Raw genomic sequence first — 57,671 nt, 5'->3', positions numbered from 1 at the left:
AGCTATTGCAACTCCTGATATTGTTCCAAGACCAACTGTTCCTGAAATTACCGTTGCAAATGCCTGAATGTGGGTGATTATGCCGTTATTATTATGGCTCTCTAGGTTGAATAGTGTTTGTATCCCATATTTGAACAACCTAAAGTTAATGAATTTGAATCGAATCGTACAAAAAACCCCAGTTGCAATTACCCAAATAATTATAAATGGTATGTTGAATATCTGTATATATAAAAAAGAGTTTAATAGATCAGTTGCTTTTACAATCATGCTGCTCACTACTTTTATATAGCTAATGAGTTTTATATGTGTAGTATATATAAAGTCCAGTGCTTATTGGAATAGTAAGTATATACAATGCGCCTAAAATTGGTAGTGTTATCCAGGGCTTGCTTATAAACAGTATGATCAATATTCCAAAAAACGACACAAATATATAGGATAGGCTTCTAGGAACATAAATGTACTTTGCAGAGAAAGTTGGAATATGACTTATCGAAAAAAATGAAATGGCCAAAAAGTAACAAGCTGTATTCTTTACGTTAAAAAATTGCTCTATAAGAAGTAAGTATTCACTCTCATGAGATTGAAAGGTAATAATTATTGGTAACAGAGCAAGTAAAGCGCATACAGGAGCTGGAACGCCGGAAAAGAAAAATTTTTTCCAGTATAATTGTTCTGAATGTAACGAAACATTGAATCTGGCAAGTCTTATTGATATGCAGATTACATATATCATTACTAAAATCCATCCTACAACTTTAATTTCATTTAACTTCCAAAAATATAAAAGAAAAGCAGGTGCTGAACCAAAATTTAGAAAATCTGCAAAAGAATCGAGTTGTGCTCCAAAATCGCTAGTTGATTTTAAAATTCTGGCTATTCTGCCATCCATTCCATCTATTATTGCTGCAATGATAATAAAAATTGCTGAAAATTCCCATTGTTCATTAAATGTGAATTTAAGTGAAGTAAGGCCAGCACATAAACCCAGTAAAGTTATAAAATTCGGAAATAACTTGGTAATAGGTAAGGATTTACCGTTACTTTCATCGTTATTCATACAATGTCAAAGGTAAGCTTCTCTTGTTTATTTAAATCTGCTATAACTGTCTCACCACCAATAACAGTTTGGCCTTCTGAGACTCTTACCTCTATTCCAGCAGGGATATAAATATTTACTCTGCTACCAAATCTTATAATTCCAAATCTTTCACCTGCTTTTACGCTCTGAGATGTCCTCAAATTACAAACAATGCGGCGTGCAATAAATCCAGCTATTTGTTCCACAATGATTTCTTTTCCCTTTTCATATTCAATCACAATAATCTGCTTTTCATTTTCATTACTGGACCTATTACTCATTGCAGAAACAAACTTGCCTTTCTTGTAGCTCATTTCCTTTATCGTACCAGATATTGGTATACGATTCACATGGACATTCAAAACGCTTAGAAATATGCTAACAAGCGTAAACTTCTTTTCTTCTTCATTCTCTTCTGATAAAGAGTAACTAACTTCTTCTATCTTTGAAATTACACCATCAGCAGGACTTAATATAAAGTCCTTATTGTTTGGTACAGCTCTTGCTGGATCACGAAAAAAATAGGTACATAATAACGTTGGAAATAAGCAAGTAATTCCAGCTCCCCAAGATATAGAGAATGCTATACATGTTACGATAAAGGAAACAACTATAAATAAATAACCTTCTCTGTTTATGTTAGGTAAACCAAAGCACATAATTTATTCTCGATAATTCATTATTAACAATTTATCATTTATAATTTCTCATGAAAAGCTTTTTTTCACTTCTTCACTTTTGGAATGGTTATATAAACATTTGCTTATATAACCATTGATAGAGATTAATTTTTAATGAAAATTTAATTTCTTAGCTATTGTTAATATTATTTTAATAAAAACTTAATAATAATTCTTAATAATATATGAATTGTTGTGTTCTTAATTTCGTATGACAGGGGAAATAGAAAAAGATGAATCTCCTTCCTTATACTCTGCAATTCGGATGGGTGATATTGAAGCTACAGAGCTGCTAATAAAGTTTGGTGCAAATGTCAATGATAATTATGAACGTAATCGTACACCACTACATATTGCTATCGGGTATAAGCAGTTTGAAATAGCGAAATTGCTGATAAATAACGGAGCAAACGTTAACGCAAAAACTGGAAATCATGGCAAAGATGACTTAACACCAATGCACCTTGCAATTTTTGCAAACACGCCAGAGTTTATAGAATTGCTAGCTAGCAATGGTGCGTCAATTGATGAAAGAGAAAGCACTGAAGGACATACACCTTTTCACCTTGCTACTTTATATGGAAATAAAAGTGTAATACAAGCCTTAGTTGACAAGGGACAGAATATTGAAGATATTGATAATAATGGGCGTACAGCTTTATTTTTAGCTATTAGGCAATGCACTGAAGCAAAGGATGATAGCAGAGTAGAAGTTATCGAGTATTTGATAAATAAACTCAAAGCAGACATAACGAAAAAAGATAATAATAACAACACAATACTTTTTCCTGCTGCTAATAATTGTCCTGGAAAAGTAGTGGAACTCATCATTAAACAATATATAGAAAGCTTTGGTAGAGATCGGTTGAAGAATTTTATCAATCACAAAAATAAAGCTGGAATGGATGCTTTGGATATTGCGCTTAATAGTGGGAATGAAAAGGCCATTGAAGTACTTAGCTCATATGGAGCAGATATCGAGAATAAAGTAACTCCCAAGATTACTGTAGAAAAACCAAATAGTACCTTAGATGGAGCGGAAAGTATAGAAGTGGTATCCCCAATCAAACAAAAATAAAAGCAGCTCTAAATTCCTTGCTTTATTTACATTCTTTCTATAGTATGATATGTTAATGTTAGAATAGGGTATGTTTGCAGGTCAAAATAATAATCAACAGCAAAATAGAAATAGAGCACAGGCTTTAATAGAAAGAGTGCAAAATGCTTACAACAACACTAATAAAATTAAAAGATTCATTAATATAGTTTTATTAGTAAGTATGATTCCTTCATTTTTTCTTCTTGTACAGCTCTCTTTGTATTTATCATTAGTAAATTATTTTTTCAAACCAAGGGAAAATGAAAAAAGATTATCAGCGTGGCCAAAAAATGTTATTAGAATAACATTAAGCATTTTTTTAATTATACACATTATTAATTCCTGTGTGCTTTTGGTACTGCCTATATTGTGCTTATGTTTGCTAAACAAATCACTCATTGAAGAAATACAGCAGTTTAACGATTTAATACAACAAATTCCAGAGGAAGAAAGGCCTATTTTCTTTCAAGATTTAGCAGCCATTCCTTTTATGGCACAAACTACTCATGACCCAAGTGCAGTTGCTAGTATAAACTTGAGTGTTGATAGACTCATAGAAAAGTATAAAGAGAATTTAAGCAAAGATGAATTCTATGTACAGCTAAATAGAGGCAACACAACCGACATTGAAGAGTACATCAAACAATCAAATGAATTTACAGAAGGCGATAAATCTCATGCACTTGAATGCTTAAGATTTATCAATAGAACAGGAGATAATTTTAAAGACAATCATAGTAAGTTAACATTAAAGCAAGCAGCTATTTTATGTTGGAAAGCCTGCAATGATAGAAATACAGGAACAGAGAATCAAAGAATTCCTTTGAGTGATGCAGGCATAAAAAATAGAAAGGATATGTTTGTAAAAGGTCTTGTAGACGCTGCAACAACTTATGGTAATCAAGGTCAAAGTTGTGCAGGTGGAACATACAATAAATTATTTGAGTCTTTATCTGGCTTACATCCATCAGTGGTTATTACACTCGATGGAGAAGAGGCTAGAGAAATGATAAAAGAAACGATCACACAAAAATTCCCTGAAATGGCCAGAGCCAATTTCACCAATTTCTCTGGAACAGAACAAGAAAGGATCCGTAGCGAGTTACCAGAGTTATCATCTGAAACAGTAAGGTATATTATGACTACGCATTCAGCTCTTGAGAGAAGGTGTCAAGAGTTCAGCAATAGATTAAACAATGATAAAAAGAATGAAATATTAGAAGAGTGTATGAGCAACTTATCCTGTGTTGAGCTAGAAAGTCCAATTGAAAGGAGAAGGTAAATTGTATTTGATTGTCGCCATTTATTTTAAAATATGAAGCAGAGTTTTGTATGATTATTTGAACTTAAGTTTATGTATTGAAATAACATGTAAAACCACTTCGTGTAGGTGATATGTTATGTTTTATCTACATGTCAAGGATCCTTCTCTCAACTTAAAGATGTTGCTAATCAGCACATACAAATGTAATATTAATTAATATTTATAAATAAAGCAATTCCATGGAAAGTAACTACAACGCCGACGCAATAAAAATCCTAAGAGGTCTTGATGCTGTAAGAAAGCGTCCAGGTATGTATATTGGTGACACTGATGATGGATCAGGCTTGCACCATATGGTGTATGAGGTTGTTGATAATGCGATAGATGAGTCTTTAGCTGGTTATTGTAGTAAGATTGAAGTTAGCATAAATGAAGATGGTTCAGTTTCTGTAACCGACAACGGTCGTGGCATTCCAACAGACATTCATCCAGAGGAAGGAATATCGGCAGCAGAAGTAATAATGACCCAATTGCATGCAGGAGGTAAATTTGACAGCAATACCTATAAGGTTTCCGGAGGATTACATGGTGTTGGAATTTCAGTTGTGAATGCATTATCAAGTTGGCTGGAATTAACCATCTGGCGCAATAAAAAAGAACATTTTATGCGCTTTGAAGATGGTGAGTCTATTGAATCTTTAAAGATAATTAATGAAAACACAAATAAAAGAGGAACTAGAGTAACGTTTATGCCATCAACGGGGACTTTTAGTAGTATTGATTTTAGTTACTCCACTCTTGAGAGTCGCATCAGAGAATTGGCATTTTTAAACTCAAATATTGAGATAATTTTGCGTGATCTCCGTAATAAACCACATGTAGAGTCTCATTTTAACGATAGTAAAGAGTCTGAAGATAATTTTGGTACAGCTAATTTTGTACGGTACTTAGACAAGAATAAGACACATGTTACTAAAATTGCCAGCATTAGAGATAATGTAAAAGATCTAGGTACCAGTGTAGAAATATCAATGGAGTGGAATGATTCCTACTATGAGAATATGCTATGCTTCACAAATAATATAAGACAACGGGATGGTGGTACGCATTTGGCAGGGTTTAGATCTGCACTAACCAGATGTATCAATAACTATGCAAACAATGAAGGTTTTTTGAAGAAGGCAAAAGTGAATTTGACTGGAGAAGATGTTAGAGAAGGCTTAACTTGTGTTTTATCTCTCAAGATGCCTGATCCTAAATTTTCTTCACAGACAAAAGATAAATTGGTCAGTTCTGAAGCGCGGGCAGTTGTAGAGAGCATAGTTTTTGACAAGTTGAGTACAATACTTGAAACTGACCCCAAGTTAGCAGCAAGTATAGTAGAAAGAGCGATTAGGTCAGCAAAAGGAAGAGAAGCCGCAAGAAAAGCACGAGAGTTAGTTAAAAATAAAAACAATATTAATATTGCAACTCTACCGGGAAAGCTTGCCGATTGTCAGGAAAAAGTTCCTGAGTTATCGGAATTGTTTATAGTAGAGGGTAATTCCGCAGGTGGTACTGCAAAGCAGGGACGTAATCGTAAAACACAGGCGGTACTTGCTTTAAGAGGGAAAATTCTAAACGTAGAACGTGCAGGGCTGGATCGTATTTTTTCATCTGCAGAAATTGGCTCTCTGATCACGGCAATTGGGGCTGGAATAGGGAGTGAGCACTTCGATATTGAAAAAACTAGGTATCATAAAATTATCATTATGACAGACGCAGACGTTGATGGCTCGCATATAAGAACTTTGATTCTAACTTTCTTTTTTAGACATATGCGTGAAGTAATTGAGAAAGGGTATTTATACATAGCGCAGCCACCGCTCTATAAAGTTACAAAAAATGCTAAAGATACTTATATCAAAGATGATGAAACTTTTGAAGAGTATATAGTAAATTCAGCGATTAAAAGATTAACATTAAATGGTGTAGGCAAAGATTTGCGTTTCGTTTTGAATAAGTGCCTCAGTATTTCAAACATTAGCAAAAATTATGATAGGGAAATACCAAAAGATCTCTTAGAATCATTGCTAATTTTAAGCAAAAAGAATGCTCTATTGTCTGCTGATGAGATATTAAAATATTTAAAATTGATGTATAGTGAATATAATTGGGAAGTAGAAGTAAAAGATGAGGAAATTCACATTGCTAAATTGTTTCAAGGGTTAGCAGACAAATATGTATTCTCGCTTAGTATGCTTGAAAGTAAAGAAATACGGAATATATTGAGTTCTCTTGATAACATAATTGACTTATTTAATGGTGATTCATTTTTACAGTCGCAAGAAACTGAAATAAAAATAAAGTCTCCAAGTGCACTCGCAAAAATAGTGATGGATTATGGTAAAAAAGGTTTAACTCTGCAGAGATTTAAAGGCCTTGGTGAAATGAATGCTGATCAGCTTTGGGAAACTACACTCAATCCAGAAACTAGAACTCTGTTAAAAGTTGAAATAAAAGATTGTGAAGAAGCAGATAGTATATTTTCGGTGTTAATGGGTGATATAGTTGAACCACGTCGTGACTTTATAAATAACAATGCACTTAACGTGCATGATGTTGATATTTGATTTTAGAAACGCTAAACCCTTATGGCTTAGCATTGTGTGCCAAACCGGCTATTTAAAACGTACTACTAACCAATCCATTTCAGAAATCTGAATTGATCTCGGTTGTATTTCCGTTTTCGATCATAAATATATAGATTTTCTGCCCTATTGTTGTTATAATTAACACCTTGCTAAATTGAATATTAATGAATGAATTGAGAAGGCTCACTATTACAGAGATGCATGATGGACTAAGGCGGGGGGATTTTTCTGCTGTTGAGCTTGTAGAGACGCATGTTAATGCAGTTGAAAATGAGCAACTAAATGCATTTGTAACAAAAACCCCAGAAATCGCGATAAAAGCTGCTAAAATAGCAGATGAATACTTCTTGAAACAAAAAGATAATATTTCACCACTTATGGGCATACCAGTTGGTGTTAAAGATTTATTCTGTACAAAAGGAATAAAAACAACAGCATGCTCAAAAATGCTGGAAAATTTCATCCCTACTTATGAATCTACGGTATCTAACTTGCTTTTAAAAAATGGAGCAGCCATGCTTGGTAAACTTAACATGGATGAGTTTGCTATGGGTTCTGCGAACACAAACAGCTATTTTGGTCCTGTTAAAAATGTATGGATTAGAAAAAGTGACGGAGAAAAAGTTGTTCCTGGTGGATCATCTGGTGGATCTGCAGCATCAGTTGCTGGGTTTTTATGTGCTGGAGCACTAGGAAGTGATACTGGTGGTTCTGTACGCCAACCAGCAGCTTATTGTGGAGTTGTTGGAATAAAGCCAACTTATGGAAGGTGTTCGCGTTTTGGTATGATTGCGTTTGCAAGTTCTCTCGATCAAGCAGGAGTAATTACTCGTTCCGTTTCTGATTCAGCATTAATGCTTGAAATAATTTGTGGCTATGATGAAAAAGATTCAACATCGAGCAAAAGGACAGTGCCTAAATTTTCCAGTTTTATAAATGGTGATATTAAGGGTAAGCGCATTGGTATACCAAAAGAGTATAAGATGGATGGAATTTCAGAAGAAATCGTTCATCATTGGGAAAAAGTTTCTTCCAATTTAAAAGAAAATGGTGCTGAAGTTGTTGACATTACTCTGCCTCATACTAAATATGCGATACCGGTTTACTATCTAATTTGTTCTGCTGAAACTTCATCTAACCTTGCTCGCTATGATGGTGTACGTTACGGATTCAGGGTTGATGCTGATACCCTTGAAGAAATGTATTCGCTAACAAGAGCAGAAGGTTTTGGTAAAGAAGTGAAAAGGAGAATTTTAATTGGTTCTTATGCTCTTTCTTCAGGTCATTACAATGAGTATTATGAAAAAGCACAGTGCATTAGGGCATTAATCAGAAATGATTTTATAAAAGCGTTTGAAAAAATAGATTACATACTTGTGCCATCTGCTCCAACAGAGGCTTTTGGCTTAAATGAAAAGCCAGACCCGCTAATTATGTGCATCAATGATGTGTTTACCGTGCCGGCAAGCTTAGCAGGGTTACCTGCTATTTCTGTTCCTGTTGGACTTTCCAATGAAGGCTTACCACTTGCTTTACAAGTAATTGGAAATTATTACGATGAAGCTGGAATATTAAATATGGCAAGTGTGATAGAGCAAAATTGTGGCAGAATAGTTAATTCCCTTACGTAATATGTTTTCTTATAGTAACTATAGCATTATGATTATTTTGGCTATAGGAAACAAGAGCTTGATTTTTACAGCTAAATAACAGACCATCAAAGGCACACATAAATATCTACAATGAAAGAAAAAACTTTCACAATCATTGATGGTTATGGTTTTCTTTTCAGAGCTTATTACGTTTTGCATCATTTGACTACCACAGCTGGTATTCCAGTAGGTGCTGTGTACGGTTTTCTTAATATGGTTCTGAAGTATATTTCCCATTCGGACTACTTAACTATAGCACTTGATTCTGGCAAAAAAAATTTCAGGCACAGTTTATATTCTGAGTATAAAGCAAACAGAGTAACACCTCCTGAGGATCTAATTCCACAATTTACAATACTGAGAGAAGCGGTAGAAGCTTTTAACTTCAGCTATGAAGAGATTGAAGGCTATGAAGCAGATGACATAATTGCAACACTAGCTGCAAAATATGCCAACCACGAAGACTTTAAAGTAGTAGTAGTCTCATCAGATAAAGACTTATTTCAACTTTTGAATTACAACATTCTAATATTTGATCCTATCAAAAATATATACGTAGATGAAAAACAAGTGATAGAAAAATTTGGTGTAAATTCAAATAAGCTTCTTGATTTATTTTCTCTAACTGGAGATGCATCTGATAACATTCCAGGTGTTCCAGGAATAGGCCCAAAAACTGCAGCTAAATTGCTGGATAAATTTGATTCGTTGGATAACATTATAGAAAACATCAATAACATTGAGCAAACAAGAGTTCGTAATATTCTTACTGAGCATAAGGAAAAAGCACTAATTTCAAGAGAACTTTTGTCACTATGCAAAAAAGTAGATCTTCAACATGATATTGTAAAATATGAAGTCCATCCTCCAAATATGGAAAAATTGTTATCCTTTTTGAAGAAATATGAATTTAATTCATTGATAGGAAAAGTAGAAAAGCTCTTTTCTTATAGTGGATCTAGCACAAAAGAGAAAATAGAATATAGTAGTGAAGAATTAGAAAAATTTTTGGAGCATTGCAGATATGAAGGTAAAATTGCAATTCATTGCCACTTTGAAAACAATAGATTGAACAAAATCTCCTTATCTTGTAGTGAGGATAATATTTTCTACATAGATCAAAGCTGCCTACAAGATGCACTTACTATAATAAATTCAACTTTATTTTCAAATGGGGTGCTTAAAATAGTACATGATATTAGAAAGATCAGAGAAATATTTCCTACAATAGAGAGAGTGCTAGACTCAATTGATGACCTGATGATCATTTCATACAGCCTTGACACAGGTAAGCATGATCACAGCATTCCAAACATAATTGCACACAATTTAAGTAAAAATGTAGAAACTTTCTCGGCAAAAATTTTAATAGCGATCCATGAGAAACTGACACAAAGATTATTTCAGGAAAAACTTTTTACGATTTACGAGCGCTTTGATAGACCTCTCATGAAAGTAATATTTGATATGGAGCAAAATGGAATACTGCTCAATATTCAAAAACTACAGGAATTGTCTGATAAGTTTGAGCAGCTAATTGCTGTACTTGAAAACGATATACATAATTTAGCAGGAGAAAAATTCAACATTGCATCGCCAAAACAATTAAGTGATGTTTTGTTTAATAAAATGGAGCTAAGTAAAAAGAAAAAGTCAAAATCTGGGTCGTATAGCACTAATTATGAAGTTCTAGAGGCTCTTGAAGAAGAAGGGGTAGAAATTGCAAGTAAAATTTTAAATTGGCGACATTTAAGTAAATTAAAGGGTACCTACACTGATGCGCTAATAAAGCAAGTTGATCCTATTGATGGTAGAATACACACAAGTTTCTCAACAACTGTGACTGCAACTGGAAGGCTGAGCTCGAGCAACCCTAACTTGCAGAATATTCCTATCAGGAGCGAAGAAGGAAATTTCATCAGACAAGCATTTATTGCACCAAAAGGTTGCAAGATAATTTCTGCCGACTATTCACAAATAGAATTAAAACTCCTGGCACACGTTGCAAATGTTACCGCATTTAAAGAAGCTTTTGCAAACAGGCAAGATATTCATGATATCACTGCAAGACAAGTTTTTGGAGTGCAAGAAATAGATGAGCAATTAAGACGCAAAGCAAAAACCATTAATTTTGGCATTATATATGGCATTAGTCCATTTGGCCTTGCAAAGCGACTTGGCATTACCTTTCAAGAGGCTGCTGAATACATTAATTACTATTTTTCTTGTTACCCAGAAATAAAGGTCTATATGGAAAAAGCAGTATCTATCGCGAGAAATCATGGTTATGTAGAGACTTTGTTTGGTAGAAGATGTTTTGTAAGAGACATCAACAATAAAATTCCTTATCTAAGACAATTTGCAGAAAGGGCAGCAATAAATGCACCACTGCAGGGAACTGCCGCTGATATAATAAAACGCGCGATGATTCGGCTTTTTGATCAGTTAAAGTCAGGTAAAATAATCCTCCAGGTTCATGATGAATTACTTGTAGAAGTGGAAGAGAGCAGAGTGCAAGAAACAGCAAAACTTATGAAAGATATAATGGAAAATGCAGTAGAAATTTCTATACCACTTGAAGTAGAAATAAAAATTAGCGACAACTGGGGCTTTTCTTAATTATACCGTAGACCCTAAGAACCTGTCTTGAAAGGACTTAAGTAGTATCTGTTCAGATGCATGGCTAATGTGTAAATATTGAAGCAAAAGTAATGTCATCCCAGTGCTTGACACTGGTGCTCACAAGCAACCTAATCATAGATATTAAAAGCAACGCTTTCAATGAGACTACAAAAGGCTGGATTCCAGTGTCTGGGCACTGCCTTATTGTTGTAAATTCACTTTTACCTTATTTTGCCACACCCCTGAACGGATGCCTTGAGTGGTTAATTTCGCAAGTATAATAGTAGTCATATTAAAGAGTTCTTGAAGTAAGGAGAGCACGTTAAGCAAACAACGTTTACCTAAAATTCTGTGACATTAGCAGCTTTCTTGCACCGTTTTCAGTAAACAGTGATTTTTCTATATATTAGAAAAATTTTTATTTTAATTAGCGTTAAACAATAGGCGCCTATTGGTTTTTAGCTAAAGTAAGGGTCAAATATCTGGAATTCTGGACATAAAATCCCCCTGTGTAAAAAAAAGATTAGAAAAAAGTGCAGCGCACATACAACAGAGATTAAGCATATTTACATGCACTAAAGAAGATACGCTACGCTTTTTGATTAAAAATTTGACTGAAAAGTCTGCAGACAAAGATAGATTTTGAGCTCTTAAAATATCTCTAACTGTAATTATAATCAGATTTAAAATATATGGAAGCAATTTTTTACATTCCCTTATCATTTGTTACTTTTCTATTTCTTGCTTTATTCTTTTCTTTTTTCCCTTTCAAGACAGGTTCTAAGAAATTTGAATTAATGCGAAAAATATGCTATAATTATAGCATAGGTTAGTACAAATAGATCGTTATGACAGTTCCAAAAGCAAAAAATAAGCCTTTAGAGTCATCTACTCAGGTGACCGGGCAAAATGAGATGCTCTTCAAGAAGGAACATAAGGAAATTTACGATTACTTTGTAAAAGTATTAGAAGTTAAAGCCAAATTAAAGGAGAGCAAAGGAATAACTGATTATTTTATATTAGCTTATAAGAAGATACTACTAACTAATGTCAATCCGGAAAAAATAAGACCACTCAGTGAAGAGAATTTTTGTCAGTTTTTACTTTCTATATTTAAAGAAGTTAGAGAGAAAAAATTGGCTGGAGAGGAAGATAGTAAAGTAAAGCAAGTAGTAGAGGAATGCTTAGATGATGTACGTGGTACAGAAGCTAAAGATTTACTAATAAAACTTGTTGGGTTCCCATTGGGAATAAAAATAGACCCGAAAAATATTTCTGGCTCCTTTATGGATGGAGTGAAAGAAAAAATACCATTTTTAGGTGGAGATAAAAAAGAAGAGGATGAACCACTACTTAGTGATCAAGAGATGGTAACAAAGTGCTTACGTAAGGTTTTTCTTCCTATTCTTTTTTCCATTGCTTCAATATTAATTTTTGGTCCTACTACACTTGCGATAGTTGCTGCTGTTATTGGTACAATATTTGCTGTAAAGGGAGGAATTGAAGTTCTTTTTTCAAATAATAGGCCAGGTACTTTATATGACCCTAGCTCACCAGATAAAGATGATACAGAAAAGAGAGCAAAATTGAATGAAAAAATTCGCAAGGGTATTGATGATATTTTAAAAACCCCAATTGAAAGCTCTCTTGAAACAATTGCTGACGGGAGTAAAAAACAACCTACTCCGGAACAAGCTCCTCAGGTGGGAAATAAAGGGGGTGAGCAGCTTACTATGCTTGATGGAAAAATTACTATAGATCAGCCAGCCAAAAGCACAGAAAAGACAGCAGTCAAGTAAGACCTATTTGCCAAAGGTGAATTGTGTAATAGGTCTTTTATTGTTTTATAACACATACAACGGGAGTATGATCAGATGGGTTTTCTAGTTTACGCAACCTATCATCTATGTAACATATTTCCAATTTATCTGCAGCTTGTGGCGATAATAGCATATAATCTATTCGCATTCCTTGATTGTTTCTGAGTGAATTGCCTTTATAATTCCACCAAGTGAATTGTTGTAAGTTGAGGTGAGATATTCTAAATGCATCTTTAAAACCAAGATTCAAGATCGCTCTTAATTTCTCACGCTCTTTTATATGAAAGCACACTTGGCCATTTAATAAATTTGAATCAAAAACATCAATTTCATCCAGTGCAACATTATAATCGCCAGCTATAATAGTTAACTCTTCATTTTTCAACAAAGTGCCCATCCTTTCATATAGGTTATCAAAAAACTTGAGTTTATACTCAAAAGTATGAGAGTCTGGGCTTTGACCGTTTGGAACGTATACACTTCCTACCCTTATCTTATTATTGGTGTGTTTTATCACACACTCTATATAACGTGCTTCTTGATGACTCTCTACAACATCAATTTTTAATTTTTCCAGTATTGGATATTTAGATAAAACACAAACACCATTTCTTGCAACCTGTCCATAGACAGCATATTCATATCCTAACTTTTCTATCTCTGCATAAGGAAATTGCTCTTCTGTACATTTTATCTCTTGCAGCAAAACTATATCTATCTGACTATCAACTATAAAACTACAAAGTTGGTTAATTCTTTTACGTATGGAGTTTACATTCCAAGTTGCAATCTTTAGCATCAACAATCCTTATTAATTATATCAATTAAACTCTCCCCTGTGGGCAACCTCGATGTTATAATTTTTTTCCACTTGATTAACTTTAAACTATCAGCAATGTTTTTACTCATGGTATATGCAATTGTATTATTCATCACAGGAGATAGCCCACTTTTTAGAACTAATGAACAAAATACCCTTGCAGTTTGTGAGGAAAAAAAAGCAACGCTATCAATTTTACCGTCCAATAGTAAATTTTTACACCTATTAGTTAGACTCCTTTTAGTAATTGTTTTATAGAGTACAACTTCTCTTACGTTAAAACCTTCTTCAGATAATCTTTTTTTTAGGTCACATGATACTTCTTGTCCCCTTATATATAAGAACTTTATTGCATTTGAATAATGAGATTTTATGAATGATATCAGACCATCAACGTTGCTGTCTGCTGAGATTATATCGGAAAATCCCAAATTTTTTGCAGCCTGCATGGTTGAATTACCAACCGTAATAATTGGAAAGCCATACTCTTTACATATTTGACTGAAAGCCTTTACACTGTTTTTACTTGTAGATATCACAACATCAAATTCGTGCGCGGATATATCAGGATTTAAGTACTTTATTGTGAATACTGGCTCTATAAAAACTTTGTATCCATATTTTTTTAGCGTGCTTCTTGTGCTCAACGAATCTAATAAAGGCCTTGTCAATAAAATAGACTTCATTCTGGTTTATTTCACTAGCAGTAAAATAATATCCCTTATACACAAATTATTGAATAAAAACTTTTATTTTTTAAGTTTCTTACGTAACCTAGAAAAAAGGCAAGAGAAACTCCATAAATTGGCCCAGTGCTAGAAAACTGATCTTAAATAAGCGAATGTTTTTGATAAAATGAAAAAAAGATGTTACTCACTGAGTAACATCTTTTTTAAGAAGATAGATAGTTTTGTTTACTCTCTATATCTTCATTTTTGGAGCTTGATGCTCTACATCGACTTCAGCAGTTACTGTTGAAGAAGGTCCCACCAATTTGTCCAAAGAACCTGTCTTTCTTAAGTCAGCTTGGGTTTTTAACTTGCCATTTTTCTCAGTGAACATACCATGTTGCGGAGAAGAACTTGGTGAATTGAACCCACTATCAGAATTACGACGGTAACTGGCAAAGCTAGAAGTTGTAGCAGTACTGTCAGTGCTTAAAGAACCCGTTGAATTGCTTCTTGGCGGTTTCTCCGGAGCAACATAAAAACGGCTATTTCCTATCTCCGCAGATTGTATCTGATCCAACTCAGAATCTTGATATCTTATATAAGTAGCTTCCTCTGGCTTTTTGCCACCTTTTAGTGATGGTAACAACTTGCTCCAAAATGAAGTAGGTTCTTTTACTTCCTTATGCTCATTAGGATTTAATAATTCTGCTTTGCTGCTAACAGTACTTATAGAACTCGTTGAACTACTACCTGATAAGCTATTTTCCAGTGAATTCATAGAACTTGCTTTATGCCTTTTTGCTGACTTATTAAGCCTTTCTAAAGTATTAAAACGAGTATGCTCTTCCTTGCATTCTTTAATAACTTCCTTAATCTCATCATGATGTTCAGAAAAAATTTCATATAAGCTGCTATTATCTTTAGCTAACAAATGTTGCAACTTCTTAGCATCTAATTTATTGATAAAATCTATTTGCTGCTTCAATCGGTTGATCAACTGGTCCTTTTTGGCACTGTGTTGACCATCAACAGAATAAGCTTTCTCTAATATTTTTTCCCCCAGCTTAGAAAATATTTTCCTAGTTAAAGCAGAGCTATTCACACCTTTGTCTTCAAAAACTTCCTTGACAAACATTTCCTTTACACTATTAAAACTTCTCGTTTTTTCTTTTGTTTTCAAAATAACAGTTTGATCTTCATTACCTATTGAATATGCGATGCCATCTAAACTAGACACGCTTGCACCACTATCACTCATCTTCCTTCCAAGGTTTTGAATGTTATCCCCCATTTTTCTTAATGTAGAGCTAGCTCTCTCTTGTGTTGCCTGTTTTACAGAACTTGCAGTTTCTTTTACCGAATTCTTGGCATATACAGCACCATCTTTGATTTTTCCGCCAATATGCTTCGCTCCTTCAACTGTTTTTTCTGCTGACCATTTGAGCCCTTTATATCCAGATTGAACTGCTTTTACAGCAACTTTCGCAGCGAAAAATAGAGTAAGACCAACTATAGCACTTGGTATAGCAAGTGTTGCACCAACTGCCAAAAATGGTAACACTGCTGCAAATAATCCACTTGCTGTACCTACTACAAGGGCCTTATCTCCTTGCTTCATCTTGGAGAATTCTGTATCTCCTTTTAACAGATCCATAATTCTGTCTTTTAGCTTCTTGGGATCGTGAATGATATCTGAATTTAATGAAGAATCTTGAATCATTTTAAGATCATCTTGCTTAGTTTCAACAAAATTTGAAGAGTTTTTTTCACTAGGTGACATTTTTAACCTCACTATTAATTAAACATACTAATATTGTATATATCTGATTCTTAAGTTAGGGTTAATTCATCTAACAATGTCCACTTACTCTCAAATGATTTTGCTTGATGTGTTTTTTTGAAAGCACAGAAAATTAGTGATTATTGCAATATAATATCTCGTTTGGATTAGCTATAGTTGAAGCAAAACTCATCCTTTTGAAGGAGTAGATTTTTCCGTAGTCTTAGCAGGAACTGTGTTTGGATCTGATAGTTCTGTTCTGACATATTTGCCTTCTTTATCATATAAATCGCGAAAATCATTCATTTGCACATCAGTTTGAACTTCCACTGTATTAGTCTTTTTTTGATCTGTTGAAGATGATGCATTAACTTCTTTATCTTTAGTAGCTTTTTGTCTTAGTTGTGTATTTTCTTCTTGTAATTGCTTTGAATTTTTCTTTAACTCACCAATCTCTTTTGTTTTTTGCTTTAATTGTTCAGATATCATTAGTTTGTCCCTAGCCAAACTTTTATTTTCCTTTCCTAATTTACTAATTCTTTTGCTTGAAGATTTATCCGCAGCTTGTGTACCTTGGTCTTGTGTTTTAGGAACTGTAGTTTCGTGATTACTTGCCTCGATTCCTCTACTTTCATATTCAGCTTCAGTTGAAGTAGCTACTTTCGCATTTACTTCACTGAACTCATCCGCAAGTGATCTTCCGGGTTCAAGTTGTCGAATTTTCCTCTCTAAATCTTCATTTTTTCTTTGTAGTTCATTGAATTCTTGAGACAATTGTTTCATCTTTTTAGCCAATGTATTGTTTTTCCCTTTTTCTTCCGTCAATTCTTCTACCAACTGCTTTTCGTGATTATCTTGTGAACCTTCTACCAATATTTTCTTGAGATCATTTTCAAAATTTGTATTCTTTTTTTCTAGTGTACTTAACTTAGCTTCACTTTGCTTAAATTTTTCCTGTAGTTCCTCATTTATTCTATTTGTTGACTGAATCTCACTTTCTTTATCGTTCAATTGACTCATTAAATGTGTTATTTTAACATTTTTATCTTTTTGACTTTGTTCTAGTACGGTTACTTTTCGTTCTAATTGCTTAATGTCTTGATCTTTTTTAGCTAACTCTTTTTCCTTTCTTTTCAATTCATCTTTAAGTCTTGTGACTTCTTTTGCCAAATCTTGCTTTTCCTCAGTTAATTTACTTAGTTCCTCATCAACTTCTTGTATTATCTTTGTATTATGGCTTTTTAACTCTGCATTTTCCTTCTTGAGATATGTATTTTCTTTCTCTAATTCCGCTACTCTATCTTCTAATCCTTTCCCTCCTTGTTTATGCTCTTCTTCATCATTAAACGTATCACTTTCAAATACTTCATCTCCATCACTAACCTCACTACTAATAGACAAAGAACTTCTGCGTGAAGAAGGTGTATTAAGAGAAGAATATCCACTGCTACTTGGTGTAGCTGACTGTGGTGAATCTTTTGTAAATGTTTCATCTGCTGGTGTTTGCTGCTCGTTCACACTTTTGACCATGTCAGTGAAAGTTTGATATAGAGTTTTGCCATTGATAAAAACTTCTTTATTCTGCTCAACTAATTTTAATACCTCTTCTGGGTCAGTTATTTCTCCAAATTTTGGTTCATCAATCACTCTTTTTATGCCCTTAGAATTTACTTCTACAGTCATGCTACAATCTATGCTATTGCCTTTAGAATCCTTAGCTTGCCAGTTAATGGTCATCTCACATGAGCTTGAACCAGTAAAATCATAGTGCCTTTCGCTGCCTTTTTTGGTTGCAGTTATTTGACTATCTTTCCCTAAAGATAGGTTATAAACCTTGCCTTCGTCACTGGCTCTTAAAAGGGTGCTAATCTCTATTGGTTTTTCTTTATTTTCAAATCTAATTTTAAATTCATTATCTTGTGTTGTATATACTAAGAAATTTTCACTTGGTAGAGATTCTGCGAATTTTTTATGTGTTGCATTTATTGATTGCTCAAACTTTTGAAACTCCTCTTTCCACTTTGAACTTACCTGTTCTTTAATGTTCTCATCTTTGTGTAAAGGACCAATAAAGTACCAGATTAAATTTTCTTCTTCTAGTTTTCTGATAAAATCCTGAAAATTTTTGCAAGATTTAATGAAACTTAAAATATCATTTTTCTTTTGCTCATCTACATCTAAACCTTGATTTTCAGCTATAAATAAGTTTTCTTTTAGCATAATTTCTATTTTTAGAGAACTATATTATAATATTAGCATATTTTCTTAAAAAATCAACTAATCTTATAGTTAAATAAACTTGAGTATTTGGCGGGAATGTTATATATTAACCACTCCAAGAAGTGCAGTATGGACAATACTATTATAAGAAAATACGATATTAGAGGTGTGGTAGGCAGAGACCTGCAAATCAGTGATGGGTATGAAATAGGTAGAAAATTCGGTCAAACTGCAGCTAACGTTTGTGTAGGCTATGACAGCAGGATAGATTCACCAAGCATAGAAAAAGAATTAATCAGAGGCTTGATTTTATCCGGTGCGAATGTTATACGCGTTGGGCTCTGTTCTTCACCTATGCTCTACGCTGCAACAATGCAGGCAGATCTTGGGATTATGATCACTGCTTCTCATAATCCCAGGGAATATAACGGCTTTAAATTTTTCAGTAGTAAAAAAGTTTACTCAGATCAAGAAATGAAGGAAATTATAGGCAATACAATTAAAAACAGCACGAAAATTGGAAGCTTAATTAACACGAATATATATAGTGAGTACGTTAACATATTAAAAAATGCGCTCAAGAATAACGCTACACAAAAACTAAAAATAGCTTGGGATTTTGGCAATAGCCCAACAATTGTAAGGTATATTGAAAAGATTTTACCAGATCATATACACATCGTAACCAATAGCTTTATAGATGGAACGTTTCCACTGCATGACCCAGATCCCATAGAAGAGAAAAATCTTGCTCAGTTAATAGATATTGTCAAGAAAGATAAATGTGATCTTGGTATTGCACTTGATGGTGATGGTGATAGGGTACGCTTGATTGATAATAAAGGTAATGTTGTTTCCAATGATCACTTGTTTATGATTTTTTCACGTGAAGTATTGGCGGAACACCCAAAAAGCAAGGTTATTGCCAACGTAAAAATGAGTATGAAAGTGCATGATTTCGTTAGCAAATTAGGAGGGCAAATAATTACCTGTGCCACTGGACACTCACTAGTTAAGAAAAAGATGGTAGAAGAAGGGGCCAAGTTTGCCGGTGAACTGAGTGGACATTTTTTCTTTTCTGAGCTAGGTTTTGATGATGGACTATATTCTGCTATTAAAGCCATTGACATTTTACTTAAGAAAAACCAAAGCCTATCTGAGATGATTAAAGATTTACCAAAGTTATATATCACTCATGAAGTGAAAATTGTAGTGAAGGATGAGAAAAAATTTCAAATAATTGAATCAATAAAGGAGACACTAAAGCAGCAAAACATTGTATTTTCAGAGCTTGATGGAATTAAGGTAACTGATGATAAAGGTTGGTGGCTTCTTAGAGTATCAAATACGCAAAACTGCATAACAGCAAGATGTGAAGGAAATACCTTAGAAGATTTTGAATTCACTAAAAAAGTTTTGTTGTATTACATTGATGAACTAAAATTATACATTTAAATTTTTTTGATGATTTACTTATTCGTCAATGTTTGCAGTTTTGTTTGATTAGTAATAGGAATTGGTAACCTATGGCGCACTGCTGTGGATAATAGCTGTCTAGGCTAGTTTAGCTATAGAAAATCAACACTCACTTTTCTTTATTGTTTTGAGGTTTTTCTTGATCAACCATTTCCTCACCAATCTCTTTTATTTTTAGTATCAATGACTCTGGTACATACATGTTAATTACTTCTTCTGTTGTCACAAATAAAGCCTGATAAGAGTGTGAATTTATTATCCAATTGGGCAATATGTCTTCTGCGTCTATTTTAGACTCTCCCTCTTTTTTATCATATACTGTGTGGCAATATAAGTGCACAGCAAAAAATAGTACATAAGAAAGCAATATTCCTCTGAGTGCTCCGACAAAGATTCCAGTAACTCTATCCATTAATCCCAACCTTATAGGTGATAATATGTACATTAGCCAGTTATTCATTGTCATGAATGTAAGATTAAGTATAATAAATACAGAGATTGTAGAAAGTATGTTTTGTGTAACTTTAGAGTTAAAATACTTACTATAATTTATAATAAAAAAATCATAGTAACTAGCTGTCAAAAAGACTGATAAGAGCAAGAACATTAATGCACATAGCTCTTTTATAAAACCTCTAGTTATCGATATTATTACACACAAGACAATAATAAAGATAATTAGGCTATCGAAAAACATATTTTGTATCTATATGATTTTCAAGATATAATAGTTGTAAATAACAAAGTTGTAAAATTAATTGTATTGATATTTTATCAGCTGGTCTAAGTACCGGGCAATCATATCAACTTCTAAATTTAGGTAATTACCTGTTTTATTATGCTGAAAAGTTGTGTTTTTCCATGTATAGGGAATTATATTCACAGTGAATTCTTGATCGACAACTGAATTTACTGTAAGGGAAACTCCATCTAGCGTTACAGAACCTTTTTTTGTAATAAATTTAATTAATTCTTGTGGGCATGATAGTCTGATTTCATGAGATTCTAAATTTTGATTTATTGTTAAAATTTCTGTTGTGTCATCCACATGACCCTGAACCAAGTGGCCGTCAATTCTGTCACTCAGTTTCATTGCTTGTTCTAGGTTTATTTTTTTTCCTATTTTCCACATATTTAAGTTAGAAACCTTCATAGTTTCTTGAGATACTTGAACTGTGAATACATTGCTCATTATGTCGACAACAGTTAAACACACTCCGGAGCAGGATATTGAATCTCCTTTGTTTATAGAGGATAAATTTTGTGTCTCAATATGGAAGATTTGATCAGAGTTAGGGTGGATAGTGATATCAGTTATAGTGCCAATATCTTGGATAATTCCTTTAAACATGCAATAAAATAAATAATTATATCACAAAAGATCTTATTTGTTAGATGTGCAAAGGAAGATCTTTTTCACTTATCTGCTCAATAGATTCTACAGAATATTCAGAATATAGAAAGTAAGCCAGGTTCAAAACGCACAGTGTAATTAATATCGGTAACCCTATGTTTAATGTTAGACCGATACTTTTCCTTTTTTCTGTTGGCACCAATTCCTTTAAAATTGACACTTTTCCCAGCGGCAAGTGCCATAGCCAGAGTGCTGATATAGAAGCTGCTACTAAAAATAGACAAAGATAAGTCTCTTTCGAGGAAAATACAGTTTTTAATGGTGATTTGAGCCCAATATTAGTAGGCAATCGAGTTTTAGCTTCATTTGTTTTTGGTAAATGTTCTACAGCTTTGCTTGGCAAAATTTCATGAGAAATATTTCGAGGCTGTGGAGAAGATTGTATAGGAATGCCCGAAACTAATTTGAGCAATTGCACTGTTTTTCTATATACTTGCTTTTGTAAGTATTCTTTACCTAGAAGTGAGTTATTAGGAGGTTGTGGCCTTTTGAGTACCTCTAGCACTTCTGATATCTCATCTGATTCTAATACTTCATGTAATTGTTTATCTTGAAAGTAAACAATATTAAATATTAAGTTGAAAATATTGTGAAATGTCTCTGGGTCTTGATTTTTATATCCATTCATCACTTCAATAAATATTTCATCGAGTTTTTTTTCTCTACGCTCAATCTGGTTATCTATCATAGCTACTCTAGCATCATTTTGAGCTTGTTTTACGATAGATTGTTTTTCTTCTTCTGATAGTTCTTGAGCTTGCTTTTTTGACTTCTTTTTTCTGTTAGTTTTAAAATAATCTGTGTGCGACCTAGCTTGACCTATATCCCGCTCTGTTTCTTGAGGTACTAGATTTCCTATACTACCACCCTCTGTTATCCGAGTGGCTGACACTGGTTCTTTCTCTTCTTGGTCAAGTGCTGGAATAACACCAGGTGGCATATTGTTACTCTGTATAGAAAATTTGGGCAGTTGTGGGAAAAAGAATTGTGCCGTATTAAAAAAATTGAATGGCTGAAAAAGAGACCTAAACCAGGAAATATTTTCATGCATTGTAGCAACAATTACTGGTGCACGTGTAATTTGCTTTCTGTTACTTGCTATATTGTAGCCAAACGAACCTTGCACAATTTGTTTATCTTGCGTGTTTCTTTTTTCAATCACATTTTCGTTTTTATTTTCAGTTTCTTCTATTTGTAATGTATCTTGACTTTGCTCCTCACTTTTGGCTTTTTCTACATGTTTTAGCTGCTTATTCAAGAATATCTCGATTTGTTGCAAGCTATTGAGGTTGATGTTTTTAACGTTTGTTTGTAGCGTTATCGTTATGCCCTGCATGAGGATTTGAATTGGAGCATTATTTATGAATTCTTCTACAGTTTTATTAGCTTTATGGTAGTTATTATATAATTCTTCACTTTCTTTTGCTACTTTTATATTGGCTGTGAAGTTTTTCTCCTGAGAAAGGCTGGTTTCAAAAAAGTCAATCAAATGTTTTATTTGAGGTAATATTGTATTAGGGTTTACCTCTGTCAGTAGCTTGAGCTTAAATGAAAACTCTTGCGTATCACTTGTAATATTTTTTGAGCGAATGGTGCTAATCTCCAGCACTTCATTAGAAAATGCTTTACTTATTTCTTTAGATCTATCCTTAAAAAACTTAGGTAAACCCTCAATTTCGTATTTTTTCTTAGTTTCTATGTTACTACTATGCATGAGTAAATTTTTTAATGTAGAGTGAAATAAAAAACATAATTAGTCAATAAATTAATAATTATAGCACTCTTACATAATAGTAGCGTGTTGGATTCAATAAGAGCAGAAAAAGTTACTTTACAAATCTCATCAATCTTCTTATCATGACAATAAGAGTGTTTATCCTTGTTTTTAATCTCTGCAGATTTAACAACAAAATTCAGTAAAAAACTCAGGTATATATTGGCAGATTACATAAAATTATAGCGGCTGCATGTCTTTTTTATTTTTTCTACATTCAGCCAAAACGCGCTTTAAATAAGCGTTAGCACATTATTACAATGCCGATTTACATTATTATAGGGTCAAAACTCACTACTGGGGGATTCTTTTGCCTTTTTTTTGCTTGGTAAATTTCTTAATATTTTGGATTAGTTAGGAGTCCTATAGAGATGTCATTTCAGTGCTTCTTATTACCTGTTATGGATCCCAGTGTCAGCTACTTGGATGACAAGAAGGGAGAGTACTCGCATGACAACTTTTTATCCAAATAGTTTTATTGATGATATTAAAGATTGCACTATAATGAAAGTTTAAGCTAGCGTTTTTAAGGTGAATAAAGAGCTAATAAGTGAAATACCTTTACTTGAAGATAAGGCAGTTTCTGAGATTGAAAATGCTGCTTCTTTGAAGGATTTAGAAAAAGTTAGGTTGTCATACTTGGGGAGAAAGGGTGTAGTAAAAGCTTATTTCGATGACTTAAAGAATATAGATGATGCAGGAGAGAAACGCGACCTAGGTGCAGTGATTAATGTTTTACGCAATAAGATAGACCAGCTTATAACAAGCAAAGAAAATGAACTGAAAGATAAAGAAGTTAAGTTAAAACTGCAAAATGAAGCAGTTGATATCACACTGCCTGTCAGACCAGAAAGAATTGGCAAGATTCATCCACTCAGTAAAGTTATAAGTGAAGTGAAGCTCATTTTTGCGCATATGGGCTTTAAAGCAGTTGATGGTCCTGATATTGAAGATGAATTTCACGTATTTGATGCATTAAATACTCCAAGTCACCACCCTGCACGAGAGGAGCAAGATACCTTCTATTTAAGGAATAAAATAAATGATAAAAGAATGGTGCTGCGCACTCATACCTCATCTGTGCAGATTAGAACCATGGAAAAGACAAAAACTTTTCCAATTAAAATAGTGGCTGCAGGCAGGGTATACAGAAATGACTTTGATGCAACTCACACTCCTATGTTTCATCAGATAGAAGGACTTTATGTTAATGAAAATGTCAATATGGGCCAATTAAAATTTACTATTCATTGCTTCCTTAGTAAATTTTTCGGAGATAAGGGTCTAAGAATACGCTTTCGTAATAGTTTTTTCCCTTTTACTGAACCTTCTGCGGAAGTGGACATAAGCTATAAAGATAGTAAATGGATTGAAGTACTTGGATGTGGTATGGTGAATCCAAATGTCTTTAAAAATGTTGGAATAGACCATACTAAATACAGTGGCTTTGCATTTGGGATTGGTATAGAAAGGCTAGCAATGCTGAAATATCAAATTAGTGATCTAAGGAGCTTTTACGACAATAGAGTTAGTTGGCTCAACCATTATGGTTTTCATTTTTCGTCTTTAAGATAAGTGACAAATAAATCTTATACATTTGTTGTACTTGCTGCTGGGCATAGTGAACGAATGAATTCAAGCTTGCCTAAGGTTCTGCACAAAATAGGTAATTTCTCCATGCTTGAGCATGTCATTTACAATGCAAAGCAGCTGAATCCTGAAAAAATAGTTATTGTAGTCGATTTGCCTTTAACTCAAAGGCTGAAATGCTTTGAGGGTATAAAACTAATTACACAAGAGTCAACGCTCGGCACGGGAGATGCAGTCAAAATTGCAATGAGGAACCTGAAAGAATTGTCAGATATAGTTGTTGTGCAGTATGGGGATACTCCACTAATAAAAAGCAGCACAATAACTAAAATGATAAGCTGCTTAGGAGAGAGCAATGCTTTAGTTTGTCTTGGGTTTAAAACTAATAATAAAGGATACGGTAGACTAATTATTGAGAACGGTTCCCTAAGAGAAATCGTAGAAGCACAAAATGGTAGAAATAATGATTTTGCTAATGCCGGAATAATGGTTGCACGTGAAAAGAATCTACGTGAATTGGTGGAGAAAATAGAGTGTAATAACCAAGCTCATGAATATTACTTGACCGATATCGTTTCCATTGCAGTAAAGAGTAATTTAAATGTCGGCTATGTTATTGCTGATGAGGAGGAGGCAACTGGCATAAATAATAGGAATGACCTTGCAACGGCCGAGTTTTACTTTCAAGAAGAAAAAAGAAAGTTTTTCACTAACTCTGGAGTAACGCTTGTTGCTCCAGAAACTGTTTTCTTCTCTCTTGATACGCAAATTGGTATGGATTCGATTGTTTACCCATACGTTTTTTTTGGTCCTGGAGTAAAAATAGGATCTGGTGTTAGGGTTGGTCCATTTGCCAAATGTGAAAATACAACAATAGGTGATGGTGCAATCATAGGTAATTTTGTTGAAACAAAAGCAAGTGATATAGGTATAAATACTAAGATAAAGCATTTAAGTTATATAGGAAATACTCAGGTAGGGCAGGGGAGTAACATAGGTGCAGGTACCGTTATTTGTAATTATGATGGGAAAAAGAAACATAGAACAAATATTGGAAGCAATTGTTTTATTGGTGCCAATAGTTCATTAATTGCACCGCTTAATGTGCATGATGACTCTGTCATTGCAGCAGGTAGCGTTATAGTGAAAGATGTGCCAAAGGGAAGTCTTGCAATTGCAAGAGAAAGGCAAGTAACTAAAAAAATAAAATAATTCCAATTTTTTTCTTGATGGTTATGCTTATATATGCATATGCTGAGATCTTAGATAAAAATGAAAAAATTATTTACCTTGTTGGTTTGTTGTTCTCTTTCAGTACCATCTTTTGGAGTTGATTGGATTAAAGATAGAATTTATACTTCTTTGTCATATAGCCGACTTGGTGTTAATTATGACGTTGGTTTTCACTATACAGATAGCGTTAAAATTTCAGTTGGCTATGTAATCAAACCTATTATTAATTCTCTAATCAAACCTACTCTTGATGAAGAATTTGGAGCAGTGGTGGGGCTTATGGCAAAGCTTCATTATCATCATAAATTTGAAAATACGGGTATTACTCCTTATATTACTGCTGGTGTTGGTGCTGTTATAGTGCGTACAATGAAGGCTAAACCTAATGTAGGTAGAGCTGATAGTATAGGTGAAAACATAAGTGCTCTACTTGGAGAGGCTTTCAAAGCTGTAGTCAATGATGAATTTTTTTCTTATCAAATAGGTTCTGGTATTAATCTTCCACTTTCTGAAAGAACAAGTGTTTTTGCTGGCTACAAATTGCAAAGGTTTCATAAAATTTTCCATGGAATTGAGCTAGGAGTGAGTTTTAATTTATAAACTCTGATTGAATATTTTTAGTAAAGGCTAGTGGGAAATTATATTGAAGCGAAAGTAAGTGATGTAGACTCAAATGATGATTGCAGCAGATAGTGAAAGATATGCCAATTTGCAATTGCAAGAGAAAGACAAATAACAAAAAAAATAAAATAATTCCAATTTTTTACTTGCAATTTATACTATTTTTAATATTTATATGCTTGTATATGCATATATTAATCTTTGGAGGATAAAAATGAAAAAGTTACTTACTTTGTTGGCTTGCTGTTCTTTGTCAGCACCGTCTTTTGGAGTTGATTGGGTTAAAGATAGAACCTACACCTCTTCGTCATATGGCATGCTTGGTGTTAATTATGATCTTGGCTATCATTGTACAGATAGCATTAAAATTTCATTTGGTCCTGCAGTTAAACTTGTTATGAGTGAAGGGATTTTAGACGCGGGACTTATGACAAAGCTTCATTATCATTATAAATTTGAAAATACAGATATTACTCCTTATGTTACTTTTGGTATAGGAGGAGTTGCTAAAATTCCTCTTTCAGAAAATCAAGGGCCAGACGTAGAAGAATTTTTTTCTTATCAAATAGGTTCTGGTATTAATCTTCCACTTTCTGAGAGAACAAGTGTTTTTGCTGGCTACAAGCTGCAAAAGTTCCATGAACTTTCGCATGGGGTTGAATTTGGAATGAGTTTTAATTTGTAAGCTCCGATTGAATGTTTTTAGTGAAGTCTGGTTTGAATTTTTGTTGAAAAAAAGCAAGTGATATAGGCTAAAATGATGATTGCAGTAGGTAACAAAATGTGACAAAGAGAAGTTTGGCAATTGCAAGAGAAAGGCAAGTAGCTAAGAAAGTGATTCCGATTTTATTATGTAAGTTATGTGATTTTTAACTTTTCTGTGGGTATATATGCGTATATTCATGGTTAGAGGGTAAAAATGAAAAAATTACTTACTTTAGTAGTCTGCTGTTCTCTGTCAGCACCGTCTTTTGGAGTTGATTGGATTAGAGATAGAATCTATACTTCGTCGTCATATGGCAATCTTGGTATTAATTATGAGCTTGGCTATCATTATACAGATAGCATAAAAATTTCAGCTGGTCCTGTATTGAAATCTGTTTTGTTTGGAGGATCTTTGGCAGAGTTAGGATTCATGGCAAAGCTTCATTATCATCATCAATTTGAAAGTACGGATATTACCCCTTATGTTACTTTTGGTGTAGGAGGTGGAGCTAAAGTATCTCAACCAGCACAGCAAGATCAACAGCCAGACGTAGAAAAGTTTTTTTCCTACCAGATAGGTGCTGGTATTAATCTTCCACTTTCTGAGAGAACGAATGTTTTCGCTGGCTATAAACTTCACAAGTTCAGTAATTTTTCTCATGGGTTTGAACTTGGAATGAGTTTTAATTTATAAGCTCCGATTGAATGTTTTTAGTGAAAGCTTGAGTTTTTATTAACGTCGTAAAGTTTTCATGAGACTAAGAGAATTTGAGAGTAGTCAAGTTTTAAAACTTGACTACTCTCCACGAGGAAAAGCAGATAAAGGTAGAAGTATTTCATGTTTTTATTTATATTGACAGTATGTGTGACATCATTTACGATTAGTGTTAATAACAATAATTGATATTTGTCATGTTTGCAGTAATCGAAACTGGTGGAAAGCAGTATTTAGTAAAAAAAGGCAGCATAATTAAAGTAGAAAGATTACAAGCTGAAGAAAAAGAGGAAGTGGAAATCAATAAAGTGATTTGTGTTTCAAACAATGGCTTATCTTGTTCATCTAATGCTGTTGTTAAAGCTGAAGTACTGGAGCAGTGTAGAGATAAAAAAATTATAATCTTTAAGAAAAAGAGAAGAAAAAATTACCGTAGGAAAAATGGTCATAGGCAGTATATTACTGTTCTTCGTATCAATGAAATTAGTCTTCAAAAGTAAGAGGTAAGATATGGCAACTAAAAAATCAGGTGGTAGTTCCTGTAATGGTAGAGATTCGGCAGGGCGTCGACTCGGGATAAAGAAGAATGGTGAGGTTATTCCAGGTAACATAATTGTACGTCAAAGAGGTACAAAATTTCATCCTGGAAAGAATGTTGGTATGGGTAAAGATCATACGATTTTTGCTAAAACGAAAGGCTGGGTGAGTTTTAGAAAATCAGCAAATAAAAAGACGTTTATTGATGTTGTGCCTACAGATGATATGCAAGCCTTGGCTTGAATAGATACGGGTCTGTAGCTCAGGTGGTTAGAGCGCACGCCTGATAAGCGTGAGGTCGGAGGTTCAACTCTTCCCAGACCCACCATTTAAATTTGCAATAGTTTTGATATCGTGTAACTAAGCGATGGTTTTACATAAGAATTCAGTAACCAGTGAATCAGTAGCAGCCGGTCATCCAGACAAAGTAGCAGACCAGATTTCAGATGCAATACTTGACGAATACCTTTTTAATGACTCTTCCTCTCGTACTGCAATAGAGACTTTAGTTACTAAAGATAATGTTATTATAGCTGGGGAAGTATTTGGGCCGAACATTGAAAATAGCAAGATTGAAAGTATTGTACGGAATACAATAAAAGATATTGGTTATGAGCATGATGGTTTCCACTGGGAAACAGTGAAAGTAAATATATTACTACATGAACAATCAAATGACATTGCAATAGGTGTGGATCAAGGTGCTGGGGATCAGGGCATAATGTATGGCTATGCAACAATAGAGACAGAAAGCCTCATGCCAGCACCCATTTTTTATGCACACTCGATTCTGAGAAATATCATGAGTATGGTCAAAGGGGTAAAGCTTGGTCCGGATGCAAAATCGCAAATCACTTTGGCGTATGAGAATAACCTTCCAGTGCGTGCTGAAAGTATTGTTGTTTCAATACAGCATCTTGAGGATCTGAGTCAATCGAAAGTGAAGGAAATAATTTATCCTTACATAGCTTCATCTTTACCTGAAGGGTGGATGTGCCCTAAAGAAAATCTCTTAGTCAATCCAACAGGTAGATTTGTTATTGGTGGACCAGTTGGTGATTGTGGATTAACCGGACGAAAAATTATGGTTGATACTTATGGAGGCTATATTCCACACGGTGGAGGAGCGTTTTCTGGAAAAGATGCAACAAAAGTTGATAGATCCGCAGCTTATATGGCGAGATACCTTGCTAAAAATATTGTCTTTGCAGGTTTAGCTGAACGTTGTCTTGTGCAGCTTTCTTATGCAATTGGTGTCTCAAAACCTACTTCATTTTACATTGATACATTTGGCACGAATACAATAGATGAAGAGAGGATTAAAGGGTTTATTGAAGGTAACATAGATTTATCAACTAAAGGCATAATAAGACATTTATCACTTAATCGTCCTATATATAAACGTACAGCCTGCTATGGGCATTTTGGTAAAAAGTTAGAAAGTGATGGTGGATTTTCTTGGGAAGGTGTGGACTTATCTACTGATTTTTGTAAAGAATTTAATATAGAAGAAGAAAAGAGAGAATTTCTTTAAACTATTAAACTCTTTTATTTCTAGCTTGATACTGATATAATAACTTATTATAAATTGTAAGTAACTTTTTAGTAACTATACTAGTTTTAATATTTATGAGGCTTACAAGATGTCCAACAAACCAAAAGAAGAATTTTATGATATTGCTATAAAAGAATCATCTGATCTTATTGAAGAAATAAAAGAACATCCTTTCAATGTTGAATTGATAAACAATACGCTAGATTATGAAAAGTTCAAAATTTATCTTCAGCAGGATTTTTTATATTTAGTGGACTGTACTCGTGCTTTATTGATTATTGCAGCTAAAGTTGATGACATTGAAATAATGGGCAGTTTGGTTAATGTAGCAAGGGGAACATTTGCGGTTCGAAAGCAGTATACTGAATATTTTGAGACTTGTGATTTATCCGATAATCATAAAAAATCAAAATCTTGTTCTGCTTTTACTGATTTTTTTATGCGTGCTGCATATCATAATTCTGTTGCTGAAGCTTTAGCAGCGTCTTATCCTTGTTTTAATATATACCAAATTATTATAAATCATATGGTAGGAGAGGTTATGCCTAAAAAAGTTGAAGATCACAGATATCAAGGGTGGATTGATATCTATAATAACACAGTAATGAATGCTACGATTAATCAAGTTACTGACGTTGCAAATAATCTATATGCAAAGGCTGGTGATTGTGAGAGGAAAAAGATGCGTGAGTTTTTTAAGAGAGGTCTAGAGCTAGAAATAATGTTTTGGGATGAGATGTATTCTCTAGCATAATCTGTAGTATTAACACTAAATTATATTCTAGTTTATGTGATGTTTAGTGGTATAATTAAGAGTTATTATGGGTCAAATCTTTTAAAGGATATTATTGAGCATCCTTTCAATGTTGAATTAGCAAATAATACTTTAAACATAGAAAACTTCAAATTTTATATACAACAAGATGCATTCTTTTTAGCTGATTATGTTCGTACTGTTTTAATGACTGCATCAAAAATGGAGAGTTGTAATAACATTGTTCCATTGATTGGGGTGGCTAAAGGAGGAATAGAGATTATGAGAGTGTTATACGACCACTACTTTACTGTATACTCCATAAATCGTGGAGAAAAGTCGCTTGAATGTTTCAATTTTACTAACTTTCTTTTGTCTACTTCGTATAGCGACATTTATGAAGCTGTAACAGTTCTTTACTCTTGCCATTTTATATATAAAATTATTGTTGATAATATGAGAAATAAAATTAAAAAAAATAATAGATATAAGGATTGGTTTGATTTTTTTGGCGGTAGTTTGATGGAATCTGGATGTGTTGCTTTGGAAGATATTGTTGACGAGTATTGTAACAAAGCAAGGGAAAGTGAAAGAACCAGAATGCTTGAATTATTTAAAATAACTGCACAATTTGAGTTAGACTTTTGGAATAGCGCATATAATTTTTCAAAATTTGATCAAGATTTTAAGAAATATTGACAATTTTAAGCTAATTTGTATGCTTGATATGTATTTTTGAAGGTGATATGAAAAGTAAAGAACATGATTTTCATTTAGTGGACCCAAGTCCCTGGCCAATTGCTATATCAGCAGCAATTCTTGTTCTTGCACTTGGATTAGTTGGTACACTCCATAAACAAATTTCTGGAATATTTGGTTTAGTTTTGGGAATCTCTGCGGTATCAGGAGTGCTGTTTTATTGGTGGAGAGATGTAATAAGAGAAGCAATTTATGATAAATGCCATACTGCCATTGTAAAACATGGACTCAAGCTTGCAATGTACTTATTTATCCTCTCGGAAGTTGTGTTTTTTATAGCGTTCTTTTGTTCATTCTTTAAAGCCTGGCTTGATCCGGTTTTTTTATTTGAAGCGTTTTCTCCTACAAAAAAAGTTGAATGGCCCCCTGAAGGGATTTTACCACCGGATCCGTGGTCGTTACCATTTATGAATACACTAATATTATTACTTTCTGGTACAACGATTACTTCAGCACATCATTTTTTACTTGAAAATGATCAAAAGAGCATGATTAAAATGCTGTCTATAACTATATTGCTTGGGATGTTCTTTATAATAGTGCAAGCAATTGAGTATTATGAAGCAAGTTTTTCTCTACAAGAAGCGGGAGAGAAACTTATCTATACATCCAACTTTTACATGATTACTGGTTTTCATTGTGTACATGTTATAATAGGGATAATATTCTTGTCAGTATGTTTATTTAGAGCTCGAAAAAATCAGATTACACCTCAAGATCATTTATGTTTTGAGTTTGCTTCTTGGTATTGGCACTTCGTTGATGTAGTTTGGATATTTTTATTTTTGTTTGTTTATTGGCTCAGCATTTATTAAGTGATTAAGATAATAGGTCTAGATCCAGGAATAAGCAAAACTGGTTGGGCAATTATCAATCTGGAAGAAAAAAATAGTATTGAATTTTTGGGTGGTGGTGCCATATCAACTGATAGTAAGTTGGGTACAGGTGAGCGTTTACATATAATTTTTGAAGAATTAAAGAAAGTAATTTCTCTATACTCTCCAAATGAAGCTGCAGTAGAGAAAATTTTTGTTAATAAGAACCCAAAATCTTCGCTAACTTTAGGATATGCAAGAGCGATTGCAATTTTAATATTACGAATGACGGATTTACCCATGAATGAATATGATGCAAACTATATAAAAAAGAGCATTACTGGAAATGGTCATGCTGATAAGGATCAGATTATATTTATGGTGAAGCAAATAGTTAAAAACTTAAATATAAAATGTCATCATACTGCTGATGCTCTTGCTACAGCAATTTGTCATGCTTATACGAGAAGTTCTTGTTTTATTGAATAGTTTTACATGAATTCAGTTGAAAAAACTATTTGATGGTATTTATCTTATCTAACGTTCGTTGCAGAATAATACATGCAGCAATTTTATCATCTATTTTTTTTGATTTTGTGATTGATATTCCAGTAATTTTTAGTGCGTGAGTTGCAAGAGATGTTGATAGACTTTCGTCTTGTAGGTATATGTGTACTTTACATTTTTTTATTATTTTATTTGCAAACTGGATTATTGCTTTACACCATTCAGTCTCTTGGTCATCTATTTTGAATGGTAGTCCTATTACCATTGATCCAGCTTCATTTTCTTTAAGCACTCTATTTAGATAACCTAAATCTTTGCTCATATTTCTTCTATAATATATACTATGAGCTGTAGCTATAAGCTGTGTTTTATCACTAAATGCTATGCCTATTTGTTTTTCTCCCATATCAAGGCACATTATACGTTTATCTCTTGGAATAGACTTTAGAAATTCATCTGGATTTATATGTAGCATCTATGAAAACATAACTTTTGTACAATTGTATTTTTGTGACAGTAAGTTATGTACAGTCTACTGGCATGATAGACATTCATCATAATTAATATCTGTTTTTTGTTGCAATATTTCACTTTTTTTGAATATGTCATGTGAGACCTTGTCAGCTCTCTGCATTGATTGTGATCTGCAATAATACAAGCTTTTTAATCCTTTTTTCCAAGCAAGCATATGTATTTTGTGTAAGTAACGTTTATGCACATTGGCAGGTAAGAACAGATTTACTGATTGAGATTGACAAATATAAGGAGTTCTATCACTTGCATGTTCTATGATCCATTGTTGATCAAGTTCGTATGCTGTTTTAAATGTCAGTTTTTCATGCTTGCTAAGAAAATCTAAATGCTGAACAGAACCCTCATTTGTTGAAATTGAGGACCATATTTCATCATTGTCTTGATTTTTTTCTGCTAGTAGTTTTTGCAAGAATTTATTTCGTACTACAAATGAACCTGTAAGTGTCTTCTGTATAAATACGTTTGCTGCATATGGCTCTATTCCAGGGGAAGTGTTGCCTGCGATAATCGAAATTGAGGCAGTTGGAGCAATAGCGAGCTTATGTGTAAACCTTTCCATTAGATCGATTTCTTTAGCATCAAGACATGGACCTTTTTCTTCTGCTAATTTTTTAGAAACTACATCTGCTTGCTCGCGCAAATGCTTAAATACTTTTTTATTCCATTGTTGGGCTGTTACTGATTCAAAAGGAACCATTTTACTTTGTAAAAATGAATGAAAACCCATCACGCCAAGACCGATACTACGCTCTCTTATTGCGGAATATTTTGCTCGCTGTATTTCATTTGGTGCTTGGTTTATGAAATCCTCTAATACATTATCAAGAAAACGCATTATATCTTCTATGAAAAGCTCATTATCTTTCCATTCTTCGTAGTATTCAAGATTTACGGATGATAAACAACATACAGCAGTGCGTGACTTTTTCAGGTGATCGTAACCTGTAGTTAAAGTTATTTCACTGCATAGGTTTGACATTTTGATGTCTAAGTTGAGTTTTTTGTAAGATTCTGGCTTATTGTTATTTGTTGCATCAAGGAAAATAATGTAAGGTTCTCCAGTTTCAACTCTTGCTGTTAATATTTTAATCCATATATCCCGTGCTTTTACTGTTGAAATAACTTTATTGTTATGAGGGCTTATTAAATCCCATTCTTGATCATCTTCAACAGCTTGCATAAACTTATCTGTTACTATTACAGCATGATGTATATTTAATGCTTTGCGATTTGGGTCACCACCAGTTGGCTTACGTAAATCTAGAAACTCTTCTATTTCTGGATGCCATACAGGAAGATAAACTGCTGAGCTTCCTCTTCTTAAGGATCCTTGGCTGATTGCAAGCGTCAGAGCATTTTGTACTACGATAAATGGCACAATTCCTGATGTTTTACCGCTACCTTTGACACTTTCACCAATTGAACGTAAATTTCCCCAATAACTACCTATTCCACCACCACGTGCAGCGAGCCAAACATTTTCATTCCATAAATCAACTATTCCCTGCAAGCTATCTTCAGTTTCGTTAAGAAAGCAGGAAATAGGCAATCCTCTCTTGGTACCACCATTACTAAGTATTGGAGTTGAAGGCATGAACCATAAATTGCTCATGTAATCATAAAGACGCTGTGCATGCTCTTTATTATCAGAGTAGTAATTGGCAATACGTATAAAGAGATCTTGATAACTTTCATTTTCTATTAAATACCTGTCCAATAGAACTGCTTTTCCAAAATCAGTTAATTTACTATCCTTTGCGTAGTTAATAGCAATGTAATTCATAAGACTCCCTTTATGATAATATAGACATTTATTTGAGCGATTTCTCGATTAAGTTGTTAAATTTTTTTGTGGATACTGTAATGCAAACAAGATACCATCAACTTGGCTGCCATATATTTTACAGTAACTCATTTGACTTATTTGCATATTTGTTTCTTTTGCAACATGCTGAATATAATCTTCTGAGTGACGAAAATAATCTCCTTTGTTTACAAAGTCAATACCTTTACCTTCCTTTCTTCTTACTAAACATACAATAACCCCTTTTTTGTTTGTCAATCCTTTTGCTAGTTCCAATTCTGCTAGAAAATCATGTAGATAGTGTAGCACTTCAGCAAAGATAATTACATCATACTGCTGGTTCTTCTCTTGTTTAAGAAACTCTTTCATTTCTGTATGTATTAACTCATCGTAAACAGGTTTACCTTTTATAAGGCATCCTCTTGCAATATTGAGCATTCTATTTGAGATGTCAACTCCTGTTATGCGACTTCTAATATTACTTATTTTTAGGAAGTGACCACATATTCCAGTACCGCAACCAAGGTCGAGTATATTCAGTTTAGAAGTGGAGTTGTTAAAGACTTTTGTAATTATCATGTGTACTAGTTCATGCCCTCTGTATTGTTTGGCAATTAGCCAATGCTCAACAAAATATTCACCTGTGTAATCAAAATATTGCTTTATGAGATTTTCAGGCAATTCCACAATATCTGATGTGTTTGTTATTTTCTTTATATAGTAAGAAGCTTCTTTATGACTACTATCTAATTTTAGGGTTTTTGTTAAATAATTATAAGCTTTGTTAGTATTGCCTACTGCAAAATGACATCTTCCGATATTATACCAGACTAGAGGTAAATTAGGGTAGAATATGCTAATTAACCAAAATCTTAACTTTGCATCTGATATATTACCTTTATAGAAGTGATATAACCCGATTTCAGTGTTGGTATTTAACAGGTTTTTAGATTTTTCAAGAAACACTACAATTTCTTTATGGAGAGTACTGTATTTATCCATAATGAAATTTTTTACTTTTTTACTATTTAATAAGCCAGTGAGCTTGGATATACAATTTAAAGCAAAGTTTTTTATAAAAGATAGATTACTTTTCATACATTAGAAATACTCCAAATGTTCATTTTCATTTTTAGGTAACTAATTTTAACACATTTTATCTTACAAAATATCTTTTTCATTAATTTTTCTGTACATATCAATTTGTCAAATATTTCTTAGATTATAATGTTTAAGATTGCTGGTATATTGTTGTTGATAATAATAGGTAAATGTTTTGTGTAAAAAGGCGTTGACATATGATTTATCAGATTGTAACATATAAAAGATTAGTTTTTAGATGTTTGAAAAGTTTTATGGTAGAGATTATTTAATCTCAATTCAATTGTAAGTTAATATTTAACTCTGCATATTCTACATATAGTCAGATAAATAAATTATTAAGAGCACTTGATGGATGCCTTGGCGTTAAGAGGCGATGAAGGACGTGGCAGGCTGCGATAAGCTGCGGGAAATTGTCAACAAATTTTGATCCGCAGATTTCCGAATGGGGAAACCCAACTAGCTTAGCTAGTTATTATATACTAAGTATATAAAGCAAACTTGGTGAACTGAAATATCTAAGTAGCCAAAGGAAAAGAAATCAACCGAGATTCTGTTAGTAGTGACGAGCGAAAGCGGAAAAGGCTAGTGATTTAAAAATAAGAATTAGAATACTCTGGAAATGGTAACCATAGAAGGTGATAGTCCTGTACAAATAGAAAGTTTTTAAATCCTTGAGTAGAGCGGGGCACGTGAAATCCTGTTTGAATATGGGGGGACCATCCTCCAAGCCTAAATACTCCTTAACGACCGATAGTGAACAAGTACCGTGAGGGAAAGGTGAAAAGAACCCCGGGAGGGGAGTGAAATAGAATCTGAAATCAAGTGCTTACAAACAGTTGGAGCTCTATATCAATTTATTGATATTTAGAGTGACAGCGTACCTTTTGCATAATGGGTCAGCGAGTTAATCTATGAAGCAAGCTTAAGCCGATAGGTGTAGGCGTAGCGAAAGCAAGTCTGAATAGGGCGTTTAGTTTTATGGATTAGACCCGAAACCAAGTGATCTAGTCATGACCAGATTGAAGGTATGGTAAAACATACTGAAGGATCGAACCAGTTAATGTTGCAACATTATTGGATGAGTTGTGATTAGGGGTGAAAGGCCAATCAAACTTGGAAATAGCTGGTTCTCCGCGAAATCTATTTAGGTAGAGCGTTGTATTTATGTTGTTGGGGGTAGAGCACTGGATAGACTAGGGGGATTCATCATCTTACCAAATCTAACCAAACTCCGAATACCAATAATTAATTATACAGCAGACACACTATGGGTGCTAAGTCCGTGGTGGAAAGGGAAACAGCCCAGATCACTATCTAAGGTCCCAAAATTACAGCTAAGTGGGAAAGGAAGTAGAAAAACCATTACAGCTAGGAGGTTGGCTTGGAAGCAGCCATCCTTTAAAGAAAGCGTAACAGCTCACTTGTCTAAATAAGTTTTTCTGCGCCGAAAATGTACCGGGGCTAAAGCTGTATACCGAAGATGTGGGTGCTTATTAATTTCGATTAATAGGCGCGGTAGCGGAGCGTTCCGTAAGTCTGTGAAGGTGGTTTGTAAAAACTGCTGGAGATATCGGAAGTGAGAATGCTGACATAAGTAGCGTAAAAGAGTGTGAAAAACACTCTCACCAAAAATCTAAGGGTTCCTACGTTAAGTTAATCTGCGTAGGGTTAGTCGGTTCCTAAGGCGAGTCCGTAAAGGAGTAGTCGATGGCAATTAGGTTAATATTCCTAAACCTCTTAAGTGTGACGGGTTTTGTATTTGTATAGGTCTTATTGGATTGATCTATGCTTAAAAGAAGCTCCAGGAAATAGCACTTATATTTATGAGGCCGTACCGTAAACCGACACTGGTGGATGAGTAGAGTATACTAAGGTGTTGAAAGAATGATGTTGAAGGAACTCGGCAAATTATACCTGTAACTTCGGAAGAAGGGTAACCTGCTTTTAGGCAACTACAAGTAGGTGGCACAAAATAGGGAGTAGCGACTGTTTACTAAAAACACAGGACTCTGCAAACACGTAAGTGGAAGTATAGGGTCTGACGCCTGCCCGGTGCTGGAAGGTTAATAGGAGGGGTGCAAGCTCTGAATTGAAGCCCCAGTAAACGGCGGCCGTAACACTGACGGTCCTAAGGTAGCGAAATTCCTTGTCGGGTAAGTTCCGACCCGCACGAATGGCGTAACGATTTCTCCACTGTCTCCAACATCACTTCAGCGAAATTGAATTCCCCGTGCAGATGCGGGGTACCCGCGGTTAGACGAAGAGACCCCGTGCACCTTTACTATAGCTTTACATTGCTATTAAAAGTGTGATGTGCAGGATAGGTGGGAGACTTTGAAGTTATGGCGCTAGCTATAATGGAGTTAACCTTGAGATACCACCCTTTACACTTTTGATATCTAACTATGTTTCATTATCTGGAACTAGGACATTGTATGGTGGGTAGTTTGACTGGGGCGGTCGCCTCCTAAAAAGTAACGGAGGCGTGCGAAGGTAAGCTAGAGCTGGTCGGAAATCAGCTTGATAGTACAATGGCATAAGCTTGCCTGACTGCGAGGCTGACAAGCCAAGCAGAGACGAAAGTCGGTCATAGTGATCCGGTAATTCTGTATGGAAGGGTTATCGCTCAACGGATAAAAGGTACGCCGGGGATAACAGGCTGATGGTGTTCGAGAGTTCATATCGACGACACCGTTTGGCACCTCGATGTCGACTCATCACATCCTGGGGCTGGAGAAGGTCCCAAGGGTTCGGCTGTTCGCCGATTAAAGTGTTACGTGAGTTGGGTTTAGAACGTCGTGAGACAGTTCGGTTTCTATCTGCCGTGGGTGAAGGAAATTTGAGAAGATCTGACTCTAGTACGAGAGGACCGAGATGTATATACCTCTGGTGTACCAGCTGTTATGCCAATAGCATCGCTGGGTAGCTATGTATAGATGGGATAATTGCTGAAAGCATATAAGCAAGAAACCCTCTTCAAAAAAATTTCCCAATTAAGGCCGTGGGAGACTACCACGTTGATAGGCTAGGTGTAGAAGCATGGTAACATGTGAAGCTAACTGGTACTAATAGCCTGATTGATTTATTTGCTTTCTATATGTGCATATGCAGTGTTAAATATTAAATTAAAATTTATTAAGTCAGAAATTTTTGTTGACTTGGTGGCTATAGCAAAAATGAACCACCCGATCTCATTTCGAACTCGGAAGTGAAACTTTTTAGCGCCGATGATACTTAAAAAGGGAAAGTAGGTCGTTGCCAAGTTTATAAAAATTTCTTCTTATTTATATCTTTTCAGTAGAGCGATGAAACAAGGTAAACATAGAGTAGCTGTGAGGTAATATAACTGATCTTTTAGAACTCTGCGAAAACTTTAAGATAAAAGTAGAAAATTTAAAAGTAGAATTTGTCACTTATTTCCAAATTAGGAGGAGAGATAGCAACATTTAACAAATCATCAAACAATTGATCTTCCGAAAATCAAACTTTATATAATTGAATATTAATTAAGTTGTTGGAGATGAGGAGAAAGAAGAAGTAGCAAACTACCAAAAAGCAGATACATTTGGTCCAATAGTTAGGTGATAATTGTAGCACTCAGTGGATCTTATAAAAATTCAAAACGTGAAAATTATAAGTGATGTTTTTAATGTGAATTGAAAGCGTATCAAATAGTGAATATAGAATTCCCTCAAATGCAAAAAGGTGTATGAGCAAATCGAATAAGAAAAGTGAGGTTTTGCGCATCAACGTGTTATAATAAAGGTAAACTTGGTTAGTGCTGAAGCAATACTGCAAGTTTTAAAGGGAAAGAAGATTTAAAAGACAGTGTATGTTGCAATCGTAATAGTCGCTGAAAGGTACTTTGAAACATAGCTGGACTATTGAAGTTAAAATTCTGGGCTGTTACTTAAAAAACGCATCCACTGAATTATTTATGCTAAAAAAAGCTTTATTAAAAAATGAAACAGAAGTGTAAGAAAGTTGCAAAACGTATAAGGTATTACTTGAAGCTACCTATCTGAAGCAACTGGAGCTTCTCAAGTTGCGAAAAATATTTTAAAATCTGAAAGAATGATGTGAAATTTTTTAAGTAAACCAGAAAGTATTCCACTATCACGCTGAACAGCAAATTAGGCATTATATCGTTTACTGTAAAAGCTCATATTTTACGTAATCAGAGCTAGGAACTTGAAAGGATAATTTCATTATACTTAACATGGAAACAAAGAGAACTATACAATCCCCTACCTATCGTTTCTTCAACCACTTCCCTGAACGGGTACTTTTATCAAACTATTCTCTTATTGTAATGAGTTGCTTCTATATTAAAATTTAGCAATTTCCCTCTAGGATTATCTTTATTTTGTTCTAAATATTGGCTTTGTTCAAATGCCATTCCCCATTGTGTACGATAGCTAGACTTTCTATATTCATAAAAACTCTCTTCAGCATTATTTGTATCGAGCTTTTTATCTTGTTTTTTTATACTTTCTACCTCAAGCACCCACATCTATTAATTTATTTTAAAAACCTCACTTATCTTATCATAAAAAATATAGCTGTAAATACTTTAGTGAAAATTCCTTCTTATTTTATCTTTCTTTAAGCAAATATTGAGGTCTTTTTGTAAATTTTTATAGCCTGCTTGCATAATGTTTTGATGGGTTAGTATTATGTAATAGTATCCTACATTACTTATATTAGAAATGCTAACTTTAGCTAGCATTCGTAATTGCCTTTTTATTTTATTTCTTTTTGCTGCTTTTCCGACTTTTTTACTGATAGCCAGACCTACTCTAATAACATGAATATACTTTTCAGGTTCTCTTTCTTTTATAGCATATAGTGATATATATACCCCTCGATAAAAAAGACTGTAAGATGCTAATCTGTTTTTAAAAGCAAAGGAAAACTCTTTTTTTTTATGCTTACTATGCGCATAATTTATTACACCCTAATGAGCGACGCTTATTAAGAATTTTTCTTCCAGCTTTTGTTGACATACGTGAACGAAATCCATGTTTGTGCTTTTTTTTAAAATTTTTTGGTTGAAATGTTCTTTTCATTGTTTTTATATTAATATGACTATTTATTTTAAACTATTTTGCTCTATTGTCAAATAATGGTCAACTTCTGTGGCATTCTTGTTGAATAAAATTTGATATATGGAAAAATGAATTTAATTATAGGCGTACTTGTTTTACTAGTCCTTTTATTTTGTTTGAGTAAGTTTCAAGCAGTAAGTAAAGTTAAGTCTTATATATATTTGAGTTGTATGTGGATGCTACCTTGTTTGTTAGCATTCTATGATGGTTATTTTATAACTTCTATTTCTATAGCGTTACTTTTTTTTATGCTGATTTTTATCCTTAAAGGTAAAAGAAATAAGATGGTAAAATTTTTGTTATTTATGGCTTTAGCAATATCACTTTTTATCACTTTATTTATAATGCTATCTATTTTTGTTCAGTCCATTTCTTTTTTTAATAAAGTAGCTATTTCAGAATTCTTATTTTGCTTAAAATGGAAGCATAATGTAGCTATTATTGGTGAAGGAGAGGTGGGGTGTTTTGGTATAGCGCCACTTTTAGTGGGGACATTACTTATAACTATTGTAGCAATGTTAGTTGCGGTGCCGCTTGGTTTATTTTCTGCAATATATATTAGTGAGTATGCGAGTGAAAAAGTGCGTTATGTTATTAATACAGCCTTACAGGTTTTGTCTGCTATTCCTACTGTTGTATATGGATACTTCTCAGTTATATTTTTGTCTTTTTTTATAAAGCAGGTAGCAAATTTTTTTAATTTAAGTATACACTCAGAAAGTGCTTTGATTGCTGGTTTATCGATCGGGGTAATGATTCTTCCTTTTATTATTTCTTTGCTTGAAGATGCTATAAGATCTGTTCCAAAAAGTTTACGTTATGGTTTTATGGCGCTTGGCGCAACACCAGCGGAAACTATATGGCATATAACAATACCTTATGCAATGCCTACAATTTTAAGTGCAATTTTATTATCAATTTCAAGAGTAATAGGTGAAACAATGATTGTACTAATGGCTGTGGGAATCAATGCAAATTTGACCTTTAATCCTCTCAATTCAGTTACTACTATCACTGTACAAATTGCTACATTACTTACCGGAGATCAGGATTTCAATAGTGTGCAAACTCTTGCTGCTTATGCGCTTAGTTTGGTGCTGTTTGTTATTACTTGGCTATTGAATGCATTTGCATTGTTTATAATGAAACGTAACTAGTAAGTGTTTTAATATTGCAAAATTTCTGTTAATAATATAAGATTTATTTTCTTTAGAAGTTCTTTTATAGAATTGTAGTGTTAGGTGATGAAAGAGATGAGTACAGGTAAAGTAGTTAAAATAACTCAAGCAGTTGTTGATTTAAAATTTGAAGACGGGTTGCCTAAGATATTTAATGCTTTAAAAAGCAAACTAAAATATAAGGGCAAGGAGCTAGTTTTAGAGGTTTCACAGCATATAGGTGACAATATAGTTCGTTGCATTGCTATGGATAGCACAGATGGTATGTCAAGAGGTGATGAGTTTGTTGATACAGGTGCACCAATATCAGTTCCGGTTGGACGCTCAACTTTAGGAAGGATTTTTAATGTTGTAGGGGAGCTTATAGATGAGTGTGGTCCGCTAAAAGGAAAGTATGATTTAGAACCTATACATAGATCACCTCCAAGCTTTACTGAGCAGAAGATACAGGAAGAAGTTTTAGTTACAGGAATAAAGGTTATAGATCTTCTTGCTCCTTATCTTAAAGGAGGAAAAATTGGCTTATTTGGTGGCGCTGGTGTTGGTAAAACAGTTCTGATAATGGAGCTGATTAACAACATAGCAAAAGCTCATAAAGGATTTTCTGTGTTTGCTGGAGTAGGAGAGAGAACGCGTGAAGGTAATGATCTTTATAACGAGATGATTACTTCGAATGTAATAGATATAAATGAGCACGAAAAATCTCAAGCCGTTTTGGTTTATGGTCAAATGAATGAACCTCCTGGAGCAAGGGCTAGGGTTGCTTTAACAGCACTAACTATGGCGGAGTATTTTCGTGATCATGAAAATCAAGATGTTCTATTTTTTGTAGATAATATCTTCCGTTTTACTCAAGCTGGCTCTGAAATTTCTGCTTTGCTTGGAAGAATACCGTCGGCTGTTGGTTATCAGCCAACTCTTGCGACTGATATGGGCGCTATGCAAGAGAGAATAGCCTCAACTACTGCTGGTTCTATTACTTCTGTACAGGCTATATATGTTCCTGCAGACGATTTGACCGATCCAGCTCCAGCAACGACATTCTCTCATCTTGATGCAACCACAGTGTTGTCAAGGCAGATAGCTGAAATGGGTATATATCCTGCTGTTGATCCACTTGACTCAACTTCTCAGTCTTTATCTGCTGAAATCATTGGTGAAGAACATTATAATGTGGCTTCTGAGGTGAAACGTATATTGCAAACTTATAAGTCGCTGCAAGATATTATCGCAATACTTGGTATGGATGAACTATCTGATGAAGATAAAATTATTGTTGATAGAGCTCGTAAAATTCAGAAGTTTCTTTCTCAACCTTTTCATGTTGCGGAGGTATTTACTGGCATGTCTGGCAAATTTGTTTCACTTTCTGATACTATTTCTAGTTTTAAAGGAATTATTGAAGGTAAATATGATCATCTGCCAGAAGCTGCTTTTTATATGGTGGGAAGTATAAGTGAAGCAATAGAAAAGGCTGAATCAATAAAAGCTGAAGTTGGAGCCGGACATTAAAGATTATGAACACTTTTAAGGTGCAATTTTTTTCTCCTGATAATCGAATTTCATTCGATGAAGTAGTTTCTCTTTCAGTGAACGGGCTTAAAGGGGAATTGATGATTTTAGCCTACCATTCCCCTTATTTAATTTATTTATTGCCTGGTATAATTACTGCTCAAATGAGTAACCAGACAAAGGAAAAAATTGTAATTGATAATGGTATATTGGAGGTTGCAAATAATAATTGTAACATTGTAACAAATCAAATTCAGGTTTTTGATCATTTGACTCATGATGAGGAATCATTAAAAAATAAGAGAGTTGGTATATATTTAAGTTATCTTGATGTCAAATCTCTTTAGGGGCTCTTTTTTTGTTCAAGAAATGGGTTTACTCTTGTCATCTCAATGTTTGTCGTTCAAGTAGCTGACACACAACTGTACGAACATTAGAAGGATATCATCCCAGTGCTCAGACACTGAAATCTAGAAATTTTTACAACTAGGATCGTATGGTCAAGACTACAATTGTGCAAAAGTTGCAGCTTTGAAGGTAAAAGTACAAAAAATAGTGTCATCCCAGTGCGTGACACTGGGATCTATCTTATTTTAATCGTGGATATTATTTTAACATATGTTCCTAGAATTTGTTGTCCATTGCGTAATTCACAAATGTTTTTATCCAGTGTCACGTACTGGAATGACAAGAGTTGAATGACAGGAAAAAAAGCACTGATTTTACATGCATCTAAATAAGTATGTTTATTAAACACTTCCGTGCTGACTTTGGCTACACACCTTTGAGGGACTGCTGATGAAGTCTAGAAGTGAATTACAACAATCATCATCACTATAAAATGCACTATCAGAGCTTGAAGATCTAGATTTTCTTTCTGCATTATCAACTTCCCCTACAAGCTGATCAGATATTTTTGCACGATTGTTCAAAGGTTCCTGTTGAGAAATCTCTGTACTTAACATTTCTACTTGGTTATTTAGATGTTGCTCTTTACCGTTTAGCTCTTCTCTTTCTCCCGTTATTCTTTCAATTTCCATATCTTTAATCTTTTCTTTCAATATTTCAATCTCATTCTCATACTCTTCAAACTTTGGTTCTATAAATGAACGGTATTGATCCATTATTTCTTCTTCCATCTCCTGCCGTAACTGTTCTCTTTGCCTCTCAATTTGCTCATCTTTAGTCTCTAGCTCTCCCTCTGACGATTTAAAATCCCACTTTTCATCCCACTCTAGCTCACTTACCTCTTGTTCATCAGATTCTAAATGTGCGTTATGCTCACTTTGCAAATTTTGCATTTGAGGTTTTAAATTCGTTAAACGTTCATCCTGCCGTAACTGTTCTTCTTGACTCTTAATCTGCTTATTTTTAAGCTCTACCTCGTTCTTTAACTCTTCATATTTCCACTTTAGCTGATCTACCTCTTGTTTATAAGATTCCAGATTTGTGTTGTACTTATAATCTAAGCATTGAATTGTAGATTTTAAATTCTGTATATCTTTCCAATTTTCATCTAATATATCTCCTGCTTCCTCTTCCGCTTTTTTAAACTGTTTCAATTTATCTTCCAGTTTTTCATTTTTTGCATTAGCAATTGTTAACTTTTTCTCTAGATCTTTCTTTCCTTCATGTGCACTTTCAAGTTCTTGTATTTTCTCTTGCAGCTCTGTTGATATATTTTCTAGCTTCTCATCTTTTTGTGTTAGTCCAATTTGCAATTTTACGTTTTTTTGCTTTTCTTCTTCAAGTTTATTCTGTAAATCACTATTGCACTTCTCTAATTCTTCAATTTCTTGCTTAGCCTCCATGAGTTCCTGTTCTGATTTTTTTTGCTTTATTATGCAATTACTTAACAGCTGGTCTAATTCCTCTTGCAATTTTCTTACCTCACTTGTCAACTCTTCTTTTTCTGCATTAGCAACTTCCAGCCTCTTCTTTAGATCTTCTTTTTCTTCTTCATACACACTCTCAAGTTTTTGCGCTCTTTCTTCCAGCTCTGTTGACATATTTGCTAGCTTTTCATTTTTTTGTGTCAGTTCAGCTTGCAATTTTGCATTTTTTTGCTTTTCCTCTCCAAGTTCATTCTGTAAATCACTATTATGCTTTTCAAATTCTTGCTCAGCCTTGTCGAGCCTATATTTTAAATTCGTTAAGCGCTCATTCTCTTCGATCATTATACGTTCTGCTTGCTCGCTCTCTATCTGCAATGTATCTTCCAGTTTCTTATTTTTTACATTGGCAACTTCCAGCTTTTTCTTCAGGTCTTTCTTTTCTTCATATGCACCTTCAAGTTCTTGCGCTCTTTCTTGCAGCTCTGTTGACATATTTGCTAGTTTTTCATCTTTTTGTGTCAGTTCAGTTTGTAATTTTGCATTTTTTTGCTTTTCTTCTCCAAGTTTATTCTGTAAATCACTATTATGCTTTTTTAACTCTTCAAATTTTTGCTCAGCATCTTCGAGTCTACATTGTAAGTTGTTTCTCTGCTGATTTAACTCTCTAATTTCTTGCTCAGCCTCATCGAGCCTATATTGTAATTTATTCTTTTGCTCGTTTAATTCTCTAATTTCTTGCTTTTCTTCTCCAAGTTCATTCTGTAAGTCACTATTGTGCTTTTCTAACTCTTCAAGTTCTTGTTCAGCCTTGTCGAACCTATATCGTAATTCGTTCCTCTGCTCATTTAATTCTCTAATTTCTTGTTCAGCTTTTGTAAGCTTTTGATCTAGTTGTTGTGAGTTAACTTCTGTTTGCGCTGCAGCTTCTTGCAAATTAACTTCTGTCTGAGTTTCAGTTTCTTGAGAGCCAATTCCTGTTTGAGTCTTAACGTGTTGCACAGAGACCTCTGTTTGAGTTTCAGTGTGCTGTAAATTAACTTCTGTTTGAGTTGCAACTTCTTGTAAACTTTGAATTTCAGCCTGTTGAGAGCCAATTTTCGTTTGAGTTTCAGTGTGCTGTAAACTAATTCCTGTTTGAATTGCAACCTCTTGTAAATCAACTTTTGTCTGAGTTTCAGTCTGTTGAGAGCCAATTTCTGTTTGAGTCTTAACGTGTTGCACAGAGACCTCTGTTTGAGTTTCAGTGTGCTGTGAATTAACTTCTGTTTGAGTTGCAATTGCCTGAGTTGCAATCTGCTGTGGATTAACCTCTGATACATTGTTGCTAGTGAAAGAAAGAATAGGATTGCTTTTAGCATCATTTTCAAGATCTTTCATCTTTTCGTCTTGATTGATTACGATATGTTCGTTATTTTGCAGATTACTAACAGCCGGTGCAATGTTAGCATTTTTGTTCTTTTTCAATAATGCTTTTACAGCATCATGTAGAGAGAGGTCTTGAATATATAATTCCTCATTTTGTCTTATTAATTCCCAAAACTCCTCAGGTGGCGATTCAAAATCTTTACCATTAAACTGTAGTACTTTAGTTATACCAGAATTACTTACATTCATAACCATAGTACAGGTAAAAGTTTTCCCATCCTTGTCCTGCACAGGCCAAGTGCTTGTCATTTCATAATATGCACCCTCTTTAAATTCATAATGTCTTTCCTTACCTTTTCGGTAAGCGTATATGTCATGCTTTTTATTGCAATAAATATTCAATGTGCTAATATCCCTTTCTTGCTGTAAGATATCACTAATTCTTATTGGCTCACTTCTATTGTAATTAATAAGATTAATGTTTAACACTTTATCAGAATTGTTAGTTTCTACATAAAAAGCTTGAAGGTCTATGTCTTTGTCTCTAAAATACTTACTTACAGCTTTTTTTGCCTGATTTGCTAATTCTATAAAGTTTTTTTTAAAGCTCTTGTTGAAAGATAGATCTATATATGCTTGCTTAAAATTTTCATCATTTGTCAAATCCATGAGCAAGTCATAAATCTCCCATTTGTCCTGATAGTATTCTTCTAAAACAGTAATGCTATTTTTTCTTTTCAGTTCTGCTAATATGTTTTTCAATGTCAGGAAATTTGTTGACATAGTATACCCCCTATTACTATTGTTTTGATAATATATTTACTTTGGGAGTGATTAACTCCTTTTGTATTAACCTTTTTAGTTGAATTTAATTGCGAGCGTTAAACTAGATCTTAGTCATTTTGTTTATTGTTCCCCACTATCTATTTGTGTTACTATACTAATAGTAGCACTAAGTTTTAGGCTATGCAAGAATTTCTATTGAACGTAAAGCTAGTAAACTTCAGAAATTGGTTATGCTAATTTTGTTAATAAAATGCAACCAATTAAGGAAAGCGCTATACTGTGTCTCAGTGCAATATTTTCTTTCCTAACGGACTGAAAATTGAGTTGAGTTAAAAATCCGATTTTATTTAATACTTTTCAAAGATGACAATATTTTGTAAAAATAGGTTTTTAATAGGACAATAATATGGAAATTTTTCTTGATAGTGTTGATTTGAATGAAATTAAGGAGCTAAAAGAGTTCATTGATGGTATAACAACTAATCCTTCTTTAATAGCAAAATCTGGACATAAAGATAAGTACGAAGATTTAGTAAGCGAAATATGTTCTATTATAAAAGGACCTGTTAGTGTTGAAGTTGTTGCAGATAGCCATGAAGATATGGTTAAGGAAGGCCTTAAGTTAGCGAAAATCGCTAGTAATATCGTAGTAAAGTTACCTCTTACACATGAAGGATTAATTTCTTGTAAAAAGTTGTGGACAGAACATAAAATACCTGCTAACATTACATTATGTTTTTCTCCTGGACAAGCACTGTTTGCCGCTAAGGCCGGTGCTTGTTTTATTTCTCCCTTTGTTGGTCGCCTTGATGATATAAGCTATGATGGCTTATCGCTAATAGAAGATATATGCACTATATATTCTAATTATAATTTTAAGACAAAAGTTCTTGTTGCATCAGTAAGAAGTCCAGCACATGTAATAGAAGCTGCACGGCTTGGTGCTCATTCAATTACTGTGCCAGCAAAAATACTTAGACAGTTAATTAATCATCCACTTACTGATCAAGGGCTCGCAATATTTGAAAAAGACTGGGGCGTAAAACAATAAATGACATTGCTAAAAAAGACATAAAAACACAATAATTTATATAAAAAGGACATAGGTACCATCTGTCCTTTAAAGACATGTAGGTCAATGATATGCGTAATTCAGTGTTTTAAACATGATAGTCCTCCACTAATAAAAAAGATTGAGAAAAATGTATACAGCTACGACCGAAGTATAGCTAAAATATATTTTAACTGAAGATTATAGATTAATTGAATTGAAAAGTCTGCAGACGAAGATAGATTCCGAGCTCTAGAACACCTTCACCGTGCATGGTAACAAAACTATTAGAGTTTGTCAAGTAATTTTTTATCGTAATTTTACGAACGTGCCATGCCAGTAATTATATTTAGTTAAATTTGTAAAGTAATACAGTGTTTTCGATAGTTATAAAAAAGCTGGATTTCAGTACTGGAGTAACATTTTGGAAATTGGGATGAAAAGAGGGAAAGTACTGGTTTGAAATTAAGTTTTCTGGATTCCAGTGCTGGAATGACAAGAGAGGAGCTCCAGGTACAGCTGTTACCTATAGAATGGCAGTACTAGAATGATAACAAACTGAATGACATATTTAATCTCTATACAGATGTACATCACGCACCGATTTCCATTCAAGGTAATGTTATTCCAGCATTGGAATCCAGTTAGATTTGCGAGTATAAAAGTAATACAACATTTTTGATGATGGAAGCCATTACTAGTATAACAAGAAAGGAAGTGCTGATTTCAGTGTTTATACGTTAGCCATGCATCTAAAAATTTATAAACAAAAGATTACACTTTACAACTTTGTGATGGAATAAGTTTTTCAATGCTGTTGACGCAAAACTCAGTTGTATTATTAGCTATTTCATCGAATTTATCATTTATATCCTTACCTATTTTTTCATCTTTAATATATTCATACAGAGCTAAAATAGCTATAGTTGAACATATTGCGATGAAACCAACTTTTGCTGTAATAAGTAATGATAGCCCACCTGCAAGTATGGACACTGCTCCAATAGCTAGGTTTATAATTTTATTTTGTGTTGATTGATTCTCTTTATCCTCTAAAACGTTTGATATTGCTTTTGAGGCAATTTTTATTGCTATTGCTGTAGTTGAGATTATAACAAACATCATAGCTATTTTTGCTAAGAGAAAAATTGATGGTAGCATTATTACAAGAAACAGTGAAGCACCTCCTATAAATAACCATTTCTCATTTATTTTTTTAGACTGATCTGTATTATTAGGCATTGCAACCCTCCACTTTCATTAACAGTTTATTCATATAATATGAAACATGCGATAGTCAAGATGTTTTTGTGTGGAGAAGCTTGCGATTGAGTTTTGAAGAGCTTTAGCTTTACAAGATGGTAGATTTGGTGATTATCGTAAGATTCTTGCAGTCATTTTAGTGGGAAGAATTTGTAAAATATGAAAAAATAACCGCCAGAAAATTGGAAACGCTATAACTTTCTTTCCTTTAAATATACTTTTTAAAATATATGCTGCAGCTTTTTCTGGCTCCCATATGAAGGGAAGTGGTTTATTAGACTTAAACATATCTGTTTTTACTGGCCCTGGCATTATGGTGATAAACTTTGTGCTACTGTTAGAATATTGGATTTTTAGTGATTGAAAACAACTTTTTAGTGCTGCTTTGCTGGCACAGTATGCAGAAGCATGTGGTGTTGCATGCATAGCAACAAGAGAAGATATAACCGCAAAAGTTGCCAAGGAATTATGATGAATCCATTCTTCAATCCAGTTGATAACGCCAAAATAATTGGTTTCAAATGTTTTTCTATGAATGTTGGTATGAAACTTATCTTCTATTTCGCCACATCCTGCATTAAGAAAAAAGAGATTTGGTATAATATTTTGCTTTTTTAAAAAATCAGACGAGTTTTTAATATTTTCACTTTTGCTTACATCACATGTTATAGGTAAAAAATTACTACCTAATTCTTCTTTTAATTTTTCCAGTTTTTCAGTGCGCCTTGCAATGCCAACCACAAACCATCGATCTTTAATGAGCAACCGTGCTAGACTTTCTCCAATGCCAGATGATGCTCCTGTAATGAGACAAGTTTTTCTATCCATGTGAATTTATATAACATGAAGTATGAATGTAATGACTATTGCCTATTCACACAAGTTAAGTTTGCTATAATTTTCCTAAATAATAAAAAAAGAAAGCTACTTATAATTTTGAATTTTATATAAACTTAAAGGGAAATTTAGTATTTGCTTACTTGTAATTTAAAATTCTTATATAATATTTTAAATGAGTTGAGAGAATTAAATGCAGGATGCAGCTTTAGTTTTACAAGATGGCAAGTACTTTTTGGGAAAATCGGTAGGTAAAAGAGGCAAATGTATAGGTGAAGTTTGTTTTACCACTGGTATGACAGGTTATCAGCATACTATAACAGATCCTTCTTTTGCTGATCAAATAATAGCGTTCACTTTTCCTCATATTGGTAATGTTGGAATAAATCACAAAGATAATGAAGGAGAAAAAGTTTTTGCAAGTGGTGTGGTTATGCGTGAACTTTCTCCTATGTCTCACTCTTCTTCATATATTAGTTTAAATGATTGGTTGGAGAAAAATAATGTAGTTGGGATATCGGGAATTGATACTAGAGCTTTGACGAGATATTTGAGAAAACATGGATCTCAAAATGGAATGATATGTCCGTCAAGTGAGGTACATATATTAGATGAATTGAAGAAATACAAATCTGTAAATGGAATAGAAATAACTAAGAAAGTCAGTTTAAGTAATAACTTTCAAAGCGTTCTTAATGCAAAATATAGGGTTGTAATTGTTGATTTCGGTGTAAAAAATAGTATAATCTCACGCTTAGTAGAACTTGATTGTACGGTTGAATTAGTCAAACCAGATACAGGTTTTGCTCACAAAATATTAAGCATGAATCCAGATGGTATAGTGCTTTCAAATGGCCCTGGTGATCCACAAGAGATAGGAGAGAGTGTAACTTCAGAAATAGAAATTATTGTGAAATCTAAAATACCAGTTTTTGGCATATGCCTGGGCCATCAATTACTTGCAGTTACTTTGGGAGCAAAGACTGTCAAGATGGATATTGGTCATCGAGGGAGTAATCATCCAGTTTATGATCTGGAGAGTAAAAAAGTTGAGATAACTAGCCAAAATCATGGTTTTGTTGTTGATTCAGCTTCTCTTCCAAGTAACGTTGAAGTTACTCATATTTCTCTATTTGATAATAGTGTAGAGGGGATAATGATGAAGGATTACCCAGTCTTTTCTACTCAATACCATCCAGAAGAAGCGCCAGGTACACATGATTCACATTACTTATTTGGGCGTTTTATTGACAATATTTTGTTATATAAAAGTAAAATCTAACTGAAATCAGTTAGATTAGCTTTTATTACTTGATCTTTTGGATTTGGATGTTTAATATTAGGAATAATAAAACTTAAGTTAAGGTAGTGTTCTCTTAACAGATTTTTGTGGAGGAGTGACCGAGTGGTTAAAGGTAACAGACTGTAAATCTGTCCGCATTGCGTACGTAGGTTCGAATCCTACCTCCTCCATTGTGCGGGTATAGCTCAATGGTAGAGCTCTAGCCTTCCAAGCTAGTGACGTGGGTTCGATTCCCACTATCCGCTCTTTTTTTTGTTGTATTTATATAAAATCAACATATTATTTGTTGATGTATTTATATTTTAGGTAGAAGAGTTAAAATTATGACAGCGATAGTAGAAGCATTTGGAAAGCCGCATGTAAACGTGGGAACGATAGGACATGTGGATCATGGGAAGACAACGTTAACAGCGGCGATAACAAAGCATTATGGTAATTTTGTAGCATATGATCAAATAGATAAAGCGCCAGAAGAAAGAAAGAGAGGGATAACAATAGCAACAGCGCATGTTGAATATCAAACAGAAAAGAGACACTATGCACACGTTGATTGCCCTGGACATGCTGATTATGTAAAGAATATGATAGTAGGTGCAGCACAGATGGATGCAGCGATATTGGTAGTGTCAGGGGTTGATGGGCCGATGCCACAAACGAGAGAGCATATATTGCTGGCAAAACAGGTGGGTGTTGGATATATCGTGGTATATATAAATAAAGCTGATGTTGCTGATGCTGATATGATAGATTTGGTAGAGATGGAAGTGAGAGAGTTGCTGAGTAAGTATGGATTTCCAGGTGATGAAGTGCCTATGATAGTTGGGTCTGCGTTAAAAGCATTAGAGGATGATAGTAGTGAGTATGGAAAGAAATCAATAGATAAATTGATGGAGAAGTTAGATGAGTATGTGGCAGTACCTCCAAGGCCTATAGATTTGCCGTTTTTGTTGCCAATAGAAGATGTATTTTCAATATCGGGCCGAGGGACGGTAGTAACAGGAAGAATAGAGAAGGGGGAGATAAAGACAGGGGATGAGATAGAGATAATAGGTCTGAAAGCGACGCAAAAGACGATATGTACTGGTGTTGAGATGTTTAAGAAGTTGCTAGATAAGGGAAGTGCAGGACTCAATGTAGGAATACTACTAAGAGGAACAAAGAGAGAAGAAGTGGAGAGAGGGCAAGTATTGGCAAAACCAGGGACAATAACCCCGCATAAGAAATTTAATGCGGAGGTGTATATATTGAAGAAAGAAGAAGGAGGAAGGCATACACCATTTTTTGGAAATTATCAGCCACAGTTTTATTTAAGGACAACGGATGTAACTGGGAGCATAAAATTGCTAGATGGAAAGGAGATGGTAATGCCAGGGGACAATGTAAGTATAGAAGTGGAGTTGCAAGTACCAATAGCAATGGATAAAGGATTACGTTTTGCGATAAGAGAAGGTGGTAGAACTGTTGGTTCTGGCGTTGTTTCGGAAATTTTAGAATGAGTATAATAACTAAGATGAAGCAAGATATATATATTAGAATCAAAGCTTTCGATTGTTCTTTGTTGGAAAAGTGTATTCGCGAGTTTATTGATCAATTAAAGCAGTTTAATGCAGATTTATCTGGTCCGATTGCGTTGCCAAGAAAAGATTCTAAATTTACTGTTAATAGGTCTCCTCATGTTGATAAAAAATCTCGTGAGCAATTTGAAATGAGAATTTCTAAGCGGTTAATTATTGTACATAATCCTACTTCTACTATGATGAAGATGCTTGCAGATTTATCTTTTTCTGCTGGTGTAGAAGTGGATTTAAAGGTTAAGGAAGTCAATATTTAGGAAAAGGAAATGAAGAGAATAAATTCGCTTAGGAGAATTGGTTTGTTAATGACCAATGTTGGCCATACTGCTATGTATTTTGATAATAGTCGCATGGCTGTAACCTTATTGCATCTCAGCGAAACTTATATTATCGATATAAAAGGACAAGATAAATGTGGCTACAATTCAGTCATTTTAGGCACAGGGGATTTAAAAAAAATAGCAAAACCTCAGTTGGAATATTTAAAGAAAAAGGGTATAAATAGTAAATGTAAATTATACGAAAGTAGATTAACTGATCTATTCGGAATAGAATGTGGTAAAAAGGTGGGGGTTAATCATTTTGTAGTTGGTCAATATCTTGACATTACGGGTTATTCTTTAGGCAAAGGGTTTGCTGGTGTGATGAAGCGGCATAACTTCAGTGGGCTTAGGGCATCTCATGGCGTTTCTATTGCTCATAGATCACAAGGTTCTACTGGTCAATGTCAAGATCCTGGTAGAGTATTCAAGGGGAAGAAAATGGCTGGTCATTTAGGTAATAGCAGAGTGACTGTACAGAATATGAAAATATTATCCATTGATTATGAAAATAGCATAATTGCTGTAAAGGGTAATAATGTTCCTGGGTTTAAAAACTCTTATGTTTTTGTGAGAGATGCAGTTAAAAAGCCTTTACATAAAGATGTTCCTTTTCCAGTAGGTCTGCTGTTGAATATGAGTGATGATGCTAATAATTTGGTGAGTTAGTTATGGAATGTGAATTAGTTGATCTATCTAATAATAATGTAGGTAGTGTTGAGCTTAATCCCTTGATATTTTCTGCCAAGCAAAAATTGAGTATTTTGCATGATATAGTGAGATGGCAATTAGCAAAGAGAAGAGTTGGTGCTCATAAAACAAAGGGTATCAGTGATGTTTCTGGTACAACAGCTAAGCCGTATGGTCAAAAACGTACCGGTAGGGCGAGACAGGGGAGCTTGCGATCTCCTCAGTTTAGAGGTGGTGGAATTATTTTTGGTCCTGTTGTGAGGAGTCATGCTTATTCTCTTAATAAAAAAGTACGTAAATTTGGTTTGAAAATTGCTTTATCTCTAAAATATTTAAATAATCAAGTTGTTGTTCTTGATAGTTTAAATGTTGATGTGAAGAAAACATCTAAAATGTGTGAATATATTAAAAATTTTAAATTTTCTTCTTTTTTAATAGTTGGTGATTATGGAGATGATTTGTTACGTGCTGCTAAAAATTTGCATTATGTAGATTTAATCAAACCTATTGGGTTAAATGTTTTTGATATATTGAATCATGAATGCGTGATGTTAACAAAAGACACTTTAAAGCATCTTGAAGGTAGATTGTTATGATTAAATATAATAATATAATAAAATCTCCTGTAATCACAGAAAAGGCTTCTCTTTTAAGAGAGAAGTTTAATAAATACTCTTTGTATGTTTTTGTAAATGTAAATAAGCGTCAAATAAAATCGGCAATAGAGTCTTTATTTAATGTCAGAATTTCTTCTATAAATGTTATTAGAGTTAAACCTAAATATAGACGTTTCAGGGGTGTGGTTGGTTGTAAAAAACAGAGAAAAAAGGTTTATTTTTCTTTGATGGATGGTCAAAAATTAGATATAATGAGCGTTTAATATGGGTATGAAATTTTTTAATCCTGTTACTCCGTCTTCTCGTGGGACTATATTAATAAGTAAAATTGGTTTATCAAAAGATAAGCCGGAGAAGTCTCTTGTATTTGGCAAGAAATCCAGTGGTGGAAGAAATAATCATGGTAGAATTACAACTCGTCACAGGGGTGGTGGTCACAAGAAGAAGTATAGAGTTATAGATTTTAAACGTAATAGAAGTGATCAGGGTATAGTTGAGAAAATAGAGTATGATCCAAATAGAAGTGGGTTTTTAGCATTAATATCATATAAGGAAGATGATACTAAATCTTATATATTAGCTCCTCAAGGTATGAAGCCTGGTGATGTTGTGACAGCTGGAGATGATGCTGATATTTTGCCAGGGAATTGTTTACTACTCAAGCATATACCTGTTGGTTCTTTCGTTCATAATGTTGAGCTGAAGCCAGGTAATGGTGCTGCGATTGCTAGAGCTGCTGGTTGTTATGCACAAATCGTTGGTCGTGATGGCCAATATGTTTTATTACGACTCAGGTCTGGTCAAATTAGGTTGATTTTATCTTCTTGCAAGGCTACTATTGGTGTAGTATCTAACCCTGACCATAAGAATAGAAAGTTGGGTAAAGCTGGGAGAAGTAGGTGGCTTGGGATTAGACCTGCTGTACGTGGAGTTGCAATGAATCCGGTTGACCATCCTCATGGAGGTGGAGAGGGAAAAACTTCTGGCGGTCGTCATCCTGTTACTCCTTGGGGTGTTGCAACAAAAGGAAAAAAAACTAGGAAAAAAAATAAATCTAGTGATAAGTATATAAAAAAATTGAAAGGTTAATTTATGAGTAGATCTGTATGGAAACCACCTTTTTTACACCCATCTGTACTAAGATTAGTTCAGAGAGCTTTAAAAGAGGGTTCTATTAATAAGGTGATAAAAATTCATTCCAGGGCTTCTGTAATTCTTCCTAATTGTTTGGGTTTAAAATTTGCTGTTTATAATGGTAAAGATTACATTCCTGTTAGTGTTGATAATCAGAATATGATAGGTCATAAATTCGGTGAATTTTCACCTACTCGTAAATTTACTGGGCATGGTGGTGATAAAAAGGCAACAAGAAGGTAGGCAATTGATATGAAAAATAGGGATATAATAGTTGAGGCTGGTTCTAAGGTTTTAAGATCAACTCCTCGCAAATTAAATTTGGTTGCTGATTTAGTGCGTAATAAAAAAGTTTCTTTTGCTAATGTACAATTAAGATTTTGTGAAAAAAAGGCTGCCGGTTTTATAATGAAGGTGTTGAATTCTGCAATTGCTAATGCTCAAAATAATTATGGATTGAACGTTGATAATTTATATATAAAGGAAATTTTAATAGGTAAGTCACTTACTTTGCGTAGAGTATATCCAAAAGCTATGGGTAGGGCTAATAGAATGAGCAAATTTTATAGTAATATAACTATAAAATTGAAAGAAATTGTATGATTTATAGAAATGGAAAATTAATAAGGAAAGTGTAAAAATATGGGACAGAAGGTTAATCCTAAAGTATTTAGATTGCAAATAAATAGTAATACCTGGGATTCTGTTTGGTGTGCTACGGACGATTATAAACAGAAATTGCATCAAGATCTATTTATTCGCAGTTATATAAATGAATCCTTTAAGCATGCTGGTATTTCTAAAGTAACTGTAGAGCGTACAGTTACTTTAGTGTCTGTAATAATACATTCTTCTA

General features: G+C 33.9%; 52 protein-coding genes, 3 tRNA genes, 2 rRNA genes and 1 pseudogene (2 of these 58 only partly in view). 39 read left to right on the top strand and 19 right to left on the bottom strand.

The window, feature by feature from the left end; translation table 11 throughout:
- The 3 genes in view from AB3210_RS05435 to AB3210_RS05425 are tightly spaced (at most 22 nt apart) and all read right to left on the bottom strand, a layout consistent with a single transcriptional unit that may run on beyond the window.
- Window positions 1-270 carry the 5' portion of an alanine/glycine:cation symporter family protein gene (locus AB3210_RS05435; protein ID WP_052264703.1) on the bottom strand. The gene continues 1,065 nt to the left of window position 1, outside the view, so the window shows 270 of its 1,335 coding nt (coding positions 1-270); it begins with the start codon at window positions 268-270; the stop codon falls past the left edge of the window.
- Window positions 271-292: 22 nt separating this feature from the next.
- Window positions 293-1,063, bottom strand: a complete 771-nt coding sequence (locus AB3210_RS05430) for a CDP-alcohol phosphatidyltransferase family protein (protein WP_019236894.1) — start codon at window positions 1,061-1,063, stop codon at window positions 293-295.
- Window positions 1,060-1,743, bottom strand: a complete 684-nt coding sequence (locus tag AB3210_RS05425; protein ID WP_017532443.1) for a phosphatidylserine decarboxylase — start codon at window positions 1,741-1,743, stop codon at window positions 1,060-1,062. Before AB3210_RS05425 ends, AB3210_RS05430 begins: the two co-directional genes overlap by 4 nt.
- 232 nt (window positions 1,744-1,975) lie before the next feature.
- Here AB3210_RS05425 and AB3210_RS05420 point away from each other — a divergent pair, with 232 nt between their 5' ends.
- The 6 genes from AB3210_RS05420 to AB3210_RS05395 all read left to right on the top strand — a co-directional run bounded on the left by AB3210_RS05420 (window position 1,976) and on the right by AB3210_RS05395 (window position 12,833).
- Window positions 1,976-2,842 (top strand): ankyrin repeat domain-containing protein, encoded by an 867-nt coding sequence (locus AB3210_RS05420; protein WP_019236893.1) that lies wholly within the window; start codon window positions 1,976-1,978, stop codon window positions 2,840-2,842.
- 70 nt (window positions 2,843-2,912) lie between these two features.
- On the top strand, window positions 2,913-4,145 hold the full coding sequence (locus tag AB3210_RS05415) for a hypothetical protein (protein ID WP_019236892.1): 1,233 nt from the start codon (window positions 2,913-2,915) through the stop codon (window positions 4,143-4,145).
- A gap of 221 nt (window positions 4,146-4,366) precedes the next feature.
- A complete protein-coding gene (gene gyrB, locus AB3210_RS05410) occupies window positions 4,367-6,739 on the top strand; it encodes a DNA topoisomerase (ATP-hydrolyzing) subunit B (protein WP_052264704.1) in 2,373 nt (790 codons plus the stop codon).
- 185 nt (window positions 6,740-6,924) lie between these two features.
- Window positions 6,925-8,391, top strand: coding sequence for an Asp-tRNA(Asn)/Glu-tRNA(Gln) amidotransferase subunit GatA (gene gatA / locus AB3210_RS05405; RefSeq protein WP_052264705.1), 1,467 nt, complete (start codon window positions 6,925-6,927; stop codon window positions 8,389-8,391).
- Between the two features lie 111 nt (window positions 8,392-8,502).
- The gene (gene polA, locus AB3210_RS05400) at window positions 8,503-11,031 is read left to right on the top strand and encodes a DNA polymerase I (RefSeq protein ID WP_096097184.1); all 2,529 of its coding nucleotides are present in this window, start codon (window positions 8,503-8,505) and stop codon (window positions 11,029-11,031) included.
- Window positions 11,032-11,882: 851 nt separating this feature from the next.
- Window positions 11,883-12,833, top strand: coding sequence for a hypothetical protein (locus tag AB3210_RS05395; protein ID WP_007302496.1), 951 nt, complete (start codon window positions 11,883-11,885; stop codon window positions 12,831-12,833).
- A gap of 37 nt (window positions 12,834-12,870) precedes the next feature.
- Here the strand turns inward: AB3210_RS05395 and AB3210_RS05390 are convergent, their stop codons facing one another.
- From AB3210_RS05390 to AB3210_RS05375, 4 genes are all read right to left on the bottom strand, one after another.
- On the bottom strand, window positions 12,871-13,653 hold the full coding sequence (locus tag AB3210_RS05390) for an exodeoxyribonuclease III (protein WP_052264855.1): 783 nt from the start codon (window positions 13,651-13,653) through the stop codon (window positions 12,871-12,873).
- Window positions 13,653-14,360, bottom strand: coding sequence for a uroporphyrinogen-III synthase (locus tag AB3210_RS05385; protein ID WP_052264854.1), 708 nt, complete (start codon window positions 14,358-14,360; stop codon window positions 13,653-13,655). Before AB3210_RS05385 ends, AB3210_RS05390 begins: the two co-directional genes overlap by 1 nt.
- Window positions 14,361-14,595: 235 nt before the next feature.
- On the bottom strand, window positions 14,596-16,125 hold the full coding sequence (locus tag AB3210_RS05380) for a hypothetical protein (protein ID WP_052264853.1): 1,530 nt from the start codon (window positions 16,123-16,125) through the stop codon (window positions 14,596-14,598).
- A gap of 189 nt (window positions 16,126-16,314) precedes the next feature.
- Complete coding sequence (locus AB3210_RS05375) at window positions 16,315-18,345, bottom strand: hypothetical protein (protein ID WP_096097186.1); 2,031 nt, start codon at window positions 18,343-18,345, stop codon at window positions 16,315-16,317.
- A 129-nt stretch (window positions 18,346-18,474) separates the two neighbouring features.
- Between AB3210_RS05375 and AB3210_RS05370 the strand changes: the two genes are divergently transcribed.
- A complete protein-coding gene (locus AB3210_RS05370) occupies window positions 18,475-19,800 on the top strand; it encodes a phosphomannomutase/phosphoglucomutase (RefSeq protein WP_010407162.1) in 1,326 nt (441 codons plus the stop codon).
- A gap of 130 nt (window positions 19,801-19,930) precedes the next feature.
- Here the strand turns inward: AB3210_RS05370 and AB3210_RS05365 are convergent, their stop codons facing one another.
- The 3 genes from AB3210_RS05365 to AB3210_RS05355 are packed head-to-tail and all read right to left on the bottom strand — an operon-like array spanning window position 19,931 to window position 22,949.
- Window positions 19,931-20,518, bottom strand: a complete 588-nt coding sequence (locus tag AB3210_RS05365; RefSeq protein ID WP_007302502.1) for a CvpA family protein — start codon at window positions 20,516-20,518, stop codon at window positions 19,931-19,933.
- Window positions 20,519-20,575: 57 nt separating this feature from the next.
- A complete protein-coding gene (locus tag AB3210_RS05360; protein ID WP_007302503.1) occupies window positions 20,576-21,172 on the bottom strand; it encodes a riboflavin synthase in 597 nt (198 codons plus the stop codon).
- A gap of 40 nt (window positions 21,173-21,212) precedes the next feature.
- Window positions 21,213-22,949: a hypothetical protein gene (locus tag AB3210_RS05355; RefSeq protein WP_052264907.1), complete on the bottom strand. Its 1,737-nt coding sequence runs from the start codon at window positions 22,947-22,949 to the stop codon at window positions 21,213-21,215.
- A 591-nt stretch (window positions 22,950-23,540) separates the two neighbouring features.
- Here AB3210_RS05355 and pheS point away from each other — a divergent pair.
- The 13 genes from pheS to ruvC all read left to right on the top strand — a co-directional run bounded on the left by pheS (window position 23,541) and on the right by ruvC (window position 32,782).
- Complete coding sequence (pheS, locus tag AB3210_RS05350; RefSeq protein WP_052264906.1) at window positions 23,541-24,584, top strand: phenylalanine--tRNA ligase subunit alpha; 1,044 nt, start codon at window positions 23,541-23,543, stop codon at window positions 24,582-24,584.
- On the top strand, window positions 24,585-25,811 hold the full coding sequence (locus AB3210_RS05345) for an NTP transferase domain-containing protein (protein ID WP_052264905.1): 1,227 nt from the start codon (window positions 24,585-24,587) through the stop codon (window positions 25,809-25,811). It begins immediately after the preceding gene.
- A 60-nt stretch (window positions 25,812-25,871) separates the two neighbouring features.
- Window positions 25,872-26,432, top strand: a complete 561-nt coding sequence (locus AB3210_RS05340; protein ID WP_007302507.1) for a P44/Msp2 family outer membrane protein — start codon at window positions 25,872-25,874, stop codon at window positions 26,430-26,432.
- A gap of 235 nt (window positions 26,433-26,667) precedes the next feature.
- Window positions 26,668-27,138 (top strand): P44/Msp2 family outer membrane protein, encoded by a 471-nt coding sequence (locus AB3210_RS05335; protein ID WP_052264904.1) that lies wholly within the window; start codon window positions 26,668-26,670, stop codon window positions 27,136-27,138.
- Between the two features lie 234 nt (window positions 27,139-27,372).
- Window positions 27,373-27,852 carry an outer membrane protein gene (locus AB3210_RS05330; protein ID WP_019236910.1) on the top strand — a complete coding sequence of 160 codons (480 nt, stop codon included), beginning with the start codon at window positions 27,373-27,375 and terminating at the stop codon, window positions 27,850-27,852.
- 218 nt (window positions 27,853-28,070) lie between these two features.
- The gene (rplU, locus tag AB3210_RS05325) at window positions 28,071-28,373 is read left to right on the top strand and encodes a 50S ribosomal protein L21 (RefSeq protein WP_007302510.1); all 303 of its coding nucleotides are present in this window, start codon (window positions 28,071-28,073) and stop codon (window positions 28,371-28,373) included.
- 10 nt (window positions 28,374-28,383) lie between these two features.
- Window positions 28,384-28,653 (top strand): 50S ribosomal protein L27, encoded by a 270-nt coding sequence (gene rpmA / locus AB3210_RS05320; protein ID WP_006012184.1) that lies wholly within the window; start codon window positions 28,384-28,386, stop codon window positions 28,651-28,653.
- 8 nt (window positions 28,654-28,661) lie between these two features.
- Window positions 28,662-28,738: transfer RNA gene (locus AB3210_RS05315), tRNA-Ile, on the top strand.
- Between the two features lie 39 nt (window positions 28,739-28,777).
- Window positions 28,778-29,944: a methionine adenosyltransferase gene (gene metK, locus AB3210_RS05310; protein WP_019236911.1), complete on the top strand. Its 1,167-nt coding sequence runs from the start codon at window positions 28,778-28,780 to the stop codon at window positions 29,942-29,944.
- Window positions 29,945-30,053: 109 nt separating this feature from the next.
- Entirely contained in the window at window positions 30,054-30,719 is a 666-nt protein-coding gene (locus tag AB3210_RS05305) for a TenA family protein (RefSeq protein WP_007302512.1), read from the top strand.
- Between the two features lie 39 nt (window positions 30,720-30,758).
- Window positions 30,759-31,418: a TenA family protein gene (locus AB3210_RS05300; protein ID WP_007302513.1), complete on the top strand. Its 660-nt coding sequence runs from the start codon at window positions 30,759-30,761 to the stop codon at window positions 31,416-31,418.
- Window positions 31,419-31,465: 47 nt separating this feature from the next.
- Window positions 31,466-32,293: a cytochrome c oxidase subunit 3 gene (locus AB3210_RS05295; RefSeq protein ID WP_019236912.1), complete on the top strand. Its 828-nt coding sequence runs from the start codon at window positions 31,466-31,468 to the stop codon at window positions 32,291-32,293.
- On the top strand, window positions 32,294-32,782 hold the full coding sequence (ruvC, locus tag AB3210_RS05290; RefSeq protein ID WP_019236913.1) for a crossover junction endodeoxyribonuclease RuvC: 489 nt from the start codon (window positions 32,294-32,296) through the stop codon (window positions 32,780-32,782).
- Window positions 32,783-32,807: 25 nt separating this feature from the next.
- Here ruvC and ruvX read toward each other — a convergent pair whose 3' ends face one another.
- From ruvX to AB3210_RS05275, 3 genes are read right to left on the bottom strand one after another with little or no spacing between them, the layout of a single operon-like run.
- A complete protein-coding gene (gene ruvX, locus AB3210_RS05285) occupies window positions 32,808-33,275 on the bottom strand; it encodes a Holliday junction resolvase RuvX (protein ID WP_019236914.1) in 468 nt (155 codons plus the stop codon).
- A 57-nt stretch (window positions 33,276-33,332) separates the two neighbouring features.
- Entirely contained in the window at window positions 33,333-35,117 is a 1,785-nt protein-coding gene (locus tag AB3210_RS05280) for a ribonucleoside-diphosphate reductase subunit alpha (RefSeq protein WP_007302519.1), read from the bottom strand.
- A gap of 48 nt (window positions 35,118-35,165) precedes the next feature.
- The gene (locus AB3210_RS05275; protein WP_007302520.1) at window positions 35,166-36,236 is read right to left on the bottom strand and encodes a methyltransferase domain-containing protein; all 1,071 of its coding nucleotides are present in this window, start codon (window positions 36,234-36,236) and stop codon (window positions 35,166-35,168) included.
- Window positions 36,237-36,567: 331 nt separating this feature from the next.
- On the opposite strand from AB3210_RS05275, the gene AB3210_RS05270 reads away from it, so the two are divergent.
- The 3 genes and pseudogenes from AB3210_RS05270 to AB3210_RS05260 all read left to right on the top strand — a co-directional run.
- A 23S ribosomal RNA gene (locus AB3210_RS05270) occupies window positions 36,568-39,332 on the top strand.
- A gap of 67 nt (window positions 39,333-39,399) precedes the next feature.
- Window positions 39,400-39,506, top strand: a 5S ribosomal RNA gene (gene rrf / locus AB3210_RS05265).
- Window positions 39,507-39,697: 191 nt separating this feature from the next.
- Window positions 39,698-40,555, top strand: a pseudogene (locus tag AB3210_RS05260) (IS66 family transposase); the annotation flags it as partial.
- Here the strand turns inward: AB3210_RS05260 and AB3210_RS05255 are convergent.
- From AB3210_RS05255 to rpmH, 3 genes are read right to left on the bottom strand one after another with little or no spacing between them, the layout of a single operon-like run.
- A complete protein-coding gene (locus AB3210_RS05255; RefSeq protein ID WP_007302521.1) occupies window positions 40,534-40,755 on the bottom strand; it encodes a hypothetical protein in 222 nt (73 codons plus the stop codon). The pseudogene AB3210_RS05260 and the gene AB3210_RS05255 overlap by 22 nt on opposite strands.
- A 60-nt stretch (window positions 40,756-40,815) precedes the next feature.
- Window positions 40,816-41,193, bottom strand: a complete 378-nt coding sequence (rnpA, locus tag AB3210_RS05250) for a ribonuclease P protein component (RefSeq protein WP_081439702.1) — start codon at window positions 41,191-41,193, stop codon at window positions 40,816-40,818.
- Window positions 41,177-41,311 (bottom strand): 50S ribosomal protein L34, encoded by a 135-nt coding sequence (gene rpmH / locus AB3210_RS05245; RefSeq protein ID WP_080600798.1) that lies wholly within the window; start codon window positions 41,309-41,311, stop codon window positions 41,177-41,179. The genes rnpA and rpmH overlap by 17 nt, the downstream gene beginning before the upstream one ends.
- A gap of 107 nt (window positions 41,312-41,418) precedes the next feature.
- Here rpmH and pstC point away from each other — a divergent pair, with 107 nt between their 5' ends.
- From pstC to AB3210_RS05230, 3 genes are all read left to right on the top strand, one after another.
- Window positions 41,419-42,507, top strand: coding sequence for a phosphate ABC transporter permease subunit PstC (gene pstC / locus AB3210_RS05240; RefSeq protein WP_012482001.1), 1,089 nt, complete (start codon window positions 41,419-41,421; stop codon window positions 42,505-42,507).
- 96 nt (window positions 42,508-42,603) lie between these two features.
- The gene (atpD, locus tag AB3210_RS05235; protein WP_007302524.1) at window positions 42,604-44,040 is read left to right on the top strand and encodes a F0F1 ATP synthase subunit beta; all 1,437 of its coding nucleotides are present in this window, start codon (window positions 42,604-42,606) and stop codon (window positions 44,038-44,040) included.
- A 5-nt stretch (window positions 44,041-44,045) separates the two neighbouring features.
- Window positions 44,046-44,387: a hypothetical protein gene (locus tag AB3210_RS05230; RefSeq protein WP_019236916.1), complete on the top strand. Its 342-nt coding sequence runs from the start codon at window positions 44,046-44,048 to the stop codon at window positions 44,385-44,387.
- Between the two features lie 402 nt (window positions 44,388-44,789).
- Here the strand turns inward: AB3210_RS05230 and AB3210_RS05225 are convergent, their stop codons facing one another.
- On the bottom strand, window positions 44,790-48,023 hold the full coding sequence (locus AB3210_RS05225) for a hypothetical protein (protein ID WP_264336139.1): 3,234 nt from the start codon (window positions 48,021-48,023) through the stop codon (window positions 44,790-44,792).
- Window positions 48,024-48,432: 409 nt separating this feature from the next.
- Here AB3210_RS05225 and fsa point away from each other — a divergent pair, with 409 nt between their 5' ends.
- Window positions 48,433-49,077 (top strand): fructose-6-phosphate aldolase, encoded by a 645-nt coding sequence (gene fsa, locus AB3210_RS05220; protein ID WP_007302527.1) that lies wholly within the window; start codon window positions 48,433-48,435, stop codon window positions 49,075-49,077.
- Window positions 49,078-49,851: 774 nt separating this feature from the next.
- Here fsa and AB3210_RS05215 read toward each other — a convergent pair.
- Both AB3210_RS05215 and AB3210_RS05210 read right to left on the bottom strand, forming a co-directional pair.
- On the bottom strand, window positions 49,852-50,319 hold the full coding sequence (locus AB3210_RS05215) for a hypothetical protein (protein ID WP_052265063.1): 468 nt from the start codon (window positions 50,317-50,319) through the stop codon (window positions 49,852-49,854).
- A gap of 132 nt (window positions 50,320-50,451) precedes the next feature.
- Entirely contained in the window at window positions 50,452-51,168 is a 717-nt protein-coding gene (locus tag AB3210_RS05210) for an SDR family NAD(P)-dependent oxidoreductase (RefSeq protein ID WP_007302529.1), read from the bottom strand.
- Window positions 51,169-51,370: 202 nt separating this feature from the next.
- Between AB3210_RS05210 and carA the strand changes: the two genes are divergently transcribed.
- The 12 genes from carA to rpsC all read left to right on the top strand — a co-directional run.
- Window positions 51,371-52,459: a glutamine-hydrolyzing carbamoyl-phosphate synthase small subunit gene (gene carA, locus AB3210_RS05205; protein WP_052265062.1), complete on the top strand. Its 1,089-nt coding sequence runs from the start codon at window positions 51,371-51,373 to the stop codon at window positions 52,457-52,459.
- A 109-nt stretch (window positions 52,460-52,568) separates the two neighbouring features.
- A tRNA-Tyr gene (locus tag AB3210_RS05200) sits at window positions 52,569-52,650 on the top strand.
- 4 nt (window positions 52,651-52,654) lie between these two features.
- Window positions 52,655-52,725 (top strand) — tRNA-Gly (locus AB3210_RS05195).
- Window positions 52,726-52,803: 78 nt separating this feature from the next.
- A complete protein-coding gene (gene tuf, locus AB3210_RS05190) occupies window positions 52,804-53,976 on the top strand; it encodes an elongation factor Tu (RefSeq protein WP_007301992.1) in 1,173 nt (390 codons plus the stop codon).
- Window positions 53,977-53,990: 14 nt separating this feature from the next.
- Entirely contained in the window at window positions 53,991-54,311 is a 321-nt protein-coding gene (rpsJ, locus tag AB3210_RS05185; protein ID WP_012482004.1) for a 30S ribosomal protein S10, read from the top strand.
- Between the two features lie 9 nt (window positions 54,312-54,320).
- On the top strand, window positions 54,321-55,043 hold the full coding sequence (rplC, locus tag AB3210_RS05180; RefSeq protein WP_012482005.1) for a 50S ribosomal protein L3: 723 nt from the start codon (window positions 54,321-54,323) through the stop codon (window positions 55,041-55,043).
- A 2-nt stretch (window positions 55,044-55,045) separates the two neighbouring features.
- A complete protein-coding gene (gene rplD / locus AB3210_RS05175) occupies window positions 55,046-55,660 on the top strand; it encodes a 50S ribosomal protein L4 (protein WP_007302533.1) in 615 nt (204 codons plus the stop codon).
- Window positions 55,657-55,944 carry a 50S ribosomal protein L23 gene (locus AB3210_RS05170; protein WP_007302534.1) on the top strand — a complete coding sequence of 96 codons (288 nt, stop codon included), beginning with the start codon at window positions 55,657-55,659 and terminating at the stop codon, window positions 55,942-55,944. Before rplD ends, AB3210_RS05170 begins: the two co-directional genes overlap by 4 nt.
- Window position 55,945: 1 nt before the next feature.
- Window positions 55,946-56,770, top strand: coding sequence for a 50S ribosomal protein L2 (rplB, locus tag AB3210_RS05165; RefSeq protein ID WP_052265061.1), 825 nt, complete (start codon window positions 55,946-55,948; stop codon window positions 56,768-56,770).
- A gap of 3 nt (window positions 56,771-56,773) precedes the next feature.
- Entirely contained in the window at window positions 56,774-57,058 is a 285-nt protein-coding gene (gene rpsS, locus AB3210_RS05160) for a 30S ribosomal protein S19 (RefSeq protein WP_010404687.1), read from the top strand.
- Window positions 57,059-57,067: 9 nt separating this feature from the next.
- Window positions 57,068-57,418 (top strand): 50S ribosomal protein L22, encoded by a 351-nt coding sequence (rplV, locus tag AB3210_RS05155; RefSeq protein ID WP_007302537.1) that lies wholly within the window; start codon window positions 57,068-57,070, stop codon window positions 57,416-57,418.
- Window positions 57,419-57,457: 39 nt separating this feature from the next.
- A protein-coding gene (rpsC, locus tag AB3210_RS05150; protein ID WP_019236921.1) for a 30S ribosomal protein S3 crosses the window boundary here: on the top strand, window positions 57,458-57,671 show its start. 407 nt of this gene lie beyond the right edge of the window; the window shows 214 of its 621 coding nt (coding positions 1-214); its start codon is at window positions 57,458-57,460; its stop codon lies off the right edge, out of view.

Source organism: Wolbachia endosymbiont (group B) of Scrobipalpa ocellatella (assembly GCF_964188425.1).
GTDB lineage: Bacteria > Pseudomonadota > Alphaproteobacteria > Rickettsiales > Anaplasmataceae > Wolbachia.
Note: the sequence above shows the minus strand (reverse complement) of the source record. Positions and strands in the feature narration are given on the sequence as shown.

Excerpts from the sequence above, each read along its gene's own strand:
- AB3210_RS05430 (WP_019236894.1), bottom strand. The coding sequence starts at position 1,063 with ATGAATAACGATGAAAGTAACGGTAAATCCTTACCTATTACCAAGTTA.
- AB3210_RS05425 (WP_017532443.1), bottom strand. The coding sequence starts at position 1,743 with ATGTGCTTTGGTTTACCTAACATAAACAGAGAAGGTTATTTATTTATA.
- AB3210_RS05420 (WP_019236893.1), top strand. The coding sequence starts at position 1,976 with ATGACAGGGGAAATAGAAAAAGATGAATCTCCTTCCTTATACTCTGCA.
- AB3210_RS05415 (WP_019236892.1), top strand. The coding sequence starts at position 2,913 with ATGTTTGCAGGTCAAAATAATAATCAACAGCAAAATAGAAATAGAGCA.
- gyrB (WP_052264704.1), top strand. The coding sequence starts at position 4,367 with ATGGAAAGTAACTACAACGCCGACGCAATAAAAATCCTAAGAGGTCTT.
- gatA (WP_052264705.1), top strand. The coding sequence starts at position 6,925 with ATGAATGAATTGAGAAGGCTCACTATTACAGAGATGCATGATGGACTA.
- polA (WP_096097184.1), top strand. The coding sequence starts at position 8,503 with ATGAAAGAAAAAACTTTCACAATCATTGATGGTTATGGTTTTCTTTTC.
- AB3210_RS05395 (WP_007302496.1), top strand. The coding sequence starts at position 11,883 with ATGACAGTTCCAAAAGCAAAAAATAAGCCTTTAGAGTCATCTACTCAG.
- AB3210_RS05390 (WP_052264855.1), bottom strand. The coding sequence starts at position 13,653 with ATGCTAAAGATTGCAACTTGGAATGTAAACTCCATACGTAAAAGAATT.
- AB3210_RS05385 (WP_052264854.1), bottom strand. The coding sequence starts at position 14,360 with ATGAAGTCTATTTTATTGACAAGGCCTTTATTAGATTCGTTGAGCACA.
- AB3210_RS05380 (WP_052264853.1), bottom strand. The coding sequence starts at position 16,125 with ATGTCACCTAGTGAAAAAAACTCTTCAAATTTTGTTGAAACTAAGCAA.
- AB3210_RS05375 (WP_096097186.1), bottom strand. The coding sequence starts at position 18,345 with ATGCTAAAAGAAAACTTATTTATAGCTGAAAATCAAGGTTTAGATGTA.
- AB3210_RS05370 (WP_010407162.1), top strand. The coding sequence starts at position 18,475 with ATGGACAATACTATTATAAGAAAATACGATATTAGAGGTGTGGTAGGC.
- AB3210_RS05365 (WP_007302502.1), bottom strand. The coding sequence starts at position 20,518 with ATGTTTTTCGATAGCCTAATTATCTTTATTATTGTCTTGTGTGTAATA.
- AB3210_RS05360 (WP_007302503.1), bottom strand. The coding sequence starts at position 21,172 with ATGTTTAAAGGAATTATCCAAGATATTGGCACTATAACTGATATCACT.
- AB3210_RS05355 (WP_052264907.1), bottom strand. The coding sequence starts at position 22,949 with ATGCATAGTAGTAACATAGAAACTAAGAAAAAATACGAAATTGAGGGT.
- AB3210_RS05340 (WP_007302507.1), top strand. The coding sequence starts at position 25,872 with ATGAAAAAATTATTTACCTTGTTGGTTTGTTGTTCTCTTTCAGTACCA.
- AB3210_RS05335 (WP_052264904.1), top strand. The coding sequence starts at position 26,668 with ATGAAAAAGTTACTTACTTTGTTGGCTTGCTGTTCTTTGTCAGCACCG.
- AB3210_RS05330 (WP_019236910.1), top strand. The coding sequence starts at position 27,373 with ATGAAAAAATTACTTACTTTAGTAGTCTGCTGTTCTCTGTCAGCACCG.
- rplU (WP_007302510.1), top strand. The coding sequence starts at position 28,071 with ATGTTTGCAGTAATCGAAACTGGTGGAAAGCAGTATTTAGTAAAAAAA.
- rpmA (WP_006012184.1), top strand. The coding sequence starts at position 28,384 with ATGGCAACTAAAAAATCAGGTGGTAGTTCCTGTAATGGTAGAGATTCG.
- metK (WP_019236911.1), top strand. The coding sequence starts at position 28,778 with ATGGTTTTACATAAGAATTCAGTAACCAGTGAATCAGTAGCAGCCGGT.
- AB3210_RS05305 (WP_007302512.1), top strand. The coding sequence starts at position 30,054 with ATGTCCAACAAACCAAAAGAAGAATTTTATGATATTGCTATAAAAGAA.
- AB3210_RS05300 (WP_007302513.1), top strand. The coding sequence starts at position 30,759 with ATGTTTAGTGGTATAATTAAGAGTTATTATGGGTCAAATCTTTTAAAG.
- AB3210_RS05295 (WP_019236912.1), top strand. The coding sequence starts at position 31,466 with ATGAAAAGTAAAGAACATGATTTTCATTTAGTGGACCCAAGTCCCTGG.
- ruvX (WP_019236914.1), bottom strand. The coding sequence starts at position 33,275 with ATGCTACATATAAATCCAGATGAATTTCTAAAGTCTATTCCAAGAGAT.
- AB3210_RS05280 (WP_007302519.1), bottom strand. The coding sequence starts at position 35,117 with ATGAATTACATTGCTATTAACTACGCAAAGGATAGTAAATTAACTGAT.
- AB3210_RS05275 (WP_007302520.1), bottom strand. The coding sequence starts at position 36,236 with ATGAAAAGTAATCTATCTTTTATAAAAAACTTTGCTTTAAATTGTATA.
- AB3210_RS05255 (WP_007302521.1), bottom strand. The coding sequence starts at position 40,755 with ATGTGGGTGCTTGAGGTAGAAAGTATAAAAAAACAAGATAAAAAGCTC.
- rpmH (WP_080600798.1), bottom strand. The coding sequence starts at position 41,311 with ATGAAAAGAACATTTCAACCAAAAAATTTTAAAAAAAAGCACAAACAT.
- pstC (WP_012482001.1), top strand. The coding sequence starts at position 41,419 with ATGAATTTAATTATAGGCGTACTTGTTTTACTAGTCCTTTTATTTTGT.
- atpD (WP_007302524.1), top strand. The coding sequence starts at position 42,604 with ATGAGTACAGGTAAAGTAGTTAAAATAACTCAAGCAGTTGTTGATTTA.
- AB3210_RS05230 (WP_019236916.1), top strand. The coding sequence starts at position 44,046 with ATGAACACTTTTAAGGTGCAATTTTTTTCTCCTGATAATCGAATTTCA.
- AB3210_RS05225 (WP_264336139.1), bottom strand. The coding sequence starts at position 48,023 with ATGTCAACAAATTTCCTGACATTGAAAAACATATTAGCAGAACTGAAA.
- fsa (WP_007302527.1), top strand. The coding sequence starts at position 48,433 with ATGGAAATTTTTCTTGATAGTGTTGATTTGAATGAAATTAAGGAGCTA.
- AB3210_RS05215 (WP_052265063.1), bottom strand. The coding sequence starts at position 50,319 with ATGCCTAATAATACAGATCAGTCTAAAAAAATAAATGAGAAATGGTTA.
- AB3210_RS05210 (WP_007302529.1), bottom strand. The coding sequence starts at position 51,168 with ATGGATAGAAAAACTTGTCTCATTACAGGAGCATCATCTGGCATTGGA.
- carA (WP_052265062.1), top strand. The coding sequence starts at position 51,371 with ATGCAGGATGCAGCTTTAGTTTTACAAGATGGCAAGTACTTTTTGGGA.
- tuf (WP_007301992.1), top strand. The coding sequence starts at position 52,804 with ATGACAGCGATAGTAGAAGCATTTGGAAAGCCGCATGTAAACGTGGGA.
- rpsJ (WP_012482004.1), top strand. The coding sequence starts at position 53,991 with ATGAAGCAAGATATATATATTAGAATCAAAGCTTTCGATTGTTCTTTG.
- rplC (WP_012482005.1), top strand. The coding sequence starts at position 54,321 with ATGAAGAGAATAAATTCGCTTAGGAGAATTGGTTTGTTAATGACCAAT.
- rplD (WP_007302533.1), top strand. The coding sequence starts at position 55,046 with ATGGAATGTGAATTAGTTGATCTATCTAATAATAATGTAGGTAGTGTT.
- AB3210_RS05170 (WP_007302534.1), top strand. The coding sequence starts at position 55,657 with ATGATTAAATATAATAATATAATAAAATCTCCTGTAATCACAGAAAAG.
- rplB (WP_052265061.1), top strand. The coding sequence starts at position 55,946 with ATGGGTATGAAATTTTTTAATCCTGTTACTCCGTCTTCTCGTGGGACT.
- rpsS (WP_010404687.1), top strand. The coding sequence starts at position 56,774 with ATGAGTAGATCTGTATGGAAACCACCTTTTTTACACCCATCTGTACTA.
- rplV (WP_007302537.1), top strand. The coding sequence starts at position 57,068 with ATGAAAAATAGGGATATAATAGTTGAGGCTGGTTCTAAGGTTTTAAGA.